At 72.6% G+C, this 56,880-nt stretch carries 53 protein-coding genes, 1 tRNA gene and 1 riboswitch (1 of these 55 only partly in view); of the genes, 34 read left to right on the top strand and 20 right to left on the bottom strand.

Annotated elements, in window-relative coordinates:
* Positions 1-171, bottom strand: partial view of a dihydrofolate reductase family protein gene (locus ACFVHI_RS23470; protein WP_063350079.1) — the 5' portion only. 423 nt of this gene lie to the left of the window's left edge; the window shows 171 of its 594 coding nt (coding positions 1-171); the start codon lies at positions 169-171; the stop codon falls past the left edge of the window.
* 149 nt (positions 172-320) lie between these two features.
* On the opposite strand from ACFVHI_RS23470, the gene ACFVHI_RS23465 reads away from it, so the two are divergent.
* A complete protein-coding gene (locus ACFVHI_RS23465) occupies positions 321-896 on the top strand; it encodes a TetR/AcrR family transcriptional regulator (RefSeq protein ID WP_063350080.1) in 576 nt (191 codons plus the stop codon).
* A gap of 54 nt (positions 897-950) precedes the next feature.
* Here ACFVHI_RS23465 and ACFVHI_RS23460 read toward each other — a convergent pair whose 3' ends face one another.
* Both ACFVHI_RS23460 and ACFVHI_RS23455 read right to left on the bottom strand, forming a co-directional pair.
* Positions 951-1,514, bottom strand: coding sequence for an EF-hand domain-containing protein (locus ACFVHI_RS23460; RefSeq protein ID WP_063350081.1), 564 nt, complete (start codon positions 1,512-1,514; stop codon positions 951-953).
* A 120-nt stretch (positions 1,515-1,634) separates the two neighbouring features.
* A complete protein-coding gene (locus ACFVHI_RS23455; RefSeq protein WP_380342319.1) occupies positions 1,635-2,066 on the bottom strand; it encodes a cytidine deaminase family protein in 432 nt (143 codons plus the stop codon).
* Positions 2,067-2,107: 41 nt separating this feature from the next.
* Here ACFVHI_RS23455 and ACFVHI_RS23450 point away from each other — a divergent pair, with 41 nt between their 5' ends.
* The gene (locus ACFVHI_RS23450) at positions 2,108-2,353 is read left to right on the top strand and encodes a hypothetical protein (protein ID WP_063350083.1); all 246 of its coding nucleotides are present in this window, start codon (positions 2,108-2,110) and stop codon (positions 2,351-2,353) included.
* Here the strand turns inward: ACFVHI_RS23450 and ACFVHI_RS23445 are convergent.
* The 4 genes from ACFVHI_RS23445 to ACFVHI_RS23430 all read right to left on the bottom strand — a co-directional run bounded on the left by ACFVHI_RS23445 (position 2,350) and on the right by ACFVHI_RS23430 (position 8,014).
* Entirely contained in the window at positions 2,350-3,990 is a 1,641-nt protein-coding gene (locus ACFVHI_RS23445; RefSeq protein WP_380342316.1) for a dipeptide ABC transporter ATP-binding protein, read from the bottom strand. The two genes, ACFVHI_RS23450 and ACFVHI_RS23445, sit on opposite strands and share 4 nt — an antisense overlap.
* Before the next feature lie 118 nt (positions 3,991-4,108).
* Entirely contained in the window at positions 4,109-5,101 is a 993-nt protein-coding gene (locus ACFVHI_RS23440) for an ABC transporter permease (protein WP_063350084.1), read from the bottom strand.
* Between the two features lie 119 nt (positions 5,102-5,220).
* A complete protein-coding gene (locus ACFVHI_RS23435; RefSeq protein WP_380342312.1) occupies positions 5,221-6,972 on the bottom strand; it encodes an ABC transporter substrate-binding protein in 1,752 nt (583 codons plus the stop codon).
* A 76-nt stretch (positions 6,973-7,048) separates the two neighbouring features.
* Positions 7,049-8,014, bottom strand: a complete 966-nt coding sequence (locus ACFVHI_RS23430; RefSeq protein WP_063350086.1) for an ABC transporter permease — start codon at positions 8,012-8,014, stop codon at positions 7,049-7,051.
* A 305-nt stretch (positions 8,015-8,319) separates the two neighbouring features.
* Positions 8,320-8,415, top strand: a riboswitch (ZMP/ZTP riboswitch).
* 29 nt (positions 8,416-8,444) lie between these two features.
* Between ACFVHI_RS23430 and ACFVHI_RS23425 the strand changes: the two genes are divergently transcribed.
* A complete protein-coding gene (locus tag ACFVHI_RS23425; RefSeq protein ID WP_380342309.1) occupies positions 8,445-9,935 on the top strand; it encodes a glycine hydroxymethyltransferase in 1,491 nt (496 codons plus the stop codon).
* Positions 9,936-10,083: 148 nt separating this feature from the next.
* Here ACFVHI_RS23425 and ACFVHI_RS23420 read toward each other — a convergent pair whose 3' ends face one another.
* Both ACFVHI_RS23420 and ACFVHI_RS23415 read right to left on the bottom strand, forming a co-directional pair.
* Positions 10,084-11,514 carry an aldehyde dehydrogenase family protein gene (locus tag ACFVHI_RS23420; RefSeq protein WP_244293505.1) on the bottom strand — a complete coding sequence of 477 codons (1,431 nt, stop codon included), beginning with the start codon at positions 11,512-11,514 and terminating at the stop codon, positions 10,084-10,086.
* A 113-nt stretch (positions 11,515-11,627) separates the two neighbouring features.
* Complete coding sequence (locus ACFVHI_RS23415; protein ID WP_380342306.1) at positions 11,628-11,906, bottom strand: hypothetical protein; 279 nt, start codon at positions 11,904-11,906, stop codon at positions 11,628-11,630.
* Positions 11,907-12,183: 277 nt separating this feature from the next.
* On the opposite strand from ACFVHI_RS23415, the gene ACFVHI_RS23410 reads away from it, so the two are divergent.
* Positions 12,184-13,164, top strand: a complete 981-nt coding sequence (locus ACFVHI_RS23410; protein WP_244293506.1) for a class I SAM-dependent methyltransferase — start codon at positions 12,184-12,186, stop codon at positions 13,162-13,164.
* A gap of 124 nt (positions 13,165-13,288) precedes the next feature.
* Here ACFVHI_RS23410 and ACFVHI_RS23405 read toward each other — a convergent pair whose 3' ends face one another.
* Together ACFVHI_RS23405 and ACFVHI_RS23400 are read right to left on the bottom strand one after the other, a co-directional pair.
* Positions 13,289-14,962 (bottom strand): APC family permease, encoded by a 1,674-nt coding sequence (locus ACFVHI_RS23405; protein ID WP_063350090.1) that lies wholly within the window; start codon positions 14,960-14,962, stop codon positions 13,289-13,291.
* A 348-nt stretch (positions 14,963-15,310) separates the two neighbouring features.
* Positions 15,311-15,395 (bottom strand) — tRNA-Leu (locus ACFVHI_RS23400).
* Positions 15,396-15,779: 384 nt separating this feature from the next.
* Here ACFVHI_RS23400 and ACFVHI_RS23395 point away from each other — a divergent pair.
* On the top strand, positions 15,780-16,322 hold the full coding sequence (locus ACFVHI_RS23395; RefSeq protein WP_380342345.1) for an ATP-binding protein: 543 nt from the start codon (positions 15,780-15,782) through the stop codon (positions 16,320-16,322).
* Between the two features lie 32 nt (positions 16,323-16,354).
* Here the strand turns inward: ACFVHI_RS23395 and idi are convergent, their stop codons facing one another.
* Entirely contained in the window at positions 16,355-17,011 is a 657-nt protein-coding gene (idi, locus tag ACFVHI_RS23390) for an isopentenyl-diphosphate Delta-isomerase (protein WP_079136034.1), read from the bottom strand.
* 516 nt (positions 17,012-17,527) lie between these two features.
* Here idi and ACFVHI_RS23385 point away from each other — a divergent pair.
* The 15 genes from ACFVHI_RS23385 (at position 17,528) to ACFVHI_RS23315 (ending at position 35,201) form a co-directional block, all read left to right on the top strand.
* Positions 17,528-18,283, top strand: coding sequence for a sugar phosphate nucleotidyltransferase (locus ACFVHI_RS23385; protein WP_380342302.1), 756 nt, complete (start codon positions 17,528-17,530; stop codon positions 18,281-18,283).
* The gene (locus tag ACFVHI_RS23380) at positions 18,271-19,332 is read left to right on the top strand and encodes an iron-containing alcohol dehydrogenase family protein (RefSeq protein ID WP_063350092.1); all 1,062 of its coding nucleotides are present in this window, start codon (positions 18,271-18,273) and stop codon (positions 19,330-19,332) included. The genes ACFVHI_RS23385 and ACFVHI_RS23380 overlap by 13 nt, the downstream gene beginning before the upstream one ends.
* A gap of 91 nt (positions 19,333-19,423) precedes the next feature.
* Positions 19,424-20,161: a CDP-alcohol phosphatidyltransferase family protein gene (locus ACFVHI_RS23375; protein ID WP_063351558.1), complete on the top strand. Its 738-nt coding sequence runs from the start codon at positions 19,424-19,426 to the stop codon at positions 20,159-20,161.
* Entirely contained in the window at positions 20,158-21,057 is a 900-nt protein-coding gene (locus ACFVHI_RS23370) for a glycosyltransferase family 2 protein (RefSeq protein WP_063350093.1), read from the top strand. Before ACFVHI_RS23375 ends, ACFVHI_RS23370 begins: the two co-directional genes overlap by 4 nt.
* Positions 21,058-21,193: 136 nt before the next feature.
* Entirely contained in the window at positions 21,194-22,135 is a 942-nt protein-coding gene (locus ACFVHI_RS23365; RefSeq protein WP_063350094.1) for an ABC transporter permease, read from the top strand.
* A complete protein-coding gene (locus tag ACFVHI_RS23360; protein WP_063350095.1) occupies positions 22,128-22,937 on the top strand; it encodes an ABC transporter ATP-binding protein in 810 nt (269 codons plus the stop codon). Before ACFVHI_RS23365 ends, ACFVHI_RS23360 begins: the two co-directional genes overlap by 8 nt.
* 259 nt (positions 22,938-23,196) lie before the next feature.
* Positions 23,197-24,177 (top strand): squalene synthase HpnC, encoded by a 981-nt coding sequence (hpnC, locus tag ACFVHI_RS23355; protein WP_380342341.1) that lies wholly within the window; start codon positions 23,197-23,199, stop codon positions 24,175-24,177.
* Between the two features lie 41 nt (positions 24,178-24,218).
* Complete coding sequence (gene hpnD / locus ACFVHI_RS23350) at positions 24,219-25,076, top strand: presqualene diphosphate synthase HpnD (protein ID WP_380342339.1); 858 nt, start codon at positions 24,219-24,221, stop codon at positions 25,074-25,076.
* 142 nt (positions 25,077-25,218) lie between these two features.
* Positions 25,219-26,655, top strand: coding sequence for a hydroxysqualene dehydroxylase HpnE (gene hpnE / locus ACFVHI_RS23345; RefSeq protein WP_380342298.1), 1,437 nt, complete (start codon positions 25,219-25,221; stop codon positions 26,653-26,655).
* Positions 26,656-26,879: 224 nt separating this feature from the next.
* Positions 26,880-27,968, top strand: coding sequence for a polyprenyl synthetase family protein (locus tag ACFVHI_RS23340; protein WP_079136360.1), 1,089 nt, complete (start codon positions 26,880-26,882; stop codon positions 27,966-27,968).
* Positions 27,969-27,975: 7 nt separating this feature from the next.
* The gene (gene shc, locus ACFVHI_RS23335) at positions 27,976-30,060 is read left to right on the top strand and encodes a squalene--hopene cyclase (protein ID WP_244293508.1); all 2,085 of its coding nucleotides are present in this window, start codon (positions 27,976-27,978) and stop codon (positions 30,058-30,060) included.
* Positions 30,057-30,737 (top strand): hypothetical protein, encoded by a 681-nt coding sequence (locus tag ACFVHI_RS23330; RefSeq protein ID WP_063350099.1) that lies wholly within the window; start codon positions 30,057-30,059, stop codon positions 30,735-30,737. Before shc ends, ACFVHI_RS23330 begins: the two co-directional genes overlap by 4 nt.
* Positions 30,738-30,739: 2 nt before the next feature.
* Complete coding sequence (hpnH, locus tag ACFVHI_RS23325) at positions 30,740-31,768, top strand: adenosyl-hopene transferase HpnH (protein WP_063350100.1); 1,029 nt, start codon at positions 30,740-30,742, stop codon at positions 31,766-31,768.
* Between the two features lie 126 nt (positions 31,769-31,894).
* A complete protein-coding gene (gene dxs, locus ACFVHI_RS23320; RefSeq protein WP_380342293.1) occupies positions 31,895-33,805 on the top strand; it encodes a 1-deoxy-D-xylulose-5-phosphate synthase in 1,911 nt (636 codons plus the stop codon).
* A complete protein-coding gene (locus ACFVHI_RS23315; protein WP_380342290.1) occupies positions 33,795-35,201 on the top strand; it encodes an aspartate aminotransferase family protein in 1,407 nt (468 codons plus the stop codon). The genes dxs and ACFVHI_RS23315 overlap by 11 nt, the downstream gene beginning before the upstream one ends.
* Before the next feature lie 105 nt (positions 35,202-35,306).
* Here ACFVHI_RS23315 and ACFVHI_RS23310 read toward each other — a convergent pair whose 3' ends face one another.
* Positions 35,307-35,582: a DUF6343 family protein gene (locus ACFVHI_RS23310; RefSeq protein ID WP_063350103.1), complete on the bottom strand. Its 276-nt coding sequence runs from the start codon at positions 35,580-35,582 to the stop codon at positions 35,307-35,309.
* Between the two features lie 77 nt (positions 35,583-35,659).
* Here ACFVHI_RS23310 and ACFVHI_RS23305 point away from each other — a divergent pair, with 77 nt between their 5' ends.
* Entirely contained in the window at positions 35,660-35,860 is a 201-nt protein-coding gene (locus ACFVHI_RS23305) for an I78 family peptidase inhibitor (RefSeq protein ID WP_063350104.1), read from the top strand.
* Positions 35,861-35,933: 73 nt separating this feature from the next.
* Here ACFVHI_RS23305 and ACFVHI_RS23300 read toward each other — a convergent pair whose 3' ends face one another.
* Positions 35,934-36,701 (bottom strand): phosphatase PAP2 family protein, encoded by a 768-nt coding sequence (locus ACFVHI_RS23300; protein WP_363377226.1) that lies wholly within the window; start codon positions 36,699-36,701, stop codon positions 35,934-35,936.
* Positions 36,702-36,932: 231 nt separating this feature from the next.
* Complete coding sequence (fabG, locus tag ACFVHI_RS23295) at positions 36,933-37,700, bottom strand: 3-oxoacyl-ACP reductase FabG (RefSeq protein ID WP_063350105.1); 768 nt, start codon at positions 37,698-37,700, stop codon at positions 36,933-36,935.
* Between the two features lie 375 nt (positions 37,701-38,075).
* Between fabG and ACFVHI_RS23290 the strand changes: the two genes are divergently transcribed.
* Positions 38,076-38,972, top strand: coding sequence for a MarR family winged helix-turn-helix transcriptional regulator (locus tag ACFVHI_RS23290; RefSeq protein WP_244293510.1), 897 nt, complete (start codon positions 38,076-38,078; stop codon positions 38,970-38,972).
* A gap of 257 nt (positions 38,973-39,229) precedes the next feature.
* Here ACFVHI_RS23290 and ACFVHI_RS23285 read toward each other — a convergent pair whose 3' ends face one another.
* Positions 39,230-40,093 (bottom strand): aldo/keto reductase, encoded by an 864-nt coding sequence (locus ACFVHI_RS23285; protein ID WP_380342285.1) that lies wholly within the window; start codon positions 40,091-40,093, stop codon positions 39,230-39,232.
* 478 nt (positions 40,094-40,571) lie between these two features.
* Between ACFVHI_RS23285 and ACFVHI_RS23280 the strand changes: the two genes are divergently transcribed.
* The 11 genes from ACFVHI_RS23280 (at position 40,572) to ACFVHI_RS23230 (ending at position 51,429) form a co-directional block, all read left to right on the top strand.
* The gene (locus tag ACFVHI_RS23280) at positions 40,572-42,344 is read left to right on the top strand and encodes an ABC transporter transmembrane domain-containing protein (protein ID WP_380342282.1); all 1,773 of its coding nucleotides are present in this window, start codon (positions 40,572-40,574) and stop codon (positions 42,342-42,344) included.
* A gap of 64 nt (positions 42,345-42,408) precedes the next feature.
* Positions 42,409-44,181, top strand: coding sequence for an ABC transporter ATP-binding protein (locus ACFVHI_RS23275; RefSeq protein WP_380342279.1), 1,773 nt, complete (start codon positions 42,409-42,411; stop codon positions 44,179-44,181).
* Between the two features lie 149 nt (positions 44,182-44,330).
* A complete protein-coding gene (locus ACFVHI_RS23270; protein WP_363616943.1) occupies positions 44,331-44,576 on the top strand; it encodes a LapA family protein in 246 nt (81 codons plus the stop codon).
* A 47-nt stretch (positions 44,577-44,623) separates the two neighbouring features.
* Complete coding sequence (locus tag ACFVHI_RS23265; protein ID WP_063351563.1) at positions 44,624-45,352, top strand: amino acid ABC transporter ATP-binding protein; 729 nt, start codon at positions 44,624-44,626, stop codon at positions 45,350-45,352.
* Positions 45,353-45,361: 9 nt separating this feature from the next.
* Entirely contained in the window at positions 45,362-46,279 is a 918-nt protein-coding gene (locus ACFVHI_RS23260; RefSeq protein ID WP_063350109.1) for a glutamate ABC transporter substrate-binding protein, read from the top strand.
* A gap of 12 nt (positions 46,280-46,291) precedes the next feature.
* The gene (locus tag ACFVHI_RS23255) at positions 46,292-46,936 is read left to right on the top strand and encodes an amino acid ABC transporter permease (RefSeq protein ID WP_063350110.1); all 645 of its coding nucleotides are present in this window, start codon (positions 46,292-46,294) and stop codon (positions 46,934-46,936) included.
* Positions 46,933-47,802 carry an amino acid ABC transporter permease gene (locus ACFVHI_RS23250; protein WP_063350111.1) on the top strand — a complete coding sequence of 290 codons (870 nt, stop codon included), beginning with the start codon at positions 46,933-46,935 and terminating at the stop codon, positions 47,800-47,802. Before ACFVHI_RS23255 ends, ACFVHI_RS23250 begins: the two co-directional genes overlap by 4 nt.
* 108 nt (positions 47,803-47,910) lie before the next feature.
* Positions 47,911-48,825, top strand: coding sequence for a LysR family transcriptional regulator (locus ACFVHI_RS23245; RefSeq protein WP_063350112.1), 915 nt, complete (start codon positions 47,911-47,913; stop codon positions 48,823-48,825).
* Positions 48,826-48,949: 124 nt separating this feature from the next.
* Positions 48,950-49,531: a cysteine dioxygenase gene (locus ACFVHI_RS23240; RefSeq protein WP_380342271.1), complete on the top strand. Its 582-nt coding sequence runs from the start codon at positions 48,950-48,952 to the stop codon at positions 49,529-49,531.
* Positions 49,532-49,544: 13 nt separating this feature from the next.
* Positions 49,545-50,636: a YeiH family protein gene (locus tag ACFVHI_RS23235; protein ID WP_380342334.1), complete on the top strand. Its 1,092-nt coding sequence runs from the start codon at positions 49,545-49,547 to the stop codon at positions 50,634-50,636.
* Between the two features lie 85 nt (positions 50,637-50,721).
* Positions 50,722-51,429: a hypothetical protein gene (locus ACFVHI_RS23230; protein ID WP_063350114.1), complete on the top strand. Its 708-nt coding sequence runs from the start codon at positions 50,722-50,724 to the stop codon at positions 51,427-51,429.
* 133 nt (positions 51,430-51,562) lie between these two features.
* Here ACFVHI_RS23230 and ACFVHI_RS23225 read toward each other — a convergent pair whose 3' ends face one another.
* From ACFVHI_RS23225 to ACFVHI_RS23215, 3 genes are all read right to left on the bottom strand, one after another.
* Entirely contained in the window at positions 51,563-53,320 is a 1,758-nt protein-coding gene (locus tag ACFVHI_RS23225) for a hypothetical protein (protein ID WP_380342268.1), read from the bottom strand.
* A 129-nt stretch (positions 53,321-53,449) separates the two neighbouring features.
* Complete coding sequence (locus ACFVHI_RS23220; protein ID WP_380342265.1) at positions 53,450-54,355, bottom strand: TetR/AcrR family transcriptional regulator; 906 nt, start codon at positions 54,353-54,355, stop codon at positions 53,450-53,452.
* Positions 54,356-54,388: 33 nt separating this feature from the next.
* The gene (locus tag ACFVHI_RS23215; RefSeq protein WP_380342262.1) at positions 54,389-54,898 is read right to left on the bottom strand and encodes an NUDIX hydrolase; all 510 of its coding nucleotides are present in this window, start codon (positions 54,896-54,898) and stop codon (positions 54,389-54,391) included.
* Between the two features lie 145 nt (positions 54,899-55,043).
* Between ACFVHI_RS23215 and ACFVHI_RS23210 the strand changes: the two genes are divergently transcribed.
* Positions 55,044-56,267 (top strand): serine hydrolase domain-containing protein, encoded by a 1,224-nt coding sequence (locus tag ACFVHI_RS23210; protein ID WP_063350118.1) that lies wholly within the window; start codon positions 55,044-55,046, stop codon positions 56,265-56,267.
* Between the two features lie 22 nt (positions 56,268-56,289).
* Here the strand turns inward: ACFVHI_RS23210 and ACFVHI_RS23205 are convergent, their stop codons facing one another.
* Positions 56,290-56,613: a nuclear transport factor 2 family protein gene (locus ACFVHI_RS23205; RefSeq protein ID WP_363377241.1), complete on the bottom strand. Its 324-nt coding sequence runs from the start codon at positions 56,611-56,613 to the stop codon at positions 56,290-56,292.
* Positions 56,614-56,880 lie beyond the last annotated feature (267 nt).

The following is a 56,880-nucleotide window of genomic DNA, read 5'->3' as shown; positions in this document are numbered from 1 at the left end:
CGCGATGCCGAACGCCGCGCGGCCGGGGGTGGGGATGGTCTCCGGGTACTCGGCGAAGAGCGTCGAGGTGTAGTCCTCGGTGAGGAACGGCGCGAAGAAGTCGAAGCTGTCGTCCGGGCCGGCGATGAAGCCGTCGATGGTGGTGCCGATGAAGTAGGTGAGCTTGCGCATGCAGGTCCTTTGGGGTCGGGAAGCGGCGCGGGCCGTGCGGCCCGCCGCCTAACCACTCCGACTATAGTACTCCAGTCGTAGTGGTTGCCGAGGTGTTTTCGGACCCGGGCGCCCCGGCCCCCGAAAACCCCGCGAGAGAGAATCGACCCATGGTCCAGAACCCCGCCCGCCGCACCGCCCTCGCCGACGCCGCCATCGAGGTCCTCGCCCGCGAGGGCGCCCGCGGCCTCACCTTCCGCGCGGTCGACGTGCAGGCCGGCGTCCCCAACGGCACGGCCTCCAACTACTTCGCCAACCGCGACCACCTGCTCCACCAGACCGCCCGGCACATCCACCACCGGCTCACCCCGGATCCGGCCGTCATCGCCGACCTGCTGCGGGCGCCGCGTGACCGCGCTCTGGTCGCCGCCCTGATGCGCGACCTGATCCGCCGCATCTCCGCCGACCGGGCCGGCTACCTCGCGATGCTCGAACTGCGCCTGGAGGCGACCCGCCGCCCCGGCCTGCGGGCCCAGCTCACCGGCACCATCCGCGAGCAACTGGAGGCCAACGTCGCCTACCACCTCGACGGAGGACTGCCCGGCGACCGCGAGACCGTCCTCGTCCTCTACCTCGCGATGACCGGCCTGATCGTCGAACACCTCACCCTGCCCGAGGTGTTGGGCACCGACACCCTGCCCGCCCTGCTCGACACCGTCGTCGAGCGAATCGTCCCCGCGACCTGACTCTGCCGGCCTCGCGTTTCGGCGGGCGAGGGGGCGGCTGTGCCGGAGGGGGTGTCAGAGGGTGTGCGGGGGCCTGCCCGTCCACCAGTTGCCGGGGGCGTCGGGGTCGCGGCTGGTCCAGAACTCGATGATCGCGCTGGTGAACTCGGCTGCGGAGAGGGTGCCGTCGCCGTCGCGGTCGAGGTGGCGGAAGGCCTCGTCGGCGTCGTCGCGGGAGAGGCCGGCGAAGTGGCCGCGCTGGAAGACGAAGAACTCGCCGGCGTCGACCGTTCCGCTGCGGTCGGTGTCGGCGACGGCGAGGAAGGCGTCGGCGAGTGCGCCGAAGCTGGTCCGCGCGGCCTCGGGGTCGTCGGAGAGGGCGCCGGTCGAGCGGACGAACTGTTCGCGGGTGATCGCCTCGGTGCCGGCGGGCAGGTGGGCCAGGTGCAGGTCGTGCCAGACCGTCAGGTAGGCGCGGACGATGACGGCCTCGGCCTCGGAGCCCTCCTGATGGCCGAGCGAGCGGGCGACGGCGATGCCCATGAGGACGTGGTCCCGTTCGGTGAGGAGTCCGTCGCCGTCGGCGTCGAGGTGGTCGAACCCGTGGTTGATCTTTGCTGTGAGCAGGTCGTCCGACAATGTGCCCCCTCGGTTGGCGATCACTACGACACGTCGCCAGCACGCTAGTGCCTGGAGTCGCGCTCGCGCAGCCGAACGACGGGTGAACGGCCACACGAGCGCGACTCGAAGGCGAGGTTGCTAGCCGTCCTGGTGCTCGGCCCAGACGTACGCCTCGGGGAGCAGGTCGAGGACGGGCAGGGCGAGCAGTTCCGTTCCCCGCTTGACGATGATCTCGACCGTCGGGAAGTAGTCGAGCAGCACCTGCCGGCAGCGGCCGCACGGCGGCACGACGCCCCGGCCCCGGTCGCCGACCGCGACGACCGTGGTGAGGTCGTACGCGCCCTGGCCGGCGGCCGCGCCGATGAGGACGAGCTCCGCGCACGGGCCGCCGGTGAAGTGGTAGGCGTTCAAGGCCGTGACGATCCGCCCGTCGGCGTTGCGTCCGGCGGCCGCGACGGTGTGGTTGTCGCCCCGGGAGAAGCGCTGGGCCACCGCCCGGGCGGCCTCGACGAGCTCCTGGTCGACGGCTGCGCGGTCTCCTACGGGGTCGGATTGATCGCTGGCGGACATATTCGCTGGGACTCCTTGATCGCACATGACAGGCTTCGATCATGGACCGACCGCCCCTGACCGTGCCAACGCTTTACGCGGGCCCCTTCACCCTTCGCCCCTGGCGCCTCACCGACCTCGCCGTGGTCCGGGAGGCGGGCACCGACCCGTACATCCCGCTGGTCACCACCGTCCCGGCCGCCTCCGCCGGGTACGACGACGAGCGCCGGGACATGCACCTCTACGCACTCCTCCCCACCGACCCCCGCGAGGCCACCGACCCCCGCGAGGACCGGTCCCCGCGCTAGTGCACCGCCGCCAGCAGCTCCCGGGTGTACTCGGTGTGCGGCGCGCTGAACAGGCGGTCGCGGTCGGTGGACTCGACCAGCCGGCCCCGGTGCATCACGGCCACCCGGTCGCAGAAGTGCCGCACCACGGCGAGGTCGTGCGAGACGAACAGGAAGGCGACGCCGAGGCGTTCGCGCAGCTCCATCAGCAGGTTGAGCACCTGCGCCTGGACCGAGACGTCGAGGGCCGACACCGGTTCGTCCGCGATGATCAGGCGCGGCTGCGGGGCGAGGGCCCGAGCGATGCCGATCCGCTGGCGCTGTCCGCCGGAGAACTCGTGCGGGTAGCGGTCCAGGTGGGCGGCGGGCAGCCCGACCTGGTCCAGCAGTTCGGCCGAGCGCTCCCGCCGCTGCGCCGCGTCGAGTGAGGTGTGCAGGCGCAGCGGGGTGTCGAGGGTCTGGGCGACGGTGCGGCGCGGGTTGAGGGAGGCGTACGGGTCCTGGAAGACCAGCTGGATCTCCCGGCTGAGCCGGCGCCGCAGCTCCCGGCTTGGGCGGGTGACGTCCTGGCCGTCGTACAGGACCGTTCCCGAGGTGGGCTGTTGGAGGCCGGCCAGGACGCGGGCGGTGGTGGACTTGCCGGAGCCGGACTCGCCGACCAGTCCGAGCGTCTCGCCGGGGGCGATCCGCAGTCCTACGCCCTCCACCGCCCGGACGGGCTCGGCGCGCAGGCTGGGAAGGCGGCGCCGCCCGGGGAAGTGGACGGCGAGGTCCGCCACCTCGACGAGCCAGCGCTCGGGGTGCCCGACCGTCCGGGGCGCGAATTCGGCGATGGGTGACGGATCGTCAACTGTCGGCAACGGCGAGCCGGGTACGGAGTCGAGGGTGAGCGCCGCCCCGACCAGTGCGCGGGTGTACGGTTCGCGCGGCGCGGCCAGCAGCTCGGCGGTCGGCGCGGACTCGACCTCGACGCCGCCGCGCAGCACGAGCGTGCGGTCCGTCGTCCCGGCGACCACGCCGAGGTCGTGACTGACCAGCAGCACCGCCGTGCCGTGCTCGCGCTGCAACTCGCCGAGCAGGTCGAGGACTTGCCGCTGCACCCGGGAGTCCAGGGCGGTGGTGGGCTCGTCGGCGATCAGCACCTTCGGGTCGTTCATCAGTGCCATGGCGATCATCACCCGCTGGCGCATCCCGCCGGAGAACTGGTGCGGGAAGTCGCGCACCCGGGCGGCCGGGATGCCGACCCGGTCGAGCATCGCGGCGGCCCGTCGGCGGGCCTCGGCGCGGCCGGCGCCGGGGTGGTGCAGCCGGTACATCTCGGCGAGTTGGGCGCCGACGCCGTGGAAGGGGCTGAGCGAGGTGAGCGCGTCCTGGAAGACCAGCGCGGCCCGGCCGCCCCGGACCGGGCGCAGCGTGGACTCCGTCGCGCCCACCAACTCCTGCCCGCCCAGCCGGATCGAGCCGGTGACGGTGGTGGTGCGCGGGTCGTGCAGGCCGAGGACGGCGAGGCCGGTGGCCGACTTGCCGGAGCCCGACTCGCCGACCAGGCCGAGGACTTCACCGGCGGCGAGGTCGAAGGAGAGCCCCCGGACGGCGGTCACGGGCGCCCCGCCGCGCGGGTCGGCGAAGGTGACGGTCAGATCGCGAACGCTCAGCACGGGCTCTGCGGAGGGCGCGGCACCAGGCCCAGGAGCGGCCTCCGACACGGCTCCGGGCGCGGCTCCGGACACGCCCCCGGACACGGATTCAACAGTGGACGTCATCGAACGGCTCCAGTCAGCTCAGGCGGATTCGCGGGTCGAGCCAGGCCACCACCAGGTCGGCCAGCGCGACGAACAGCACCACGAAGCAGGCGGCCAGCAGCACCGCGCCGACCACCGCGGGCAGGTCCTGCCCGGACACCGCCTGGGCGGCGAACCGTCCGACCCCGTTCAGCCCGAACACCGTCTCGGTGATGACCGCCCCGCCGAGCAGCACCCCGGCCTCCAGACCGAGCAGTTGCACCAGCGGTCCGGCGGCGCCGCGCGAGGTGTACTTGAGGTGGGCGCGCAGCCGGCCGAGGCCCTTGCCGCGCGCCGTGCGGACGTACTCCTCGTTCATCGTCTCCAGCAGCTGGGAGCGTGAAAGCCGGGCGAACACGGCGGAGTTGACGAAGCCGAGGACGAGCCAGGGGAGCAGCAGCCCGCCCGCCCAGGCCGCGAGGTCCTCGGTCGGCGGGGTGTAGGAGGGCAGTGGCAGCAGGCCGGTGGAGTAGACCAGTGCCCACTGGGCGACGTATCCGAGGAAGTAGATCTGCACGCTGGCGCCGACGAGGGTGAAGCCGGAGAGCAGCCGGTCGGTGCGGCCGCCGTGCCGCAGCGCGGAGACGAACCCGGTGCCGAGGCCGAGCACCAGCAGGACGGCGAGGGCGCCGGCGGTGAGTGAGAAGGTGACCGGCAGGTGGTCGGCCAGGGCCTCGGTGACGGGCTGGTGCAGCCGGTAGGAGTAGCCGAGGCAGGGCGCGTCGCAGTGGATGACCGAGCCGTCCACGTCGCTGATGTCGCGCCCGGCGACGACCCCGGTGAGGTAGTCGGTGTACTGGGTGAGCAGCGGCTGGTCCAGGCCCATGCTCTGGCGCACCGCCGCGACTTGGCCGCTGTCGCAGCGCGGGCCGCAGGCGGCGCGGGCCGGGTCGGCGGGCGCGGCGTAGAAGAGGGCGAAGGCGGCGGCGGAGACCGCGACCAGGACGGCGAGGGCCTGGAGGGTCCGCCGCAGGGCGAAGGAGAGCATGGCCGGTCCGGGGTCGACGGGACGGGGAGGCGTGCGCGAGGGCTACGTGGAGCACACGGGGAGTGCAGGACTTCAGGGGCCCGCCCCCGCACCGACCGGCGCGGGGGCGGGTACGGCGGTCAGGACTTCAGGTACAGCCACGCCAGGCTGACCGTGCCGTAGATGGGGTGGATGAACGCCCCGCCGACGTTGGAGCCGCGCACCTGGTTGACGTTCGCGTAGACGAACGGCAGCACCGGGACGTCCTGCATCACGGTCTTCTCCAGCGCGTACAGCTCCTTGGCCTTGGCGCGCGGCTCGCCGATCTGGTTGATCCGGTCGATCTCCTTGTCCACCGCCGGGTTGCGGTAGCGCGCGGAGTTGAGGTCGCTGCCGGCGCGGCCGTCGAAGGAGAACGGGATCAGCGTGGACGGGGTCGGCCAGTCGACGGAGGAGGTCTCCTCGAACAGGTCGTACGGGGAGTCGGCGCGGTGCACCTCGTCCAGGAACGCCTTGGGGTCGATCGGCTTGGGCACGATGGTGATGCCCGACTTGGCGAAGCCGTCCACCAGCACCTGCGCGGTGCGCTGTCCGTCCGGGGTGTTCTTGTACCCGTAGGTCAGGCTGGTCGGCGCCTGCTTGGCCTTGGCGAGCGCGGCCTTGGCGGCCTCCGGGTCGCCTTCGGGCTTGACCGGGTAGAGGTCGTACTTCTCCCAGTCGATCAGCGCCGGCGAGCTGAGCGTGCTGGCGAGTTCGCCGATCCGGGAGCCGCCCTGGACCTGGCGGGCCTGCTGGCGGGGGTAGCCGAGGTGCAGGGCCTTGCGGACCTCGACGTCCGGCACCCGCTCGTTGTTGATCACCAGCTGGGTGACGAAGGCGCCCTGGCGCCCGGAGACGACCAGGTCCTTGGCCTTCGGGTCGGTGTCGGCGGTCTGGTACAGCTCGGGGGAGAGCACGTCGGAGGCGGTGGTGGCGCTGGCGCCGCCGTCGCGCCCGGACAGGATCTCCTGGTTGATGTTGAGCGCCTCCTTGCCGAACGTGAAGACGAACTTGTCCGGGTACTGGCTGCGGATCGGGTCGGTCTCGGCCTTCCAGGCGGGGTTGCGCTCCAGCACCATGCGGGTGTTCTGGACGTGCTCGACGATCCGGTAGGGGCCGGTGGCGAACGGCTGTCGGTCGTAGTCCGTCCCGGTGTCCTTGTCCCGGCGCACCGGCGAGGACGAGGACTGCGCGGCCATGTACGGGACGTCGGCCTGAGGCTGCGGGAAGTGGAAGACGAGGGTGTGCTCGTCGGGCGTCTCGATCGCGGCCAGGTCGCCGTCCTGCGGGCCGGCGTACTTGGCGCGCGCCGCCTCGTAGCTGGCCTCGCCGGTGAGCCACTGCGGCCAGTACGGCGGGCCGACCTCGTAGCCCTTGCCGAAGCTGCGCTCGATGCCGTACTTGACGTCCTGGGAGGTGATCGGCTTGCCGTCCTCCCAGGCCACGCCGTCCTTGAGCCGGTACGTCCAGGTGCGCCCGCCGTCGCCGGAGGTGCCGGTGTCGGTCGCCAGGTCGCCGACCAACTTGGCCTTGCCGTCCACGACCTGATACTGCGTCAGCTGGCGGCCCCAGAGCAGCGAGGCGTTGTACGTCGCGCCCGCGTAGACCTTCTGCGGGTCGAGGTGGCGGAACTCGACGCTGTTGTACACGTTCACGGTGCCGCCCACGCGGGCGCCGGCAACGGCGGGGGCCGGGCCGGCGCTCTCCTTCTCGCCGCCGAGCGCGGCGGTCAGCGGGGACGTCTCCTTGGCGGCCGCCCCGGCGGGCGCCGGGCCGGTGCCCGCGCCGGCCGAGCAGGCGGTCGCCAGCAGGGCGGTGGCGACGACGGCGAGGGACGGTCTGGTCCAGCGCATGGCGAATCTCTCCTTGCCCCGGGAGTCGGGGCGGGTCGGGGCGGGCTTGGGGTGATGGACGGAGGAGGACGGGGGCTCAGCGGGCGGCGCGCGGGTCCAGCGCGTCCCGGACGGCATCGCCGAGCAGGTTGAAGGCGAGCACGAAGAGCAGCAGGGCGACACCGGGGAAGACCATGTAGGTCGGATCGGCCTGGAAGACCTCGGAGCCGCGGGAGATCATCCGCCCCCAGTCCGGGATCGGCTCCGTGATGCCGACGCCGAGGAAGGACAGCACCGCTTCGGAGGCGACGAAGGTCGGCACCGCCATGGTGGCGTGCACCAGCAGCTGCGAGCGGACGTTCGGCAGCAGTTCGTGGACGACGACATGGAATCGGCCGGCGCCCTGGGCCCGGGCGGACTGCACGAAATCCCTTTCCCGGAGCGACCGCACGGTGGCCCGCAGGGAAAGCGCGAGCGGAATCCAGCCGAACGCGGAGAAGACCAGGATCAGCACCAGGAACTGCATCCACTCCGGTTCCGCGGCGCCCGGATCGACCAGCCGGGACTGGATGACGGGGCTCAGCGCGAGGAGCAGGAGCAGGGTCGGAAAGGCCAGCAGCACGTTGGCCAGGAAGCCGAACAGCCGGTCGGCGATCCCGCCGAGGTAGCCGACCGCGACCCCGGCCAGCACGCCGAGCGTGGTGGTCACGGCGGCGGAGGCGAAGGCGATCAGCAGCGAGGTGCGGATGCCGTAGAGCAGCTGGGTCAGGACGTCCCGGCCGAGCCCCGGCTCCAGGCCGAACCAGAAGTCGCCCGAGATGCCGCCGTTCGGCAGGACGGGCAGGCCGCTGTCGCTGAGCAGGCCGGGGGAGTTCTGGCCGTAGTGCTCGACCGGGTTCTTCCCGTACAGGGCGGCGATCAGCGGGGCGGCGAGGGCGAGCAGCAGGAAGAGCAGGACGACGGCGAGGGCGGCGGCGCCGACCCGGTCGCGCAGGAGTCGGCCGAGCAGCCTCGGCGCGGCGGGTGCGGGGACGGTGCCCGCTGCTGTTTCGACCACGGCCATGAGAGGCGTACTCCCCGAATTCTCCGCCGCCCTGTGGGTGAGGGTGCGCTGGTGTGCATTTCCGAACCGGCCCCCGGGGGTTTCCCGTCGGCCGTTCGAGCGCCATCAGACCGGATGCGCGGGGAGGTCCGCAAATCACCTCCGGCGGTTTTCCCCGGCATTGTTTCGGCGCGTATTGCGGCTTCATTCGGCGTCATTGCGCCGCAATACCGGCGTTGCAGAAGAACGGACATCGAGGGATGAAACGGGCACGCTGTCCCGAATCCTGAGATCTCCGCCACATCCCCCCGGGCATTGGTACGATCCCGGGGAGCCGCGACTGGCGCGCACGGATGGAACCGACCATCGGGAAGCGGCTCCGTGCACCCGCACGACAGTTGCCGAGCGCCTGGGCCGTCCGTACTCGTCCGTGCACCACGAGGAGACCGCCTTGGCCACCCCGCACACCCCTCATGCCGTTGAGGCCGCTCAGGCCCCGCACACCGCCGCCGGCGCGGCCGCCGACACCGCCTTCCGCAGCGCCCTCGACGTGGTCGCCGGCGTGGAGCCGCGGATCGCCGCCGCCATCGGCCAGGAGCTGGAGGACCAGCGCGCCTCGCTCAAGCTGATCGCCAGCGAGAACTACGCCTCCCCGGCCGTCCTGCTCGCCATGGGCAACTGGCTCAGCGACAAGTACGCCGAGGGCACCGCGGGCCGGCGCTTCTACGCGGGCTGCCGCAATGTCGACACCGTCGAGACCATCGCCGCCGAGCACGCCCGCGCCCTGTTCGGCGCCGACCACGCCTACGTCCAGCCGCACTCCGGCATCGACGCCAACCTCACCGCCTTCTGGGCCGTCCTCTCCCAGCGGGTGGAGAGCCCGGCGCTGGAGCGGGCCAAGGTCCGGGGCGTCAACGACCTCACCGAGCAGGACTGGGCGCAGCTGCGCCAGTCGCTCGGCAACCAGCGGATGCTCGGCATGTCCCTGGACGCCGGGGGCCACCTCACCCACGGCTTCCGACCCAACATCTCGGGCAAGATGTTCGACCAGCGCAGCTACGGCACCGACCCGGCCACCGGCCTGATCGACTACGACGCGCTGCGCGAGACCGCCCGGGAGTTCCGCCCGCTGATCCTGGTCGCCGGCTACTCCGCCTACCCTCGACTGGTCGACTTCCGGCGGATGCGCGAGATCGCGGACGAGGTCGGCGCGACCCTCATGGTCGACATGGCGCACTTCGCCGGCCTCGTCGCGGGCAAGGTGCTGACCGGCGACCACGACCCCGTCCAGCACGCCCAGATCGTCACCACGACCACCCACAAGTCGCTGCGCGGCCCGCGCGGCGGCATGGTGCTGTGCGACACCGAACTGGCCGAACACGTCGACCGCGGCTGCCCGTTGGTGCTCGGCGGACCGCTCTCGCACGTCATGGCCGCCAAGGCGGTCGCCTTCGCCGAGGCCCGCCGACCCGAGTTCCAGACCTACGCCCACGCCGTCGTGGACAACGCCCGGGCGCTCGCCGAGGGCCTGCTGCGCCGCGGCGGCCGGCTGGTCACCGGCGGCACCGACAACCACCTCGTCCTCGCCGACGTCTCCGGCTACGGCCTGACGGGCCGTCAGGCGGAGGCTGCGCTGCTGGACTCGGGCGTCGTCACCAACCGCAACTCCGTCCCGCAGGACCCGAACGGCGCCTGGTACACCTCGGGCGTGCGCCTCGGCACCCCGGCCCTCACCACCCGCGGCCTCGGCACCGCCGAGATGGACGAGATCGCCGCCCTGATCGACACCGTCCTGCGCGCCACCACTCCGACCACCACCGCGGGCGGCGCCCCCTCCAAGGCCCAGTACCGCCTCGACGACGCCGTGCGCGACGGCGTCGCCAAGCGCGCCACCGACCTCCTCGCCCCCTTCCCCCTCTACCCGGGCGTCGACCTCACCTGACCGGCCGCACCTGACCGGCCCCGCCTGACCGACCTCACCTGACCGGCCCCGTCCAACCGCCCTCGATGCCCGAACCCCCGGGCCCGCCGCCCCACTTGCGGCGGGCCCGGAGCCGGCGCCGAGGCCGGCACCCCGCTCGGTACCGAGGTCAGTACTGCAGCGACTTGTACTGGAGGAACTCCTCCAGCCCGTGGCGGCCCAGTTCGCGGCCGAGGCCGGAGCTCTTGTAGCCGCCGAACGGGGCGAGCGGGTTGAAGCGGCCGCCGTTGAGGTCGACCTGGCCGGTGTCGAGGCGGCGGGCGAAGGCGGCGGCGGTGTCGGTGTCCGCGGCCCAGACTCCGCCGGCCAGGCCGTACTCGGTGTCGTTGGCGAGTTCGGCGGCGTGGTCCTCGTCCCGGTAGGGGAGGACCACCAGGACGGGTCCGAACACCTCCTCCCGGGCGATCGCCATGTCCCCCGTGACGTCGGCGAGCACGGTCGGGTGGACGTAGAAGCCGGTGGGCAGGCCCGGGACGGGCTCCGCGCCGCCGACGACCAGCCGGGCGCCCGCGGCGAGCGCGCCCTCGACGTAACCGCGTACCCGGGCCAGCTGCTTGGCGTTGACCAGCGGGCCGATCCGGGTCTGCGGGTCGGTCGGATCGCCCGGGGCGTACTTGGCGGCGGCCTTCGCGGCCGTCGCGACGGCCTCCTCGTACTGGTCCTGGTGCACCAGCAGGCGGGTCCACGCGCTGCACGTCTGGCCCGAGTTGGCGAACACGTTGGCGATGTTGACGTTGACCGCCCGGGTCAGGTCCGCGCCCGGCAGCACCACGTTGGCGGACTTGCCGCCGAGTTCCAGGGCGACCCGCTTCAGACCCCGGCCGGCCGTCTCGGCGACCTGCCGGCCGACGGCGGTGGATCCGGTGAACGAGACCACGTCCACGCCCGGATGGGCGGCGAGTGCCGCACCCGCCACCGCGCCCGTGCCGGTGACCAGGTTGAACGCGCCTGCGGGGAAGCCCGCTTCGTGCACCAGCCGGGCGAACAGCCGGGCCACCAGCGGGGTGTCCTCGGCGGGCTTGAGGACCACCGGGCAGCCGGCCGCCAGGGCCGGGACGACCTTGGCGACGATCTGGTGCAGCGGGTAGTTCCACGGCGTGATCGCCGCGACCACCCCGGCGGGCTCGGCGAGCACCACCGAGTTGCCGATCCGCTCCTCGAAGGGGTGCTCGGCGAGCAGCGTCAGGTAGGAGGTCGCCACAGTCAGTGGCGCTCCGGCGTGCACGGCGGCGGCGAAGCCGACCGGGGCGCCGAGTTCGGCGACCACGGTGGCGGTGATCTCCTCCTGCGCGGCGGCGATTTTGTCCCGCAGCCGGGTCAGCAGGGCGAGCCGGTCCGCGCGGGCGGTCGTCGCCCAGCCGCGGGCCGCCCGGCGGGCCGCGGCGACCGCGGCGTCGACGTCGGCCGGCCCGCCGGCCGGCACGGTGGCGAGCACCTGCTCGGTCGCCGGGTTCAGCACCTCGATCGACCCGGCGTCGTCCAGGGAGGGCCGCCAGGCGCCGTCGATGTACTGGTCGCCGTACTCCGCGTGCTGCTGCACCGAGTGTCCTCTCATCCGGTCGGCCGATTGACCAACAGCGCTAGTCAAAGGGCCAGTCAAGGCGGCCCGGTCGGCCGCGCGCAAGAGCCAATCCGGTCCGGTGGGCCGGCGGGTTACCCCGGGGCGAACCGTGCGGTGTACTCGTCGAACGGCTCGGTCCCCGCGCCCGCGCCCCGCTCGTCCGACCGCTCAAGGGCCTCGCGCGGCCACGGCACCGGGCGGCCGCCCGTCACCGGCCCCGTCACCGGCCCCGTCACCGCCTCTGCCACCGCCGTCAGCTCCACCGCCCGCCGCAGGACGTCCAGTTGACGATCCGCGCGCGGCGCGGCCGGCCGCGCCGCACGGGCGGCCGCCGGTCCCACGGCCAGCTCGGCCGGCCGACTGTGGTCCACCGTCGCGGGACACCGGACGAACCGTCCCGAAGGCTCCGCGTTCACCCTCCGACAGCGAAACGACGGTCCGAGAAAATCATTGCGCGAAAAGCTCCTCACGCCTGTGGGCACCGCTGTAGATTGCAGCGAACTCAGCGGTGAAGCACTACTGTTGCCAGTGGTTCGTAGTGGTGCACATGGTCCGGGACCAGCGCGTCCCACGGTCGGGCGGGGGTTTCCACCGGGCTGAGGTCTGGCTTAAATCCGCAGGTCATCCGTACCGCATAAGGAGCATCCCGTGACCGATGCCGCGTTGAAGGACGAGTCGCAGCGGCCTGCCGAACCAGCCGTGCTGGAGGACGTTCCGGGCTGGTTCTGGGACCATGACCGGCACTCGTTCGACTGGTTCATGGGACGGCAGGAGAAGACCGGGGTCACCGGCGACCTGCTGGAGATGGGCGCGTACCTGGGCCGCAGCGCGATCGTGATCGGCGAGCACCTCCAGCCCGGCGAGTCCTTCACCGTCTGTGACCTCTTCGACTCGGACGCGCCGGACGACGAGAACGCGGCCGAGATGGACACCTCCTACCGGAAGTCGCTGACCCGCTCGGCCTTCGAGGTCAACTACCTCGCCTTCCACGAGGAACTGCCGGAGATAATCCAGGCCCCGACCTCCGCCCTGGCCGGCGGGCGGATCGCGGCGGGCACGTTCCGCTTCATCCACATCGACGCCTCGCACCTGTACGAGCACGTCGTGGGCGACCTCCAGGTGGCCCGGGTCGCGCTTCAGGACCAGGGTGTCGTCGTCCTGGACGACTACCGCTCGCAGCACACCCCGGGCGTGGCCGCCGCGACCTGGGGCGCGGTCTTCAACCACGGGCTCAAGCCGATCATGTTGACCGAGTGCAAGTTCTACGGCACCTGGGGGGATCCGGAGCCGTTCCAGCGTGATCTGCTCGACCGGGTGGACCTCGCCGCAGGCTGTTACCTCAGCTCCGAGACCTTGAACGGGCAGCAGGTGCTCCGGATGACCGGCGATTCGGACGGGATCGGCGCGTTCCGCCCCTCCCGCCACCACCGGCGGCTGGCCGCGGAGGCGGCCCGGGACGAGGCCTCGCAGTCCCGCCGGGCGGTCCAGGAGGAGGCCGCCCGCGACCTCGCCGCCCGCCGGGCCCGCGCCGCCGAACTGCGCCGCCCGGCCAATGTCGCCAAGCGCGCCGCCCGCGACCTGCTGCCCCCGGTCGTCACCTCCGTCATCCGCCGCGCCCGCCGCGGCTGACGGCCGCCCCCGACGGCCGACGGGTCCGACTGTCACCCGACACCCGGCCCCGCCCTGTCCCGCCCCGCCAACGCCGAAGGGCCGGTCGACGAACTCGACCGGCCCTTCGGCGTTGTGCGCTCCCTCAGGCCCGCGAGGCCTCCCGCGGCTCCTGGCCGGAGCCCGCAGAACCGTCGGAGCCCTCGGCGGCCGCGGCCTCCTCGGCCAGCTCGCGCCGGACGGCGGCCAGGGACGGGTTGGCCCAGGCGCTGGCGACGCCCCAGTAGTAGAAGGCCAGCGCGATGGCCGCGACGACCAGCAGGTCCCAGCCCTCGGGCAGGTAGCCCTGGCCGCCGAAGTCGGTGCTGCCGGCCCAGGAGACGCCGGCCATCACGAACAGGTACGCGACCATCCAGGCGCCCGCCTTCAGGTGCGGCTTCAGCTCGGCCCACGGCTTGCGCAGCTCGTACCAGGCCCAGATCGGTAGACCGGCGGCCATCAGCAGGATGACCTTGCCGGTGAGCGGCCAGCGGGCCCAGTACAGGACCAGCGAGCCGAACACCATCGCCACGGGCGCGATGATCGGCATGGCCCGCAGCCGGACCGGCCGGGGCAGGTCCGGCGCGAGGCGGCGCAGGGCCATCACGGCGACCGGGCCGGTGACGTACGAGATCACGGTGGCGACCGAGACGATCTCGGCCAGCGAGCCCCAGCCGCGGAAGACCGCGAGGAACAGGAAGGCGACCACCAGGTTGAGCACCAGGGCCGGGCGCGGGATGCCGGTCTTGGCGTCGACCTTGCCGAAGATCTTCGGCAGGTGGCCGTTCTCCTGCACGCCGTGGATCATGCGCGAGGTGGTGGCGGCGTAGATCATGCCGGTGCCGCTGGGGGAGACGAAGGCGTCCGCGTACAGCAGCAGGGCGAGCCAGTTGAGGCCCCAGACCATCGCGAGGTCGGCGAGCGGCGAGGTGTAGGCGAGGCTGCTCCAGCCGTGCGACAGGTCGGCGGCCGGGATGGCACCGATGAAGGCGATCTGCAGCGCGACGTAGATCACCAGGGCGATCAGGATCGAGCCGATGACGGCCTTGGGCAGCGACTTGCCGGGGTTGCGGGCCTCGCCGGCCAGGTTGAGCGGGGACTGGAAGCCGTTGAAGGCCCAGACGATGCCGGACACCGCGACGGCGGTGAACACGGCGCTCCAGCCGTTCGGCGCGAAGCCGCCGTGGTCGGTGAAGTGGGCGGTGTCGAAGTGGGCGAACAGCAGCGCGCCGGCGGTCAGGGTCGGGACGATGACCTTGAAGACGGTGATCGCCGTGTTGGTCTTGGCGAACATCGTGATGGCGAACCAGTTGAGGATGAAGTAGCCGACCAGCAGCACGCTGGCCAGTGCCACCCCGCTCAGGGTGAGTTCCTTGCCGTTGTACAGCCCCTGTGCCCAGCCGAAGTGCCAGGAGCTCATGTACTGGACGGAGGCGGTGGCCTCGCCGGGGATGACCGAGACGATGGCGATCCAGTTGGCCCAGGCGGCGAGGTAGCCGGCCAGCGAGCCGTGCGAGTACTGGCCGTACCGGACCATGCCGCCGGCCTTGGGGAACATCGACCCGAGCTCGCTGTAGGTGAGCGCGATGGTCAGTGCCACGGCGGCCCCGATCACCCAGGCCAGGATCGACGCGGGGCCGGCCAGCCGGGCGGCGCGCTCGGCGCCGAACAGCCACCCGGATCCGATGATCGATCCGAGCCCCACGGCGGTGAGGCTGATGGTGCCGAGCGATCGCCGGTAGTTCTGATGTGATGCCGTCGGAGACTCTGGCTCACTCAACGTATCGGTCCTCTCGCTCGGGGTTTCATCGGGTGGTGTCGTGGTTTTTACGCTGGTTTCCGGACAAACGGAGACAGCCTATGGGGCCAAAACGGGCGAATACCTCAAGGGAAGCTCAAACTGTCCGATCGTTGCCATCTCGTGTCCGCTTTCCGGGTCACGACAGCCGCAGAAGTCGCCTGGGTCACAGCGGTTGCGGGGGTCGCGGGCGCCGCAGCGGCCACCCGGTCCGCACGGAGAACCCGAGAGGACCTGCGAGAACTCGAGAGAACCCGTGGATGGCGACGGCGCGCCGGGAAAAAGAAATTCCCCGCGGGTTCCTTTCGGATCCCACGGGGAATTCGGTTGTGTCCGAGGGGGGACTTGAACCCCCACGCCCGATAAAGGGCACTAGCACCTCAAGCTAGCGCGTCTGCCATTCCGCCACCCGGACAGGGTGTGTGCTTCGGGGTTTTTCTCGCCCCCTCGGCGACAGAGAGAACATTACCAGGGTTCTGGAGTGCTTCTCACCTGCGTTTCCCCGGGTGGGGGGATGTCCGGGTCGGTCGGGGTGGTCGGGCTGGCTGGGATGGGTCGCCACGGTGCGCGAACCCCGGCCGAAGCGGTGGCGAGCGCGAAGGAAACGGTCGACCCCGGCGGCGGCCGCGGTCCGTTCCGGCCGGAAGCGGTCCGACACGGGCAAGTTGTCGACGGTGCCACGGTCCCGGCGGTGCCTCTCCTAGCCTCTGTGGATCGAGGGCGCCATGAGCGGAACGCCTGATTCCCGGGTCGCGGACACTCCCGGGTCGCGGACGAAGGGCGGCTGGACGTGGAGCAGATCAGCGGGGCGGCGAAGGCCGAGCCGAGACGCGCCGGAGCGGAGCGCGTACCCGCCGAGCCAAGACGGACCGGGCCGGAACGCACCGGGCCGGAACGCGCACCCGCCGGACCGGTCGAGGGCGTGTGGCGCTTCCCGGTGCCGGCCGAGGAGGCCTCGGTGCCGCTGACCCGGCACGCGGTCCGTGACCGCCTGCTGGCCCAGGGGATGGCCGGGGTGCGCTACCAGGAGCTGGTGGACGACGTGCTGCTGATCGTCTCGGAGCTGGTGAGCAACGCGGTGACGCACGCGGCGAAGCTGTCGCCGGAGGTGACGACCGAGCTGGCGGTCCGCCGGGGCTGGGTCCGGGTGTCGGTCGAGGACGGTGACCCGTACCGGCCGAAGGCGCTGGAGAGCGACACCGGGCGGACCGGTGGCCGCGGCCTGCTGCTGGTGAAGAGCGTGACGTTGCAGGCCGGCGGGGTGTGCGACGTGGAGCGGACGGGGGAGGGCGGCAAGGTCATCTGGGCCTCGCTGCCCGTCCCCCCGGAGACCGACGACTGAGCGCCGCGGGCCCGCAGACCGGTCCCGCCCGCCTACCAGTCCCGCCCGGCGATCTCCCGGATCCCCGGCAGCGCCGCCTCGAAGACCGTCTCGAACCACACCGAGAACGGCCGCTCGGCGCGCAGCTCCCGCAGTTCCTGCGCGGTCACGAAGGCGTAGTCGTCCACCTCGTCGGGGTTGGGCTCGACGGGCGCGGTCACCAGCCCGACGAACAGGTGGTTCCACTCCCGCTCGATCAGCCCGGTGGCCTCGTCCGGCAGGTCGTAACGGACCGTACCCGCCTCGCAGAGCAGCGCCGGCGCGATGCCGAGCTCCTCGGCGGTGCGGCGGGCGGCGGCGACGAACGGCGGCTCGTCCGGGTACGGGTGGCCGCAGCAGGTGTTCGACCAGACGCCGGGGGAGTGGTACTTGCCGAGTGCCCGCCGCTGGAGCAGCAGCCGCCCCTGGCGGTCGAAGAGGAAGACCGAGAACGCGCGGTGCAGCCGGCCGGGCTGCTGGTGTGCCCAGTGCTTCTCGGCGGTGCCGGTGGTGACGCCCTCGTCGTCGACCAGTTCCAGCAGGATCTCGGGACCGGCGCCGGCGGTCCCGGTCGAGGCCCCCGGGGCGACCGTCACGTCCGTCTCGACGTCGAGACCGGTGTCGATCTCGGAGTCGAAGTGTGTCGGGTTGGTCGGCAGGCTCTGGGGCATGGGGCCTCTTTCGGGAGGGGGGAGCAACGGAAGCATCGGGGTACGTCCGGTACACCGGGTGCAGCGGACGCAGCGGGGGCACCGGCGCCGGCGTCGGGCTCCAGTCTGCCGTATGGGTGGCGGTGGGGACGGGTCCCACGCACAACCGGGCGGATCATGACCGTCCGCAGGTCGATTCCGGGCACAGATGGGTCCAAGTCGCTCCCGGAAGGGTCATCGGAATAGCAGAATTGTTCGGCATTCGTTCGAGTCGCGTTCGATCACCGCTTCGCCCCCTCGTTCGATCATCGCCTCGACCCCGCGTTCGATCACCGCTTCGCCACCCTCCCGTCACCTCGCGGCCCCCGGCCGCGTTCGGGTCGGCCGCCCGGGTCGCCTACCATCGCTTACGGCACGGTGCCCGCACTCGCGGCGGCACCGGCGCGCCGATTCGCGGCCCGGCCGGACGGAAAGCCGGTGCCCCGGCACCCCGCGCGCACCGCCCCGCGCACCGCACGACGGATCAGGAGACCCCGCATGATCGGCCTCGTTCTGGCAGCCGGCGCCGGCCGCCGGCTGCGCCCGTACACCGACACCCTGCCCAAGGCGCTGGTGCCGGTCGACGGGGAGCGGACCGTGCTGGACCTCACCCTCGGCAACTTCGCCGAGGTCGGTATCCGCGAGGCCGCGATCGTCGTCGGCTACCGCAAGGAAGCGGTGTACGACCGCAAGGACGCCCTGGAGAGCAAGTACGGCGTCAAGCTCCACCTGGTCGAGAACGACAAGGCCGAGGAGTGGAACAACGCGTACTCGCTCTGGTGCGCCCGCGAGCTCTTCGCCGAGGGCCTGCTGCTGGCCAACGGCGACACCGTGCACCCGTCGTCCGTGCAGCGCACCATGCTGGAGGGCAACCAGCGCCTCGTCGAGGCCGGCACCGCCCCCGGCATCCTGCTGGCCCTCGACACGGTGAAGAAGCTCGCCGACGAGGAGATGAAGGTCGTCGTCGACCCGGCCGCCGGCATGCGCCGCATCACCAAGCTGATGGACCCCACCGAGGCCACCGGCGAGTACATCGGCGTCACCGTGATCAACCCCGCCGCCGCCGCCGACCTGACCGACGCGCTGCGCGCCACCTACGAGCGCGACCCGCAGCTGTACTACGAGGACGGCTACCAGGAGATGGTCAACCGCGGCCTGCGGATCGACGTGCAGCCGATCGGCGAGGTCTCCTGGGTCGAGGTCGACAACCACGACGACCTGGCGAAGGCGCGGGAGATCGCGTGCCAGTACTGACCCGGCTGGTTCCGTCGCCGCTGTTCGTCGAGGTCCGCCCGGGCGCGCTGGACGCGCTCGGCGGCATCCTCGCCGACCAGCGGCTGTCCGCCTCGGGCCGGATCGCGGTGGCGATCAGCAACGGCTCTGGCGCGGCGATGCGCCGGCGCCTGGAGCCGGCCCTGCCCGGCGCCGACTGGTACAACGTCGACGACGGCAGCCTGGACAGCGCGGTGCGCCTGGCCGAGTCGGTGCGCGGCGGGCACTACGACGCGATGGTCGGCCTCGGCGGTGGCAAGATCATCGACGCCGCCAAGTACGCCGCCGCCCGGGTCGGCCTGCCGCTGGTCGCGGTCGCCACCAACCTGGCCCACGACGGCATCTGTTCGCCGGTCTCCACGCTCGACAACGACGCCGGCCGCGGCTCCTACGGGGTGCCCAGCCCGATCGGCATCATCGTCGACCTGGACGTGATCCGGCAGGCCCCGCCGCGCTTCGTGGCAGCCGGCATCGGCGACGTGGTCTCCAACATCTCCGCCTGCGCGGACTGGGAGTTGTCGCACGCGGTCACCGGCGAGCCGGTGGACGGACTGGCCGTGGCGATGGCCCGCTCGGCCGGCGAGAACCTGCTGCGGCACCCAGGTAACACTCAGGATCAGGACCTCCTCACGGCCCTCGCGGAAGCCCTGGTACTGTCCGGCATCGCGATGAACATCGCGGGCAGCACCCGGCCTTCCTCGGGTGCCTGCCACGAGATCTCGCATGCTCTGGACGTGCTGTACCCCAAGCGTTCCGCCCAGCACGGCGAACAGGTCGGCCTCGGCGCCGCGTTCGCCAGCTTCCTGCGGGGCGAGCGCGAGCTGACCGGTCTGATCGTGGAGCGCCTGGCGAGCCATGGACTGCCGGTGACCGCAGCTCAGATCGGTTTCACCGAGGCGGAGTTCACCGATGCGGTGCACTACGCTCCGAACACCCGCCCGGGGCGCTTCACCATCCTTGAGCACCTCGACCTCTCCCCCTCAGCAATCAGGGACGCGTACGCCGACTATGTCCAAGCCGTCAACAGCTGACCCCTCCACCACGGGCGCCGAGCAGCCCCCGGTGGACCTGACCCGCCGGCCCTCGATCGAGGAACTGCGCGCGGTGATCCACCCGGAGGGCATGCTCCAGCGCCGCAGCGCCGAGCACTGGGCCGGGCGCCTGTACATGCGGCGGATCTCGCTGCGGATCACCCGCGTGCTCTCCACCGTGACGGCGATCACGCCGAACGGCCTGACGTACCTGATGATGTTCACCGGCGTCCTGGCCGGCGTCGCGCTGGTCGTACCGGGCATCGCGGGCGCGGTCCTGGGGGCCCTGCTGATCCAGGTCTACCTGCTGCTGGACTGCGTGGACGGCGAGGTGGCCCGCTGGCGCCGGCAGACCTCGCTCACCGGCGTCTACCTGGACCGGGTCGGCCACTACATGTCCGAGGCGGCCCTGCTCACCGGGCTGGGCCTGCGCGCCACCGACCTGCTGCACCGCGAGGGCGGCGGCTCGCACTGGGAGTGGGCGTTCCTGGGCACGCTGGCCGCGCTCGGCGCGATCCTGATCAAGTCCGAGACGGACCTGGTGGACGTGGCCCGGGCCCGCAGCGGCCTGACGGCGGTCGAGGACAGCGCCGCGGTGCCGCGCTCGTCCTCGGTGGCCAAGGCCCGCCGGGCGGCCTCCTTCCTGAAGTTCCACCGCCTGGTCGGCGCGGTCGAGGCCTCGCTGCTGATCCTCGCGGCCGGGATCGCCGACGCCGTCCACGGCGGGCTGTTCTTCACCCGGATCGCGGTGGTGGCGCTGGCGGCGATCGCCATGCTGCAGACCGTGCTGCACCTGCTGAGCATCGTCCTCTCCAGCAGGCTGCGATGAGCGCCCCGACCAGCGCGGAGAGCTTCCGCCTCGGAGCCGTCATCATCACCATGGGCAACCGCCCCGAGGAACTGGCCGCCCTGATCGACTCGGTGCGCGCCCAGGAGGGCGCGGCGGTCGAGCTGGCCGTGGTGGGCCAGGGCGCCGAGCTGCCGCCGCTGCCGGAGGGCGTGCGCAGCGTCGAGCTGCCGGAGAACCTCGGCATCCCGGGCGGGCGCAACGTCGGCATCGAGCTGTTCGGCCGCGACGGCCGGGACGTGGACGCCGTCCTCTTCCTGGACGACGACGGGCACCTGCCGCGCACCGACTCGGCCCGCCTGCTGCGCGAGGCCTTCACCGCCGACCCGGAGCTGGGCATCGTGGCCTTCCGGATCGCCGACCCCGACACCGGCGTGACCCAGCGTCGGCACGTCCCCCGGCTGCGCGCCAGCGACCCGCTGCGCTCGTCCCGGGTGACCACCTTCCTGGGCGGCGCGACCGCCGTGCGCTGCGCGGTGTTCGAGCAGGCCGGGCAGCTGCCCGCGGAGTTCTTCTACGCCCACGAGGAGACCGACCTCGCGTGGCGCGCGGCGGACGCCGGCTGGGCCATCGACTACCGCGCGGACGTGGTGCTGCACCACCCGACGACCTCGCCCGCCCGGCACGCCACCTACTTCCACAACATTGCCCGTAACAGGGTTTGGCTCGCCAGACGGAACCTTCCGGCCCTGTTGGTGCCTCTCTATCTGGGAACCTGGTTCCTGCTGACCCTGGCCCGCCGCCCCTCCTCGGAGGCGCTGAAGGCCTGGTGGGGCGGGTTCCGGGCGGGCTGGCGCGAACCCTGCGGTCCGCGGCGGCCCATGCGATGGCGTACCGTTTGGCGATTGACCAGGCTGGGCCGGCCACCGGTCATCTGATCGAATGATCGATCGCTGCGGCCGGTGACCACACACCGGCCGGACTCTCCCCGTGATCCAGTGGATCCCCATCGGCGCAAGGCCGGCGGACCCCCGTCGACCGGCCGCCCCGACCGATCCCGCGTGAAGGACGAATGTGTCGACAGTGAGTGAACCCGTCAGCCTCTCATCCCCCAGGGGGGTGGACGCGGGCCTGACCCCCAAGCAGCTTGCGGACAAGTACGGCCTGGCCGTGAGCGGCAGGCGGCCCGGCCTGATTGCCTACACCAAGCAGCTCTGGGCCCGGCGCCACTTCATCTGGGCCTTCGCCACCGCCCGCCTGGTGGCCCAGTACACCGACGCCAAGCTCGGCCAGCTGTGGCAGGTAGTGACGCCGCTGCTGAACTGCGCGGTGTTCTACCTGGTCTTCGGTGTGATCCTGAAGAGCAAGGACAACTTCCCGCCGGACACCTACATCGCCTGGCTCTGCATCGGTGTCTTCGTCTTCCAGTTCACCCAGAACGCGGTGCAGTCCGGCACCCGGGCGATCGCCGACAACCTCGGGCTGATCCGCGCGCTGCACTTCCCCCGGGCCTCGCTGCCGATCGCGTTCACCGTGATCCAGCTCCAGCAGCTGCTGATCTCGATGGTGGTGCTGGTCGGCACCGTGCTGGTCAGCGGCATCAAGCCGGGCCGGACCTGGCTGCTGATCATCCCGGCCCTGGTGCTGCAGATGATGTTCAACACGGGCATCGCCCTGGTCATGGCGCGGCTCGGCTCCAAGACCAGCGACATCTCCCAGCTGATCCCCTTCGTGATGCGGGCCTGGATGTTCCTGTCCGGCGTGATGTTCAGCATCCAGGACAAGATCCAGGAGTGGCCCAAGTACATCCAGACGCTGATGGCCCTCAACCCGGCCTCGGTCTACATGGACCTGCTGCGGCACGCCTTCGCGCCGATCATCTACAACAAGCACCAGCCCCAGCACCAGGAACTCCCGCTCCACCAGTGGACCTACGGCATTGGGTGGGCGGTCGTGATGTTCGTGATCGGATACGTCTTCTTCTGGAAGGCCGAGGAGGAGTACGGCCGTGGCTGACGTCGAACTGAGCAAGCTGGACACCGTCCGGGACGCGGACGTCGCCCGCGAGCCCACCGTCGTCGTCGACGACGTGCACATCGTCTACCGGGTGCACGGCGCCGGCTCCGGCAAGGGCAGCGCCACCTCGGCGATGAGCCGCATCATCAGCCGCAAGCGCTCCGCGGGCGTGCGCGAGGTGCACGCCGTGCGCGGCGTCAGCTTCACCGCCTACAAGGGCGAGGCGATCGGCCTGATCGGCTCCAACGGCTCCGGCAAGTCGACCATGCTGGCTGCCATCGCGGGCCTGCTGCCGACCGAGAAGGGCGGCATCTACACCAACGGCCAGCCCTCGCTGCTGGGCGTGAACGCGGCGCTGATGAACGAGCTCACCGGTGAGCGCAACGTCATCCTCGGCTGCCTGGCGATGGGCATGGCGCCGGCCGACGTGCGCAGCCGCTACGAGGACATCGTCGAGTTCTCCGGCATCAACGAGAAGGGCGACTTCATCTCGCTGCCGATGCGCACGTACTCCTCCGGCATGGGTGCCCGCCTGCGCTTCGCCATCGCCGCCGCGAAGACCCACGACGTGCTGCTGATCGACGAGGCGCTGGCCACCGGCGACCAGGCGTTCCAGCAGCGCAGCAAGAAGCGGATCGACGAACTGCGCAAGTCCGCCGGTACGGTCTTCCTGGTCAGCCACGACAACAGCTCGATCCGCGAGGTCTGCGAGCGGACGATCTGGATCGAGGCCGGCGAGCTGATCATGGACGGCCCGACCGAAGAGGTCGTCGGCCGCTACGAGCGCGGCGAGCGCCCGTAATAACAAGCCGTCCAGGGGGCCGGTTCCGGGGATTTCCGGGGCCGGCCCCCTGTTCGTGCGCCCCCGTCGGTGCCCCGGGTGGCCCGCCGCCGCGGGGGTGAGCGCCCCCGTGCGCCGGGCGGGGCGCTCTTCTCCGGCGCGCCCCGTGGTGTCAGGCTGTATGCGCGGGGGCGGTGTGCCGGAGGTGGCGCCCCCGCTCGGACGCGTGTCCGAGTCGGGCCGGTGATGCCCAGCGGTGTAGAACGGGGGAGTGACAGCAGTGTCGGCTTCGGCCCAGCCCAGAGATACGTCGGTGAACCGCTCCGCGGGGGAGACCCTGGACAAGGCGGGCGCGGAGAACTTCCCGGTCGCCCCGTTCTTCCTGCCCGCGGCCTGGCGCGACGACCTGATGGCCGTCTACGGCTACGCCCGGCTGGTCGACGACGCCGGCGACGGCGACCTGGCCGATCCGGCCGCCACCGCCGCCCTGCTCGGGGTCGAGGCCACGCCCCCCGCCACCCCTTCGGCCCAGTCCGGCCCGCCGAGTCCGCAGGAGGTCGCCTTCCGCCTCGCACTGCTGGACGGACTGGAGCGCGATCTCGACCGGGTCTTCGAGGCGGCGCTCCACCCGGGAGCCTCCGAGGGCCCCCGCCACCCGCTGCTGCGCAGCCTCGTGCCGCTGGTCGACCGGCACGGGCTCACCCCGGAGCCGTTCCGCCGCCTGATCGAGGCCAACCGGGTGGACCAGACCACCACCCGCTACGCCGGCTACGACGACCTGATCGGCTACTGCACCCTCTCCGCCGACCCGGTCGGCCGCCTGGTGCTGGCCATCGCCGGCGTCGCCACCCCCGAGCGGATCGAGCTGTCCGACGCGATCTGCAGCGCCCTCCAGGTGGTCGAACACCTTCAGGACGTCGCCGAGGACCTCGCCCACGGGCGGATCTACCTCCCCGCCGAGGACCTCGCCCGGTTCGGCGTCACCGAGGCGGACCTCGCCGCCCCCACCGCCAGCGGCCCGGTGCGCGAGCTGATCGCCTTCGAGGTGCAGCGGGCCCGCACCCTGCTCGACCGCGGCGCGCCATTGGTAGGTACGGTTCGGGGGAGGCTTCGACTGCTCCTGGCGGGATTCACCGCCGGCGGGTACGCGGCCCTGGCGGCCATCGAGGACGCCGGGTACGACGTGCTCGCGCAGCAGGCGAAGCCGAACAAGCGCCGCCTCGCAGCGAAGGCGGCGGCAATCTTCGCGAAGGGAAGGTGAACGCCCGAGTGGCGGCATCACCACTGGCGTCGGCCCAGGTCATGGCGGCGTACCGGTACTGCGAGGCAGTCACCGGACTTCAGGCGCGCAACTTCAGCTACGGCATCCGGTTGCTGCCCGAACCCAAGCGGCTGGCCATGTCGGCCCTCTACGCCCTGGCCCGCCGGGTCGACGACATCGGCGACGGGGACCTTCCGTCCGACCGCAAGGCCGAGACGCTGGTGCGCACCCGGGAACTGGTGGACGAGGTCCGCGCCGGGGTGGTCGCCGAGGACGACACCGACCCGATCAAGGTCGCCCTGGCCGACGCGGCCCGGCGCTTCCCGATCCCGCTCGGCGGCTTCGACGAACTGATCGACGGCGTCGAGATGGACCTCAAGGGCGCCGAGTACCAGACCTACGAGGAACTGAAGGTCTACTGCCGCTGCGTGGCCGGCTCGGTCGGCCGGCTCTCGCTCGGCGTGTACGGCTGCGACGACCCCGAGCGCGGCGCGGGCTACGCGGACACCCTGGGCCTGGCCCTGCAGCTCACCAACATCCTGCGCGACCTGCGCGAGGACGCCCTGAACGGCCGTACCTACCTGCCCGCCGAGGACCTGGCCCGGTTCGGCTGCGAGCAGGGCTTCGCGCTGCCCAGGCCGCCGGTCGGCGCCGACTTCACCGGCCTGGTGGCCTTCGAGGCCGCCCGCGCCCAGGCCGCCTTCGAGGAGGGCCTGCGGCTGCTGCCGATGCTCGACCGCCGAAGCCGGGCCTGCACCGCCGCGATGGCGGGGATCTACCACCGGCTGCTCGGCCGGATCGCCGCCGACCCCGAGTCCGTCCTGCGCGGCCGGGTCTCGCTGCCGGGCTGGGAGAAGGCGTACGTCGCGCTTTCCGGGCTCGCCGGGGGGCGTTCTTGATTCTCACCGCAGTTCTGTCACGCTGTGTCAGCGGGGAATCACAAGCGGGCAGAGCAGTGTTGACCAGGACCGGGCCGGTCACGAGCGTGCCGGCCGGAGCGACCGCCGCAGGGCGGTCCAGCAATCGCGAGGGGGAGGGTCGATGACCGGGCGAGCCGATGCCGCGCGCCCGGCCGCCGTGGTGGTCGGCGGCGGCCTGGCCGGGATCACCGCCGCGCTGCGGCTGGCCGAGGCCGACCACCGGGTCACGCTGGTCGAGGGGCGGCCCAGGCTCGGCGGGCTGGCGTTCTCCTTCCAGCGCGGCGAGCTGACCGTCGACAACGGCCAGCACGTCTACCTGCGCTGCTGCACCGCCTACCGCGGCCTGCTGGAGCGGCTCGGCGCCGCCCGGCTGGTCCACGTACAGGACCGGCTGGACGTTCCGGTGCTCTCCGTCGCCGGGCCGGACGCGGCCCCGGTGCGCACCCTCGGGCGGCTGCGCCGGGCCGGCCTGCCCGTTCCGCTGCACCTGGCCGGCAGCCTCGCGCGCTACCCGCACCTCGGGCCGGCCGACCGCGCCCGGGTGGTCCGCGGCGCGCTGGCGCTCCAGGGCCTGGACCTCGCCGACCCGGCACTGGACGAGATCTCCTTCGGCGAGTGGCTGCGCCGCAACGGGCAGAACGCGAACACCCTCGCCGCCCTCTGGGACCTGGTCGGCGTCGCCACCCTGAACGCCCGGGCCGACCAGGTGTCGCTGGCGCTGGCGGCGATGGTCTTCAAGACCGGCCTGCTCTCCGACCCGGGCGCCTCCGACATCGGCATGGCCGCCGTCCCGCTCGGCGTGATCCACCACGACCGGGCGCTCGCCGAGCTGGAACGCGCCGGCGTGAAGGTACTGCTGCGCGCCCGCGTGACGGAGCTCAAGCCGGCGGTGCCCCAGCACGCCGTCCATCTGGAAGGCGGCGCGGAGCCGCTCCCCGCCGAGACCGTCGTGCTGGCCGGCGCCCAGGACAGCGCGGCCGCCCTGCTGCCCCCGAACGCCCTCCCCGGCCAGGACCGGCTGGCCGACTTCGGCACCGCGCCGATCCTCAACGTGCACGTGGTCTACGACCGCAAGGTGCTGCGTCGGCCGTTCTTCGCCGCCCTCGGCTCCCCGGTGCAGTGGGTCTTCGACCGCACCGCGCACTCCGGCCTGGCCGGCACCGGGCTCGGCCGGGCCCACCCCGGCGCCCAGTACCTGGCGCTCTCGCAGTCCGCCGTCCAGGACGAGATCGACCTGCCGGTCGCCGAGCTGCGCCGCCGGTACCTGCCGGAGCTGGCCCGGCTGCTCCCGGCCGCCGCCGGGGCCGAGGTGCTGGACTTCTTCGTCACCCGCGAGCGCACCGCCACCTTCGACCCGGCGCCCGGCAGCGCGCTGCTGCGCCCGTCGGCCCGTACCGACGTCCCCGGCCTGCTGCTGGCCGGCGCGTGGACGGCCACCGGCTGGCCCGCGACCATGGAGGGGGCCGTGCGCAGCGGCCACGCCGCGGCCGACGCGGCGCTCGCCGCGGCCGGCAGTCGGCTGCCGGCGGACCGGGGCGACGGGAGGTGGCCCCGGTGACGGCGGGCGCCGCCGGGGACCCCGCCAGAGCCGGCGGGCCTCCCGTCGACCGCACCGGCGGTAACGACACCGGCCGCACCGGCGGCACTGACAGCGGTGACACCGGCACCAGCCGCACCGACCCGAGCCGCATCGACACCGGCCACATCGACACCAGCCGCACCGACAGCGCAAGCACCCGGCCGCCCCGGGCGGTCCGGCACCACGAGGGAGAGGGAACGCACGTGGAGTCACGCACCGGCATCGCCGTCGGAGGCACGGCGCACGCCGAACCGGTCTCGGTGCCGGAGCTGCTGGCCCGCAGCCGCACGCTCTGCACCCCGCCGCTACGGTCCGCCGTCGCCCGTTTGGCCGCACCGATGGACACCGTCGCCGCGTACCACTTCGGCTGGATCGACCGGGACGGCACCCCGGCCAAGGGCGACGGCGGCAAGGCCGTGCGCCCCGCCCTGGCCCTGCTCTCCGCCCGGGCCACCGGCGCCGCCGCCGAGGTCGGCGTGCCGGGCGGGGTCGCGGTTGAACTGGTGCACAACTTCTCCCTGCTCCATGATGATCTGATGGACGGTGACGAGACCCGACGGCACCGGGCCACCGCCTGGACGGTCTTCGGTCCGGCCCAGGCGATCCTGGCCGGCGACGCCCTGGCGACGCTCGGCACGGAGGTGCTGCTCGACGCCGCGGTGACCGGCGGTACGAGCCCCACCGACGCCGCACGCGCCGTCCGGCTGCTCACCACGGCGACCCGCCGACTGATCGACGGCCAGGCCATGGACGTCGCCTTCGAACAGCGCGACAGCGTCACCGTCGCCGAGTGCCTGGAGATGGAGGGCGGCAAGACCGCGGCGCTGCTGGCGGCCGCCTCGGCGATCGGCGCCGTCCTGGCCGGGGCCGACGACAAGGTCTCCGAACCGCTCCAGCGTTACGGCCACCACCTGGGCCTGGCCTTCCAGGCGGTGGACGACCTGCTCGGCATCTGGGGCGCCACCGAGGTCACCGGCAAGCCGCACTGGGGCGATCTGCGCCAGCGCAAGAAGTCCCTGCCGGTCGCCGCCGCGCTGGCCGAGGGCGGCGCGGCCTCGCGCCGGCTCGCCGAGCAGCTGGCCGACCCGAAGGGCCGCGGCGAGGAGGGCGAGCCCGAGCTCGCCGCCCGGGCCGCGCTGATCGAGGAGGCCGGCGGCCGCGCCTGGACCCAGGAGGAAGCCCGCCGCCAGCACACGACTGCCCTCGCCGCCCTGGACGAGGTGCCCATGTCCGACGAGGTGCGCGAGCACTTCGTCGCACTCGCCGAATTCGTGGTGGTACGAGAGAGGTGACGTTACGTTGACAGCAACCGCGGACGGCCGGCTCGACCCTGAGTACGATTCCGAGCCGGTCGCGGTGGGCGACCGCCCCCCGACCCTCCTGGGCGCCGGGCGGTGGCAGCCCGAAGACACCGACCAGCTCCGGCCGGCCGGTGAGGCGGACCTCGGAGCGGCCGACGCGCGGGAGGCACTGGCCCGCGCCACCACCCACCTGCTCTCGCTGCAGAGCTCCGAGGGCTGGTGGAAGGGCGACCTGGAGACCAACGTCACCATGGACGCCGAGGACTTACTGCTGCGGCAGTTCCTCGGGATCCGGACCGAGGACCAGACCAAGGCCACCGCCGAATGGATCCGGTCCCAGCAGCGGGAGGACGGCACCTGGGCCACCTTCCACGGCGGGCCGGCCGAACTGTCCACCACCGTCGAGGCGTACGTCGCCCTCAAACTCGCCGGCGACGACCCCGAGGCCCCGCACATGGTGGCCGCCGCGCGGTACGTCCGCTCCGCCGGGGGCATCGCGGCCGCCCGGGTCTTCACCCGGATCTGGCTCGCGCTCTTCGGCTGGTGGCCCTGGGAACGGCTCCCCGAGATGCCGCCCGAGATCATCTTCCTGCCCAAGTGGCTGCCGCTGAACATCTACGCCTTCGGCTGCTGGGCCCGCCAGACCATCGTCCCGCTGACCGTCGTCTCGGCCCACCGCCCCGTCCGTCCGGCGCCCTTCCCGCTCACCGAGCTGCACACCGACCCGGACCACCCCTACCCCGACCGGCCGCTCGCCCCCGCCACCAGCTGGGACGGCCTCTTCGAGCGCCTCGACAAGGTCCTGCACGCCTACCACCACCGAGCCCTGCGCCCGCTGCGCCGGCTCGCCGTCTCCCAGGCCTGCCGCTGGATCGTCGAACGGCAGGAGGCCGACGGCTGCTGGGGTGGCATCCAGCCGCCCGCCGTGTACTCGCTGATCGCCCTGCACCTGGAGGGCTACGAGCTGGAGCACCCGGTGATGCAGGCCGGACTCTCCTCCTTCGACCGCTTCACCGTGCACACCGAGGACGGCCGGCGCTGGCTGGAGGCCTGCCAGTCCCCGGTCTGGGACACCTGCCTGGCCACCATCGCGCTGGTCGACGCCGGGCTGCCGGCCGACCACCCGGCGCTGGTCTCGGCCGTCGACTGGATGCTCGGCGAGGAGATCCGCAAGGACGGCGACTGGTCCGTCCAGCGGCCCACGCTGGCCCCCGGCGGCTGGGCCTTCGAGTTCGAGAACGACACCTACCCCGACATCGACGACACCGCCGAGGTGGTGCTCGCGCTGGGCCGGGTCGACCACCCCGACCCGGCCAAGGTCGATGCGGCGATGGACCGCGGCGTGCTCTGGAACCTCGGCATGCAGTCCAAGAACGGCGCCTGGGGCGCCTTCGACGTCGACAACACCAGCACGCTGCCCAACAAGCTGCCGTTCTGCGACTTCGGTGAAGTGGTCGACCCGCCGTCCGCCGACGTCACCGCCCACGTGGTGGAGATGCTCGCCGAGACCGGCCGGGCCCGCGACCGGCGCACCCGGCGCGGCGTCGAGTGGCTGCTGCACAACCAGGAGGCGGACGGCTCCTGGTTCGGCCGCTGGGGCACCAACTACATCTACGGCACCGGCTCGGTGCTGCCCGCCCTGGTCGCGGCCGGCGTCCCGGACGAGCACCCGGCGATCCGGCGCGCCGTCCGCTGGCTGGAGGACCGGCAGAACACCGACGGCGGCTGGGGCGAGGACATGCGCTCCTACGAGGACCCGGCCCGCTGGGCCGGGCGCGGCGACTCCACCGCCTCGCAGACCGCATGGGCGCTGATGGCGTTGCTCGCGGCCGGCGAGGGCCCGGACGGCCGGGCCAACCCGGCGGTGGAACACGGCGTGGACTGGCTGGTGCGCACCCAACTGCCCGAGGGCACCTGGGACGAGCCGCAGTTCACCGGCACCGGCTTCCCGTGGGACTTCTCCATCAACTACCACCTGTACCGGCTGGTCTTCCCGGTCACCGCGCTCGGCCGCTACCTGCACGGCAGTCCCGCCCTCGGCCGCCGCAACGGCGACACCCCGGCGATCGGGGCGGCGCGGTGACCACCGCCCCGCTGCTGGTGCTCTGCGCGCTGGGACCCGAGGTCTGGGCGCTGCGCGGTGGCGACTGGCGCGGTGCGGCCGGCGGGCCGCCGGTGCTGGTGCGCACCGGCATGGGCCGGCGGCGGGCCGCGCTGACCGTCCGCCGGCTGCTCGGCTCCGCCCCCGGCGGCTACGGCGCGGTCGTGGTGGCCGGCTTCGGCGCCGCGGTCGGCCCGGGCGTGCTGCCGGGCGACATCGTGGTCGCCGACGGCGTGCGCGACGCGGAGGGGCACCTGTACCCCGTCGACTCCGGGCCGGAGCTCGCCAGGGCCCTCAAGGAACTCGGCCTGACCGCGCACGCCGGGGTGCACCACACCGCCGACCACGTCGTCCGCGGCCTCGAACGGCGCGCCCTGCACCTCCAGGGCGCGCTCGCCGTCGACATGGAGGCCGCCGCCGTGCTGGCCGCGCTGCGGGAACGGCGGCCGACGCTGCCCGCCGCCGTCCTGCGGGTGGTCGTGGACACCCCCGAGCGCGAACTGCTGCGGCCCGGCACCCTCCCGGCCGGGGTGCGTGCCTGGCGGACCCTGCGGGCGGCGGTACCCGCCCTGGTCGACTGGTACCGGCAGGAGTCCCGGCCCGGCCCCGCGGACCTGAACCACCCCACATCCTCGACGCTCCCCCAGGAGGCGAGCTAGCCATGGCCATGCCGTTGCGCCAGACCGTGCGGGTCGGCACCTACCTCATGCAGCAGAAGCTGCTCAAGCGCCGGGACAAGTTCCCACTGATCGTCGAACTGGAGCCGCTGTTCGCCTGCAACCTCGCCTGTGAGGGCTGTGGCAAGATCCAGCACCCGGCGGGTGTGCTGAAGCAGCGCATGCCGGTGGCCCAGGCGGTCGGCGCGGTCCTGGAGTCGGGTGCCCCGATGGTCTCGATCGCCGGCGGCGAGCCGCTGATGCACCCGCAGATCGACGAGATCGTCCGCCAGCTCGTCGAGCGCCGCAAGTACGTCTTCCTCTGCACCAACGCGCTGCTGATGCGCAAGAAGATGGACAAGTTCAAGCCCTCGCCGTACTTCACCTTCGCCGTGCACATCGACGGCATGCGCGAGCGGCACGACGAGTCGGTGGCCAAGGAGGGCACCTTCGACGAGGCGGTGGCGGCGATCAAGGAGGCCAAGCGGCGCGGCTTCCGGGTCACCACCAACAGCACCTTCTTCAACACCGACACCCCGCAGACCATCATCGAGGTGCTGGACTTCCTCAACGACGAGCTCAAGGTCGACGAGATGATGATCTCCCCGGCCTACGCCTACGAGAAGGCCCCCGACCAGGAGCACTTCCTCGGCGTCGACCAGACCCGGGAGCTCTTCCGCAAGGCCTTCGCCGGCGGCAACCGGAGCCGCTGGCGGCTCAACCACAGCCCGCTCTTCCTGGACTTCCTGGAGGGCAAGGCCGACTTCGAGTGCACCCCCTGGGGCATCCCCAACTACTCGCTGTTCGGCTGGCAGCGGCCCTGCTACCTGATGGCCGACGGCTACGTGCCCACCTACCGCGAACTCGTCGAGAAGACCGACTGGAGCAAGTACGGCCGCGGCAAGGACCCGCGCTGCGCCAACTGCATGGCGCACTGCGGCTACGAGCCGACCGCCGTACTCGCCACCATGGGCTCGCTCAAGGAGTCGCTGCGCGCCATCACCGAGACCATCGGCGCCAACCGCGGCCACTGAGCCGGTCGTTCGACCGCGCCACCGCTCCCGAGGACACCCCGTCCGGCCCGGGCCCCGCGCCCGGGCCGGCCCCGCCCCCGCCGGGCGGCGGCACCACCGCGCCACTCCGAGTCGTGAGGTGTACCCATGTCACTGCTCTCCAGCGTCACGTCACCGGCCGAACTGCGAAAGCTTCCGGCGGCCGAACTCCCGCTGCTCGCCGACGAGATCCGCGCGTTCCTGATCGACGCCGTCACCCGCACCGGCGGCCACCTCGGGCCCAATCTCGGCGTGGTCGAGCTGACCATCGCCCTGCACCGGGTCTTCGACTCCCCGTACGACCGGATCGTCTTCGACACCGGCCACCAGAGCTACGTCCACAAACTGCTCACCGGCCGCCAGGACTTCTCCCGGCTGCGGATGAAGGGCGGGCTCTCCGGCTACCCCTCGCGCGGCGAATCCGAACACGACCTGGTCGAGAACTCGCACGCCTCCACCGCCCTGTCCTACGCCGACGGCCTCGCCAAGGCCGCCGGACTGCTCGGCCAGCACGACCGGCACACCGTCGCGGTGATCGGCGACGGCGCGCTCACCGGCGGGCTCGCCTGGGAGGCGCTCAACAACATCGCCGAGGCCCGCGACCGGCCGCTGGTCATCGTCGTCAACGACAACGAGCGCTCCTACGCCAAGACCATCGGCGGCCTCGCCAACCACCTGGCCACCCTGCGCACCACCCAGGGGTACGAACGCTTCCTCGCCCTCGGCAAGGGCGCGCTGCAGCGCACCCCGCTCGTCGGCCAGCCGATCTTCGACGCGCTGCACGGGGCCAAGAAGGGCTTCAAGGACGCCTTCGCGCCCCAGGGCATGTTCGAGGACCTCGGGCTGAAGTACCTCGGGCCGATCGACGGCCACGACCTCGGCGCCGTCGAACAGGCGCTGCGCCAGGCGCGCAACTTCGGCGGCCCCGTCATCGTGCACTGCCTCACCGTCAAGGGGCGCGGCTACCGGCCCGCCGAACAGGACGAGGCCGACCGCTTCCACGCCGTCAACCCGATCGACCCGTACACCTGCCTGCCGATCTCGCCCAGCGGCGGAGTCTCCTGGACCTCGGTGTTCGGCGACGAACTGGTCGCGCTCGGCGCCGAGCGGCCCGACCTGGTGGCGATCACCGCGGCGATGCTCCAACCGGTCGGCCTGGCCCGCTTCGCCAAGGCCTTCCCGGACCGCACCTTCGACGTCGGCATCGCCGAGCAGCACGCCGTCACCTCCGCCGCCGGCCTCGCCACCGGCGGCCTGCACCCGGTCGTCGCCGTCTACGCGACCTTCCTGAACCGGGCCTTCGACCAGGTCCTGATGGACGTCGCCCTGCACCGGCTCGGCGTCACCTTCGTCCTCGACCGCTCCGGGGTCACCGGCAGCGACGGCGCCTCGCACAACGGCATGTGGGACATGTCGATCCTCCAGGTCGTCCCGGGCCTCAGGCTCGCCGCCCCGCGCGACGCCGAACAGCTGCGGGCCCAGCTGCGCGAGGCCGTCGAGGTCGAGGACGCCCCCACCGTGGTCCGCTTCCCCAAGGCCACCATCGGGCCCGCCGTGCCGGCCGTCGAACGGATCGGCGGGATGGACGTCCTGCTGCGCACCGGCCGGCCGTCGGAGATCCTCCTGGTCGCGGTCGGCACCACCGCCGCCGCCTGCCTGGACGCCGCCCGGCTGTTGCTCGCCGAGGGCTTCACCGCGACCGTCGTCGACCCCCGCTGGGTCAAACCGGTCGACCCGGTCCTGCCGGAACTGGCCGCCGCCCACCGGCTGGTCGTCACCGTCGAGGACAACGGCCGCACCGGTGGCGTCGGCGCCGCCGTCGCCCAGGCGCTGCGCGACGCCGACGTGGACGTGCCGGTGCGGGTGCTCGGCCTGCCGCAGGAGTTCCTCGGCCACGCCGCGCGCGGGGAGATCCTGGAGGAGACCGGCCTGACCGGCACCGGAGTCGCCGCCCAGACCGCCGTCTTCGCCAAGAACCTGCTACCGAACCGAGGAGCGAACCAGCGCCATGCCGGCTGACCCCGACCGCACCGCCGCCAGCTTCGACCTCGCCGCGCTGATCGCCGAACGCGGCGCCGAGCGGTACGAACTGCACGGCCGCCACCTCAACCCGCAGCTGCCGCGCATGCTGCACACCATCGGCTTCGACAAGTACTACGAGCGCGCCAAGGGCCCGTACTTCTACGACGCCGAGGGCAACGAGTACCTCGACATGCTGGCCGGCTTCGGCATCTTCGCGCTGGGCCGCCACCACCCGGTCGTGCGATCGGCGATCCAGCAGGTGATGGACCTCGACCTGCCGGACCTGGTCCGCTTCGACTGCTCGCCGCTGCCCGGGCTGCTCGCCGAGCGACTGCTCTCGTACACGCCCGGGCTGGACCGGGTGTTCTTCGGCAACAGCGGCACCGAGGCGGTGGAGACCGCGCTCAAGTTCGCCCGGTACGCCACCGGCCGCAGGCGCGTCCTGTACGCCGACCACGCCTTCCACGGGCTGACCACCGGCTCGCTCTCCGTCAACGGGGAGAGCGGTTTCCGCAAGGGCTTCGACCCGCTGCTGCCGGACACCGCCATCCCGCTCGGCGACCTCGGCGCGCTGGCCAGGGAGCTGAAGCGCGGCGACGTCGCCGCCCTGATCGTCGAGCCGATCCAGGGCAAGGGCGTCCTGGCGCCGCCGCCCGGCTGGCTGCGTGCCGCGCAGGCCCTGCTGCATGAGCACAGGGCGCTGCTGATCTGCGACGAGGTGCAGACCGGGATCGGCCGTACCGGCGAGTTCTTCGCCTACCAGCACGAGGAGGGCGTGCTGCCCGACCTGGTCTGCGTGGCCAAGGCGCTCTCCGGCGGCTACGTGCCGGTCGGGGCGACGCTCGGCAAGAGCTGGATCTTCGAGAAGGTGTACTCCTCGATGGACCGGGTGCTGGTGCACTCGGCCAGCTTCGGTGCCAACGCCCAGGCGATGGCGGCCGGACTGGCGACCCTGGAGGTGATGCGCGAGGAGAAGGTGGTGGAGAACGCGCGTCAGGTCGGCGATCAGTTGCGCGAGCGGCTGGCCGCACTGGTCGACCGGTACGAGCTGCTCGCCGAGGTGCGCGGCCGGGGTCTGATGATCGGCATCGAGTTCGGCCGACCCAAGTCGCTCAAGCTGCGCACCGGCTGGACGGCCCTGCAAGCGGCGCGCAAGGGGCTGTTCGCCCAGATGGTGGTCGTCCCGCTGCTCCAGCGGCACCGGATCCTGACCCAGGTGTCCGGGGACCACCTGGAGGTGATCAAGCTGATCCCGCCGCTGATCATCACGGAGCGCGACGTCGACCGGTTCGTGGACGCCTTCACCGACATCATGGATGACGCGCACCGGGGGAGCGGGCTGATGTGGGACTTCGGGCGGACGCTGGTGAAGCAGGCGGTCGGCAGCCGCTGAGCTGGTTCTGGGCGGGTGCTCGGCGGCGGTGCGGGAGTGTTGCGGGAGTGTTGCGGGAGTGGGAAGTCGGCCGGGCCGACTTCCCACTCCGTGGGAGACACCGTGTCAGAGCTCGGTCCGGCGGCGCCGGATGACCACGACGAGATCGACGGTGGCGAACAGGGTGAGCAGGCCGCAGGCGATGGCGAAGCCGGTGAGGGTCCCCTGGCTGGGGGCGCCGTTGGCGGGGGAGGCCGCCGCCCAGATCGCGAAGCCCGCCGTCGCGAGCGCGAACAGCGGCGTGAAGGTGAGCGACAGCAGGTAGCGGAGCTTGAGATCGCTGCGGGCGGTGGCCGGCTCGGTGCCGCTGCGCCACGGCCGTCGCGGAGTGGTGGTGCGCATGGCCGTTCACCTCCGGGCCGCGCGGGTGGGGGCTACGATTCCAGCGTACGTCCGTGGGGGAGAGCGGGGGAGACGTGATGACGGGGTCGGACGCGGCGGCGGACGCCGAGGGCTACGCGGGGCTGCGGATCGAACGGGCCCGGGAGCTGGCCCGGCGGCACGGCTGGGCCTCGGTCCGGGTGCTGGAGCCGGGGGCGATGATGACCATGGACCACCGTGAGGGCCGGCTCAACCTCGCGGTGCGCGACGGCGTGGTCGAGCGTAGCTGGGAGGGGTAGGGCCGCCCTCCCGGTGGTCGACCTTTCCGGCGGCCGGGGTGGCCGGTGGCCGCGGTGGTCGTGGCGTGCGGGCTCAGTGGCCCGGCCGACGGGCCAACCGCTGTTCGGCGGCGACGACCAGCGGCTCCAGCAGCGGCAGCGAGAGCAGTACCAGCAGTCCGGCGGCCCAGCCGGCCAGCACGTCGGTGACCCAGTGGGTGCCCAGGTAGAGCGTGGTCAGGCCGATCGAGCAGGCGGTGGCGGCGGCGATCACCGCGCCGGTGCGCCGCCAGCGGACCGCGAGGTAGGCGAGCACGCCCCAGGTGACGACCGCGTTGGCGGTGTGACCGGACGGGAAGATGGTGCCGCCGGAGAACAGTTCGGGCGAGCCGACGTACTGGGCGTAGTGCGGGCCGAGCCGGCCGGTGACGATCTTGACCGCGCCGACCGTGACGTTGAGCAGCAGCAGCGCGACGGCCATCACCAGCAGCGGGCGCAGCCGCCCCAGCCGGTGCGCGCGCCAGCCGAGCCAGACGAAGGCGGCGATGGCGGAGGGGCCGCGTTGCCCGGCGACCACCCAGGTGTCGAGCAGCGGTTCCAGGCTGGGCCAGCGTTCGTAGGGGCGGAACAGTCGGACCGACCAGTCGAGGTCGACCAGGGCGGTGTTGAGCAGGACACCGGCCAGGACCAGCAGGTAGGCGACGCAGGTCACGGCGAGCAGGGCGGCCTGTCGGCGGCCCATCGGCGGCCAGCCGGGCTCGCGGCGGTGGGCTCGTTCGGGGCTCGGGCGCTCGCGGTGGGTGGTGGTGAGCTGCTCCGGCCCCTGGTTCGGATAGGGCGCGGGGGTACTCGGGGCTTGCACGGGGGTGACCTTACCCATCCGGCCGGGGCTATTCCGGAGGGATTTGTCATTTTCCCGTGAAATCGACAATTGGCGGGGAGAGGTCCGCCCGGGGAGTGATTTCCGCGATTCTCGGATCGAATGCCAGTGTGGTGTTCGAATGATTCTGCAAAAGCCCCGGTAAAGAAAACGGAGTGGGCGGCCGGCGCGGCCGGCTTCCCACTCCGTGGTAACCCTGTGTAGGTTCCGTGCTCAGTCGAGGGGGCCGCCCGCGACGTAGATCACCTGCCCGGAGACGAAGCCGGCGCCCTCGCTCGCGAGGAAGGAGATGGTGTGGGCGACGTCCTCAGGCAGACCGACCCGCTGGACCGGGATCTGGGAGGCCGCAGCCCGCTTGAAGTCTTCGAAGTCCATGCCGACCCGGGCGGCGGTGGCCGCGGTCATGTCGGTGGCGATGAAGCCGGGGGCCACGGCGTTGGCGGTGATGCCGAACTTGCCCAGCTCAATGGCCAAAGTCTTGGTGAAGCCTTGCAGACCGGCCTTGGCGGCCGAGTAGTTGGCCTGGCCGCGGTTGCCCTGGGCGGACGAGGAGGACAGGTTGACGATGCGGCCGAAACCGGCGTCCACCATGTGCTTCTGCACCGCGCGGGTCATCAGGAAGGCCCCGCGCAGATGGACGTTCATGACCGTGTCCCAGTCGGACTCGGACATCTTGAAGAGCAGGTTGTCGCGGAGCACGCCCGCGTTGTTGACCAGCACGACGGGGGCGCCGAGCTCGGCGGCCACCCGGTCGACGGCGGCCTGCACCTGGTCGGCGTCCGAGACGTCGGCGCCCACGGCCAGGGCCCGGCCGCCGGCCGCGGTGATCCGGTCGACGGTGTCCTTCCCGGCGGTCTCGTCCAGGTCGAGGACGGCCACGGCGTAGCCGTCGGAGGCCAGTTGCACGGCGGTGGCGGCGCCCAGGCCGCGGGCGGCGCCGGTGACGACGGCGACCCGGGGGGCGGTGCTCTGCTCGGTCATGCTCGCTCTCGTCTCTCTCGGGGTGGTCTCCGCGGGGAGCGCCCCGGGGAGGGTGGCCACACCCTACCCGCGAGTAGGGAGGGCGAACAGGGTCGGAGAGTCGCGGGTGACGGTCGGTAAGGACCGACCGGTCGGCTTTCTACTGAGAACGGGTTACCGAGAGGGCGTGGCGGGCGCGTAAATATGCCAATGTTGCCGAACCTGCGTCTACTATCCGCCCCTGCCTGCCAGCAAGGGCCCGCCGTTTGTATAGTGTCCGCCAGCAGCCACCGGCTGCACGGCTGGAGCGCCCTCCCTCATAGCTGGACGCCCACTCGCCGTTACTGCCCCACCCGGGTGTCCCACACACACCGGGTGTGACATCGGGACGGATACATGGTGCTGGGGGAGATCCCGACGACCCGCGTGTCCGCGCGACTGCAACAGTCGCCCGGACACCTGATTCGCGTTGCACAGCAGGTTCACACCAGGCTGTGGTCCGAGCATGTCGGAGCCGATCTCACGGCTCCGCAGTTCGCCGTCCTGCTGGTCCTGGCCCTCGAACCGGGTGCCGACCAGCGGACGGTCGGCGAGCGAGCCTCGCTGGACAAGGCGACGATGGCGGAGATGGTCGCGCGGCTGGTCCGCCGCGGCTTGGTGCTGCGAAGGCGTGACCCGGCCGACGGCCGGCGAAAACTGCTCGCTCTCTCGCAGAGCGGTGCCCAGGCGGTGCGTGAGGCCACCGGCGGTGTGGTCCGCGTGCAGCGCACCCTGTTCGAGCCGCTGACGGCGGAGGAGCAGGTGGAGATCGTGCGGGTGATGGCCAAGATAGCCAGGCTGGAGCCCGCCGCGGTCGCCGTGTTCTCCGACACACGGCCGATACTGGACGCGCAGCGGGCGATCGGCTACCTGATCAGGGTGGGCCAGCAGGTGCACACCAAACTCTGGTCGGAGCACGTCGGTGCGGAGCTGACGGCTCCGCAGTACGCGGTGCTGGACGCGCTCGAACTGGAACCGGGCGCCGACCAGCGCACGGTCGGTGAGCTGGCCTCGCTGGACAAGGCGACGATGGCCGAGATGGTGAGCCGGCTGGTGCGCCGTGGTCTGGTGCAGCGCCGGCGCGACCCCTCGGACGGGCGCCGCAACCTGCTGTCGCTCTCGCCGGCGGGCCAGGACCTGCTGCACCGTTCGACGGCCGGCGTGGCCGAGGTCCAGCGGCTGTTGCTCGCCCCGCTGGACGAGAGTGAGCACGGGCCCGCGCTGGCGCTCCTCGGCAAGGCGGCGCGGCTCTAGAAGGATCCTTTGAGCGCCAGCCAAAACGATTCGCCAACGTACGGAAGGCCTGGTGTGCCGAAGGCTTGAGGCGTTGACGGCTCAAGGCGTTGATGACTCAAGCCGTTGACGGCTCAAGGTGCTGGTGGCCTGACGTGCCGGAGGCCGCTGCTCGTCGGCGCTGGTGGATCGCGGCACACCGAAGACCGCCCACCCCTGCAGGGGTGGGCGGTCGTTCGACATGACCGCTCGTCAGAGAAGTCGGACGGCGGGTGCCGTCAGTTCCAGTCGAACTCCTGCGGGTCCGGACCGATCCGCGTGCCGGTGGCGACACCGGCGATCGCGGCGAGGTCCTCGGCATCCAGCTCGAAGCCGGCGACGTCCAGGTTCTCCCGGATGCGGGCCGGGGTGACCGACTTCGGGATCGCGATCACGCCGCTCTGCAGGTGCCAGCGGAGCACCACCTGGGCGACCGTGCGGCCGTGCTTCTCGGCGATCTTCGCCAGCACCGGCTCGGCGAGCAGCTCCTTGCCCTGGCCCAGCGGGCTCCAGGCCTCGGTGGCGATGCCGTGCTGGGCGTGGAAGGCGCGCAGCTCGGTCTGCGGGAAGTACGGGTGCAGCTCGACCTGGTTCAGCACCGGGACGACCGAGGTCTCGTCGAGCAGTCGGGTGAGCTGCTCGGGCCCGAAGTTGGAGACGCCGACCGACTTGACCCGGCCGTCCGCCTTCAGCTGCTCGAAGGCCTTCCAGACGTTCAGGTAGCTGCCGTGCTTCGGGCGCGGCCAGTGGATCAGGTAGAGGTCGACGTAGTCGAGGCCGAGCTTGGCCAGCGACGCGTCGAACTCGCGCAGGACGGCGTCGCGGCCCTGCTCGCCGGACCAGTCGCGGGTGCCCGAGTTCCACAGCTTGGTGGTGATGTAGAGGTCCTCGCGGGCGACGCCGCCGGCCAGGGCCTCGGTGATCGCCTGGCCGGTGCCGGCCTCGTTCTCGTAGATGGCCGCGGTGTCGATGGAGCGGTAGCCCGCCTCGATCGCGGTGCGGACGGCGGTCGTGGCCTCGTCGTCCGGGACCTGCCACACGCCGAATCCGAGCTGCGGGATCTGCGCGCCGTCGTTCAGCGTGACGTTGGGGATGTTGCTCACGGGAAGGGGTGCCCTCCTGGTTGTCCGTCTGATTCCAGAAGGGGGCAACTGGGACCCGGGCGGGATTGTTCCCGCCGTTCGGGGGAATCTTGCGGGGCCGGAGGCCCGCTTCGGCGGGGATCCGGGGGCCGGGCGGCGAAAAAACCTGTTGCGCAGATCACATCGGGGTTGGCAGGCTCGTGGCCATGACCTCCTGAGATCCGGGCCCTTCGTGCCCTTCCCGCCCCCGTCCGGCCGTCCCGTCCGGCGGTCCCGTTCGGCGCCGCCCCGGACGCGCCGATGCCGCCGGGGCGAGGCGCCGCGCTGTCGCCCGCCGCCGCCCGTCTTCCGCTGTTCGCGCGAGTCGGGCCCGCCGTGCCGCGAGACCCGTGCCTCCGGCTCGTGACCTTCTCCCGGCGTGCCCGCTCACGCCTGCTCGCGCCCTCCAGCACCTCCAGGACCTCCAGCACCGTCCCGCACCCTCCTGTATCGGAGTGTCATGCTGCTCACCCCCCTGCCGTTGGCCGACCCCGGTAGTCCCGATCTCTCCTCGCCCCCGGCCTTCCTGCGCTGGCTCCAGCGCGGCCAGCGGCGCGGGCAGGTGCTCGCCACCTGCTGGGCGCTGTTGGAGATGGGCGGCCAGGCGGCGCTGCCGATAGCGCTCGGGTGGGGCGTGCAGGCCGCTGTCGACGGCGAGGCCGCCGGGATCTGGCGGGCCGGCGCCCTCGCGGTGGCGCTCGCCGTGCTGTCCGCGCTCGGTGCTGTGCTGCTGCACCGGCAGGCGATCTGGAACTGGATCCACGCGGCGTGCCACGTGAAGCAGTTGGTGGCCCGGCAGGCCTCTCACCTGGGCGCCGGGTTGTCCCGCCGGATCGCCACGGGAGAGGTCGTCGCGGTCGGCAGCGGGGACGTCGAGCGGATCGGCTGGTACGTCGAACTCGTCGCCCGGGTCCGGGCCGCGGTGATCGTCTGGCTGGCCGTCAGCTCGGCCGTGCTGGTCGTCGAACCGGTGCTCGGGGTCGGGGTGCTGCTCGGCGTCCCGGTGCTGGCGGCCGCCGTCTGGCCGCTGATCGGGCCGTTCGAGCGGCGGTACGAGCAGCAGCGCACGCTCGGCGGCAAGGCCACCGAGCTGGCCGCCGACACCGTGGCGGGGCTGCGGGTGCTGCGCGGCATCGGCGGCGAGGAACTGTTCCTCGACCGGTACCGGGCCGCCTCCCAGAAGGTCCGGGCCGCGGCCGTCCGATCGGCCCGGATCTGGTCGCTGATGCAGGCCCAACAGGTCCTGCTGCCAGGCCTGTTCGTGATCGGGGTGACGTGGTACGGCGCCCGGCAGGCGGCCGCGGGCGAGCTCGCCGTCGGCACCCTGATCGCCGTGTACGGCGCCACCGCCTTCCTCGCGGCGCCGCTGCGGATCCTCGGCGAGGCCGCGCACGCCTGGAGCGTCGCCCGGGTCTCCGCCGGGCGCGCCGTCCGGGTGCTCTCGCTCAGCCGCAGCAGCGGCGTGGCCGAGGCCTCGCTGAACAAGCCGGGGAACGCCGACCTGTTCGACCCGGCGACCGGGCTGACCGCGCGGGCCGGGGAGCTGACCGCGGTCGTCTGCGGGGACCCGGACTTCGCCGGGGCGCTCGCCGGGCGGCTCGGCGGGCACGTCCCGGCCGCCGAGGACGAGCCGGAGCAGCCCTCCGTCCGGCTCGGCGGGACGGAGCTGGACGCGGTGCCGCTGGCCGAGGCCAGGGCGGCGGTGCTGGTCCACGACAAGGAGCCGGTGCTGCTCTCCGGCACCCTGGCCGGGCTGTTCGACATCCCGTCCTCGGGGCGGGTCTCGGTGGCCGAGGCGCTGGCCGCCGCCCGGTCCGACGACGTACTGGAGGCCCTGGTGGACGGCTCGCCGGAGTGTGCGGGCGACGCGATGCTCGCCCGGATCACCGAGCGCGGGCGCTCGCTGTCCGGCGGGCAGCGCCAGCGGCTCGCCCTGGCCCGCGCGCTGCTGGCCGACCCGCCGGTCCTCGTCCTGGACGAGCCGACCAGCGCGGTGGACGCCCACACCGAGTCCAGGATCGCCACCGGACTGCGGGACACCCGGGCGGGGCACACCACCGTGCTCTTCGCGACCAGCCCGCTGCTGCTCGACCAGGCCGACCGGGTGGTGCTGCTGCGCGACGGCCGGGTGGCCGTGGCCGGGCGGCACCGCGACCTGATGCGGACCGAGCCGGCCTACCGGGCCGTGGTCACCCGCGAAGAGGAGCCGGCACCGGTGGGGGAGCCGGTATGAGCGGCCGCGTGGGCACCCGCGCCGTCCGCCCCGCCCGACCCGCCGCATACCTGAGGAGCACGTCATGAAGCCCCCCGTCCATGAGGAGCAGGGGCCGGCCACCACCCTGCCGGTCGGCTCACCGGCCGCCGTGCGCGCCTACCTGCGCCTGCTCGCCCGGCGCCACCGCCGAGGGTTCTCCGCGGTGGTGTCACTGCACTCGGTGGCCACCGTGGCCGGGCTGGTCGGCCCCTGGGTGCTCGGCAGCCTGGTCGAGTCGCTGGCCACCGGCACCGCCGAGGCCACCATCGCGGTCGCGGTCGGCTGGTACCTGCTGGCGCTGGTGGTGCAGTCCGCCTTCACCGGCTGGTCCCGGATGCGCGGTGCCGTCCTCGGCGAGCGGGTGCTGGCCGACCTGCGCGAGGACTTCCTGGTCCGCTCGGTCGCGCTGCCCACCGGTGTGCTGGAGCGGGCCGGCACCGGGGACCTGGTCTCCCGGGGCACCACGGACGTCGACCGGCTGGACAAGTCGGTGCGCGAGGCCGTGCCCGAACTCGCCGTCGCCATCGTGTCGTTGTTGCTGGTGATCGGCGCCCTGCTGGTCACCTCGCCGCTGCTCGCGCTCACCTCGCTGATCGGCCTGCCGCTGCTGCTGGCCAGCTCCCGCTGGTACTTCAAGCGCGCGCCGCAGTCCTACCGCAACGAGTCGGCCGGGTACGCCGCGGTGAACACCGTGCTGGCCGAGACGGTGGACGCCGGGCGGACGGTGGAGGCGCTGCGCCTGGGCGACCAGCGGATCGCCCTGACGGACCGCAAGCTGGGCGAGTGGCTCGCCTGGGAGCGCTACACCCTGTGGCTGCGCTCGGTCTGGTTCCCGACCATCGACGCGGTCTACTCCTCGGCGGTGCTGGCCACCCTGCTGCTCGGCGGGCTGTTCACCCTCAAGGGGTGGATCACCGTCGGCCAGTTGACCACAGGAGTGCTGTACGCGCAGATGCTGACCGGCCCGGTCGACCTGATCCTGCGCTGGTACGACGAGCTGCAGATCGGCCAGGCCTCACTGGCCCGGCTGGTCGGCGTCCGCGAGGTGCCGGAGCACGAGGGCGACGAGTCCAGCCACCCGGACGGCCGCCGGGTCGAGGCCCGGGACGTCCGGTTCGGCTACCGCGAGGGCGCCGACGTCCTGCACGGCATCAGCCTGGACGTCGCGCCGGGCAGCCGGGTCGCGCTGGTCGGGCCGTCCGGGGCGGGCAAGTCCACGCTGGGGCGGTTGCTGGCCGGGATCTACGCCCCCGGGCGCGGCAGCGTGACGCTCGGCGGGGCGGCGCTGGCGCGGATGCCGGCCGAGCGGGTGCGGGCGGAGGTCGCCCTGGTGAACCAGGAGCACCACGTCTTCGTCGGCACCCTGCGGGACAACCTGCGGCTGGCCGCGCCCGGGGCCGAGGACACCGAACTGCGCTCCGCGCTGGACGCGGTGGAAGCCGGCGGCTGGGTGGACGCGCTGCCGCACGGCCTCGACACCGAGGTCGGCTCCGGCGGTACCGCGCTGACCCCGCCGCAGGCCCAGCAGCTGGCGCTGGCCCGGCTGGTGCTGGCCGATCCGCACACCCTGGTGCTGGACGAGGCCACCTCGCTGCTGGACCCGCGCGCCGCCCGGCACCTGGAGCGCTCGCTCGCCCGGGTGCTGGAGGGCCGCACGGTGATCGCCATCGCCCACCGGCTGCACACCGCGCACGACGCGGACGTGATCGCGGTGGTCGAGGGCGGCCGGATCAGCGAGTACGGCAGCCACCCGGAGCTGGTCGCGGCCGGCGGCCCGTACGCGGCGCTCTGGCGCTCCTGGCGGGACGAGCGGTAGCGGGCCGGCGCCGTCGAACCCGTACGGCGCCGTTGACCCGTACGGCATTTCAAACCCGCACGGGGCCTGATTGCCCCGTGCGGGTTACTCCCTCGCCCATCAGGGCGTGTAACCGGGCAAATCGGATCCCCGGCCCGCAGACTGCTCCGGTGACCAAGATTTCGGACGGCTCGTCCGGCTCCAAACGCAGCGAGATCGCTGGGATCCCCACCCGGTACATCGGGATCGGCGTCATCGTCGTCCTCGCCGTGTGGTTCCTGTTCGCGAACCTCGACAAGGTGAAGATCCAGTTCTGGGTGTTCACCGTCACCGCGCCGCTCTGGATCGCACTGCTCGCCACGCTGCTCGCCGGCGGCGCGCTGGGCTGGCTGCTGAAGGGGCGTCGCGGCCGGTGACCAGCGCTCCCGGGCCGGCCCAGGCGGGGCCGTCGGCCTTCACGCCGCTGATCGAGGTGCGCGGCGTCAACAAGCACTTCGGGGACCTGCACGTCCTCCAGGACATCGAGCTGACCGTGGGCCGCGGCGAGGTCGTCGTGGTCATCGGACCGTCCGGCTCCGGCAAGTCGACGCTCTGCCGGGCGATCAACCGCCTGGAGCCGATCGAGGACGGCACCATCCTGATCGACGGCGAGCCGCTGCCCGAGGAGGGCAAGGGGCTGGCCCGGCTGCGCGCCGAGGTCGGCATGGTGTTCCAGTCCTTCAACCTGTTCGCGCACAAGACCGTGCTGCAGAACGTCTCGCTCGCGCAGATCAAGGTCCGCGGCCGGCCCCGGGCGGAGGCGGACGCCAAGTCCCGCGCCCTGCTGGAGCGGGTCGGGCTGGAGGCGCACGCCGACAAGTACCCGGCCCAGCTCTCCGGTGGCCAGCAGCAGCGGGTGGCGATCGCCCGGGCGCTGGCGATGGACCCGAAGGCGCTGCTGTTCGACGAGCCGACCTCGGCGCTCGACCCCGAGATGATCAACGAGGTGCTGGACGTCATGCGCCAGCTCGCCCACGAGGGCATGACGATGGTCGTGGTCACCCACGAGATGGGCTTCGCCCGGGCCTCCGCCAACCGGGTGGTCTTCATGGCCGACGGTCGGATCGTCGAGGACCGCGCCCCGGAGGACTTCTTCAACGCTCCGGAGAGCGAGCGCGCCCGGGACTTCCTGTCCAAGATCCTGAAGCACTGAGGCGGCGCCGTGACGAGGAAGACCACCGCCGCCCGGGGCCGGACGGCGCTCGCCGCCGTCCTGCTGCTCGCCGTGCTGGCCGCCGGCTGCGGCAAGCCCGGCACCCCGCCGCCCAAGGGCCCGCAGGCGAGTGCGCTGCCCAGCTACCAGGTGCGCGACGCCGCCTCCATCACCGGCTCGCCGACCCTGGACGCCGCCCGGAGCCGGGGCCACCTGGTGGTCGGCGCCAAGGAGGACCAGCCGTACCTGGGCGAGAAGAACCCGGCCACCGGCGTGTACTCCGGCTTCGACATCGAGATCGCCAAGATGGTCGGCGCCTACCTGGGCTTTCCGCCGGACCGGATCGAGTTCAAGACCATCGCCTCGGCCAACCGCGAGACCGCGCTGCAGAACGGCCAGGTGGACTTCTACGTCGGCACCTACACCATCAACGACAACCGGAAGAAGCTGGTCGGCTTCGCCGGACCGTACTTCATCGCCGGGCAGTCGCTGCTGGTGCGCAGGAACGACAACACCATCCACGGCCCGCAGGACCTGGACGGTAAGAAGGTCTGCTCGGCGGCCGGCTCGACCCCGTACCAGCGCATCCAGTCGCAGTTCCCGAAGGCGAAGCTGATCGGCTACGACACCTACTCGGCCTGCGTGGACAACCTGATCACCGGCCAGGTCGACGCCGTCACCACGGACAACGCGATCCTGCTGGGCTACGCGGCCAAGGCGCCGGACGAGCTCAAGGTGGTCGGCCCGCTGTTCTCCCAGGAGCCGTACGGGATCGGCACCCCGAAGAACGACACCGTGCTGCGCCTGGCCCTGGACGACGCGCTGGCGCAGAACGAGCAGAACGGCGACTGGAAGAAGGCCTACGACGCGACCCTGGGCCTGTCCGGGGAGCCGGCGCCCACACCGCCGCCGATCGACCGGTACTGAGAGGGCCGCGCCGTGAAAACGCTGACCGACAACTGGTCGACCTACTGGGAGGGCTTCCTCGGCACGCTCTCGCTGTTCGCGGTGAGCGCCGTGCTGTCGCTGGTGCTGGGAGTGATGATCGCGGGCTTCCGGGTCTCGCCGGTCCGGCCGCTGCGGGTGTTCGGGACGGCGTGGGTGACGCTGCTGCGCAACACGCCGCTGACCCTGCTGTTCTTCATCGTGGTGCTGGGCCTGCCGCGCTTCAACATCACGCTGCCGTTCTTCGTCTTCGCGGTGGCCGCGCTCGGCTGCTACACCTCGGCCTTCGTCTGCGAGGCGATGCGCTCGGGCATCAACACCGTGCCGGTGGGGCAGGGGGAGGCGGCGCGCAGCCTGGGCATGAGCTTCGGGCAGACGATGAGTGTGGTGGTCATGCCGCAGGCGTACCGGTCGGTGGTCGCGCCGATCGGCAGTGTGATGATCGCGCTGGCGAAGAACACGGCGATCGCCGGCTCGTTCAGCGTCACCGAACTGCTCGGCACCTACCGGACGATCAACGAGCTGGGCTACAGCATCATCTGGACCTTCGTCTGGATCGCCGTCGGCTACCTGATCATCACCCTGGCCGTCAGCGCCGTCTTCAACCTGCTGGAACGACGAGTGGCGGTGTCGCGATGACCGTTGGATCCTCGGCGCTGTACGACATCCCCGGTCCGAAGGCGCTCGCCCGCCACCGGCTGTACGGCGGGATCGCGCTGCTGCTGATCGCGGCGCTGATCGGCTGGATCGTCTACATGCTCTTCCACACCCACCAGTTCACGTACCAGAAGTGGATGCCCTTCGAGTACCGGGGCGTCCAGGACCTGCTGCTGAGCGGGCTCGGCAACACCCTCAAGGCCTTCGGCTGGACGGTGCTGTTCGCGCTGCCCTTCGGCGCGCTGTTCGCGGCGGGGCGACTGTCCGACCACAAGGTGGTGCGGGTGCTCTCCACGGTGGTGGTGGAGTTCTTCCGGGCCATGCCGCTGCTGGTGATGATCTTCTTCGTCTTCGTCGCGCTCAAGGTGCAGCCGCTGTGGGCGCTGGTGGCCGGGCTGGTGCTGTACAACGGCTCGGTGCTGGCCGAGGTCTTCCGGGCCGGCGTGCTCGCGGTGCCCAAGGGGCAGCGCGAGGCGGCCTACGCGCTCGGCCTGCGCAAGACTCAGGTGATGACGTACGTGCTGGTGCCGCAGGCCAACCGGGCCATGCTGCCGGCCATCATCAGCCAGCTGGTGGTCGCGCTCAAGGACACCTCGCTGGGCTTCCTGATCACCTACGAGGAGTTCCTGCATGCGGGCAAGCTGATCGCCACCAACCTCGACTACGACCTGCCGTTCATCCCCGTGGTGATCGTGATCGCGCCGATCTACATCGGCATGTGCCTGCTGCTCTCCTGGCTCGCCCGCTGGGTCGAGCGCCGCAGCCGGCGCAGCCCGAGCATGCGGGGCGGGGCGCCGGTGGTCAAGGCCGGGGTGGCGATGGGGCTGCCGCCGTCCGCGCAGCAGTGAGAAGGCTGGTTCGATCCTGAACCATAGGTGCGGGTGGGGATAGAGCGGGCACCTCCAATTTCCTCTTATGATTGCGGAGGCTCGACGACGACGACCGGGGGAGGGGCCATGGAGCCGGTATTCGACTCACGGCACATCAGGACGTTCCACGAGGTCGTCAGAGCAGGCTCCTACTCGGCCGCCGCCCGCGAGCTCGGCTACACCCAGCCCGCCATCACCCAGCAGATGAAGGCGCTCGAACGCACCGTCGGCGTCGCGCTGTTCACCCGGGCCGGGCGCGGACTGCGGCTCACCGAGGCGGGCGAGGCGCTGTCCCGGCACGCCGAACTGATCCTCGGCAGCCTCTCCGCCGCCCAGCAGCAGCTCGCCGCGCTCGCCCGGTTGCGGGCCGGGCGGGTGCGGGTCTGCGCCTTCCCCAGCGCCAACGCCACTCTGATACCCGAGGCGATGGCCCGGCTGCTCGCCGAACACCCCGGTGTGCGGGTCGAGCTGCTGGAGGCCGAACCGCCGGACTCCGTCCAGCGACTGCTGCGCGGGGAGTGCGACATCGCGCTGGCCTTCCGCTACCCCGGCGGCGCGACCGAGGTGCCCGACGGGCTGGACGAGATCCCGCTGATGGAGGACCTGCTCACCGTATTGCTGCCGGTCGGACACCCGCTCGGCCGTCGGCACGCCGTTCGGCTCGTCGACCTCGACGGCGAGCGCTGGATCGCCGGGTGCCCGCGCTGCCGGGCCAACCTGCTGAACGTCTGCGCGGAGGAGGGCTTCGCGCCGGACATCGTGTTCTCCACGGACGACAACCTCGCGGTCCAGAGCCTGGTCGCCGCCGGGGTCGGGATCGCGCTGATGCCCGCGCTGGTGCTCTCCTTCATGTGCCACCGCAAGGTCACCGGGCGGGCCGTCGAACCGCACCTGCGCCGGCAGGTGAGCGCGTACGTGCTGCGCGAGCACCGGCGGATACCGGCCACCGGGCTGGTGCTGGACCATCTGCGGCGGGCGGCGGCCAGTCGGATCGGGTGCTGACCGGATCGGGTGCTGAGTCGTGGCTCCGGTGGGTGCTCGCCGGGGCGATTCATAAGCTGAAGTTGGGGGGAAGCTTAAGAACCATCGTTGGACGTGATGGGTCGGTGCAGCCGAACCTGCTGGCATGACACCCCCAGCCACGGTCGGCAGCGACCGGCTCACCGAGCGGATGACCGCCCTGATCGGCGAGATCCGTGCCGTCGTGGACCGCGGACTGCCCCCGGAACTCACCGCCTACCTGGTCGGCGAACGCCTCGCCCCGCACCTGCACGCCGACCCCGACGGGCCCGACGCGCTGCTCACCCCCGCCCAGCGCGAGGGCGACCCGAAGCGCTACCGCCAGCACGTCCTGCACGCCGAGGAGGACGGCGGCTTCTCCGTCGTCGCCCTGGTCTGGCTGCCCGGCCAGCAGACCCCGATCCACGACCACGTCTCCTGGTGCGTGGCCGGCGTCCACCAGGGCCAGGAGAGCGAGACCCGCTACCGGCTGGTCTCCGACGGCCGCACCGCCCACCTCGTCGAGACCGAGCACGTGGCCGGCCCGGCCGGCACCGTCGCGGCCTTCGCCCCGCCCGGTGACATCCACCTGGTGCGCAACGCCTGCAACAGCACCGCCATCTCCATCCACGTGTACGGCGCGGACGTCTCGCGGCTCGGCACCAGCATCCGGCGCGTCTACCGGCTGCCCGCCGACCAGCAGCAGTGAGGGCGGCGTGGCACTGACCCTCCGGGAGCGCGCCACGCGCACCCGCTCACTGCCCCCGCTCGGCGGGGACGCCCCCGGCCTGCTGCTCGCGGCGGCCGGGGTGGCCGCCGCGATCGCCGTCCACGCGGCCGTGCCCGCCGTGCCCAAGCTCACCGCCGCCGTCGTGCTCGGCATGGCGGCGGCCCACCTGCCCGGGCTGCGCCCGGTGGTGCGCGGGGTGGCCCGGCCAGGGCTGTCCATGGCCGGCAAGCGGCTAATGCGGCTCGGGATCGTCCTGCTCGGGCTCAAGCTCAGCCTGGACGACGTGCTCGGCCTCGGCTGGGCCACCGTCGCCATGGTGCTCGCGGTGGTCGCGGCCACCTTCACCGGCACGCTCTGGCTCGGCCGGCGGCTCGGTCTGCCGGGCGACCAGCCGCTGCTGGTCGCCACCGGGTACTCCATCTGCGGGGCCTCGGCGATCGGCGCGGTCAGCCAGGCGGCCGGCAGCGAGGAGGAGGACGTCGCCTCCTCGGTGGCCCTGGTCACCCTGTGCGGGACGCTGGCCATCGCCGTGCTGCCGCTGCTCCAGCAGCCGTTCGGGCTGGGCGACGTGGAGTTCGGGCGGTGGGTCGGCGCGAGCGTGCACGACGTCGGGCAGGTGGTCGCCACCGCGCAGACCGGCGGGGTGGGTGCGCTGCGGGAGGCCGTCCTGGTCAAGCTGATGCGGGTGGTGCTGCTGGCGCCGCTGGTCGCCGGGATGGCCATCGCGGTGCGGCGCCGGGCGCGACGGGACGGGGCGGCCGTCGTCGGGGCGGGCCAGGAGTCGGGGGAAGACCCTGCGAAGAACCCGGTCAAGACCGGCAGCCGCCCGCCGATCGTCCCGCTGTTCGTGGCGGGGTTCCTCGCGATGATCGTGCTGCGGACCACCGGGGTGCTTCCGGAGCGGGCGCTCACCCTCGCCGGGGACGCCCAGGAACTGCTGCTGGCCGCCGCGCTGTTCGGTCTCGGCAGCGCCGTGCACCTGCCGACCATGGTCCGCACCGGCGGGCGGCTCGCCCTGCTCGGGCTCGGCTCCTGGGTGGTCGTCGCGGGCGTCTCCTACGCCGGGGTGCTGGTCACGACGTGACGGGCGCAGAGGTGGACTCGGCTATTGTCGGGCGGGTACTCGTCCGCCGGGACGCTCCTGCACCCGAGTCCGCTGAGGAAGCCGCATGTCCACCGCACTGCCCGAACGGGACGCTCACGAGGCCGTCGTCACGCTCGACCGGCGGGACGGCCCGTTCGGCGAGGTGGTACTGCGCCGGCGCGGTCGGCACTTCGAGATCATCGCCAACGGCTGCTTCCTGATGGACACCGCCGACGGCCGTTCCGAACGCCTGCTGATCCAGGCGGCGTTGGACGAACTGGACCGCACCGGCGCCCCCGCAGAGCCCTCGGTGCTGATCGGAGGCCTCGGCGTCGGCTTCTCGCTGGCGTACGCGGCGGCCGAGCCGCGCTGGGGGCGGATCGCCATCGTCGAGCGCGAGACCGCCATCATCGACTGGCACCGGAACGGGCCGCTCGGCGCCTTCTCCGGCGGCGCGCTGGAGGACCAGCGGGTCCAGGTCCTCCACACCGACCTGCTGGAGTACCTGGCGGCGGCCGACGGCGAGCGCTACGACGCGCTGTGCCTCGACATCGACAACGGCCCGGACTGGACCGTCACCGACTCCAACGCCGGGCTGTACGGCGCCGACGGGCTCGCGGTGCTCTGGCACCGGCTGCAGCCGGGCGGGGTGCTGGCGGTGTGGAGCGCCCAGCCCTCCGCTGACTTCGAGGAGGCGCTGCGGGCGGTGGGCTTCTCCGACGTCGTCACGCACGAGATCCCGGTCAGCCGCGGCGTGCCGGACGTGGTCCACCTGGCCCGGCGCGCGGGCTGACGGCGCAGGGCCTCGCCAACCCTCCTGCCGCGTCCGGGTGTTGTCCGTGGCAGCGGCCAACTGTCGGCTCTCGGCGTCGCGTTGTCGCGGCCCCCTGGGGTTGGATCCGGTCGGAGGGGGCCGTTGCCGGGGCTCAGCCGAACGGCCTGGTCTCCGGGCCCGAAGCCTCCGCCGCGTCGGTCTCCGTCGCTTCGTCCGGGGTGGACGGGAGGCTTTCCGGGGCGAAGGGGTTGAAGTCCGGCGGGGGCACCATGACGGGCGTGCCCTTGCGCGGGGCGTCCTGCGCGGGAACGGCCTGCGCGGGAACGGCCTGCGCGGGAACGGTCGGCGGCGCGGAAGGCGGCGGCGGGACGGCCGGGCCCTGCGCCGCGAGCGTGGTGCCGAACGGGTCCGACTGGTCGGCCGTCACCGTGCCGAACGGGTCGGTGGTCGGGGCGGCCGCTGCCGGGGACGTGTCCGGGGTGGGCGGGAGGCTTTCCGGGGCGAAGGGGTTGAAGTCCGGCGGGGGCACCATGACCGGCGTACCCTTCCGCCGGGCTGGCGCCGCCTGCGGCTCGGCGTCGGCCGGGGAGGCCTCCGCGACGGGCGCGAACGGGTTGAAGTCCTCGGGCGGGAGCTGCACCGGCGTGCCGCGCAGGTCAGCCGGCGCCTCCTCCGCCTCTTCCGGCTCCTTCTCGACGGGAGCGGGAGTGGCAGCAGGTGTGGCGGGCGCGGGTGCGGGCACGGCGCCGGCCACCTCCCCGTCCCAGCCGAACTGAACGCTCTTCAGCAGCTCCGCGAACGCCCGCGTGTACAGGTCCCAGTCCTCCGGCTGCGCCGTGGACAGCTGGACGCAGAGCACGGTGCCGCCGTCCGGCAGCGGGACGAAGGCCTCGACCGCCGAGGTGACCACCCAGCGCCGCTGCCCGTCGGCGGACAGCGGCCCCGGCACCGGGACGGTCCGTCCCTCGACCAGGACGGCGGCCGGCCCGGCCGGCAGCAGGACCGTCCACACCTCGGCGTGCCGCCGGACGGTGGCGAGTTCGGTGGCGAGCGCGGTGATCGGCAGCGGGTGCCGGGCGAGCGAGACGACGAGGGCGGCGTCGGAGGCCCGGCCGTCCACGTCCAGCGCGCAGACGCCCGCGTAGACCGTGCCGGCGTCGTGGACCAGGTCGGCGAGGGTGGCGGCGATGACCGCGAAGTCGCGGCGCCGCTCCGGACCGTCACCGCTGAACAGCTCCTCGGCGACCTCGGCCAGATGCCCGGTCAGTTCCTCGGCGGCCGCGGCGGTGGCCGGGGCGACGTCGCCCGCCCCGCCCGCCGGCGCGGGCACCGTACGGGAGCAGACCCCGGCCGGACCACCGGGGGAGGTCAGCGGGTGGAAGCCGGGCGGGACCACCAGCCGGACCTCGGCACCCGCGCCGGTGGCCAGTTCGACCGGCTGGCGGGTCTGCTGCCCGGCGGCCAGCGCGGCCAGTGCCGGGGCGAACGGCGGGCGCAGCTTGGGGTCGGCGAACTCGCCGGTGACCGGCAGGTGGAACAGCGCGGCCGAGGTGGTGCCCCGGTCGGCGATCGCGCCGCGCACCGCCCCGCCGCCGTAGCGGGTGTGGAGGGCGGCGGTCACCCGGTCGGCGACCCGGGCGCCGCTACCGGGGCGGGCCGTGCCGGCGGTGAGCACCGTGCCGAGCCGGTCCACGGCCGCGTGCACCGGGCCGTTCGGGGCCAGCGGGAGGCCGAACAGTGCCTCGGCGGCGGGGTGTTCAGCCGGGCGCAGGGTGCTGAGCGAGGCCGCCGGATGGCGGGAGGTGCGCTCGTCGAAGAGGGCGTCGGTGAGCGTGCCGAGGGTCGCGCAGACCTGCTCCGCCGCTGCGAAGGGATTGGCCTCCGCGCTGAACTGGACGTCTTGGGTCAACTGTTGAGCCCCCCGCTCTGCTGCGTCTGCGGTCCGCTGGTTCGGGTGGGTCCGCGCGCGCCGTGGCGGCGTGCCGTCGGATCCGTGCTCATTCCTATCAGAGCCCGCTGTCGGGACCGAACCGGCGGATCACCCGATGGGAGCCGCGGCCGTTTCGCCCGTGGCCTGCGGGGACGTTTCGCCGGACGGTGCGGTGGCGAGCGCGGTGACCGCCTCGGCGATCCCGGGGACGGCGAACAGTCCGGCGAGCTCCCGCACCAGGCGCCCGGTCGGGCCGTCAGGACGCTCGTCCGCGAAGAACGAGGCGAGTTCGGCGGCGAGCGCCGGTTCCCGGGCGGCGGTGAGAGTGAGGGTGGCGACGAACTCCTGCACCAGGTGCAGCTGCAGGTCCTCCAACGGCACCGAGCGTTCGGCCAGCCACTCCAGGGAGGTGATCTCGGCGTTGGCGATCCAGGCCCGGACGGTCAGCCGCAGTCCGGGGCTCGGCGCGGGGATCGCCAGGTGGGAGAGGATCTGGTCGTGGGCGGCCCGCCGCACCTCGTCGATCACCGCCGAGGTGCCCGCGCTGGCCGCCACCGAGCCGCCGCGCAGCAGCGCCGCGAAGCCGGGCCCGTGGCTCTGCACGAAGTCCAGGTAGCGGCCCATCACCCGGTACAGCCGCTCGGACAGCGGCCCGTCGGCGGGCTCCTCGAAGCGCGCCGAGAGCTCCCGCCCGGCCCGCCGCAGCGACTCCTCGTACAGCGCCTGCTTGCCGGGGAAGTAGTGGTACACCAGCGGCCGGGAGGCCCCCGCGGCGGCGGCGATGTCGTCGATCGACACCTCTTCGGGCGGGCGCCGGCTGAACAGCTCCAGCGCGACGGCGATCAGCTGTTCGCGCCGCTCGTCCACGCTGAGCCTGCGGCGCGGCCGCTCACCGGCAGCCGCCCGGCCTGGCGTCCGGCCCGCCGCCCGGTCCGGGGCCTGCTCCGGGGCCTGCTCCGGGGCGGGGGTCCGTGCAGCGCGGGCGGCCGTCGGCGACGGCGTACGGGAGGCCATGCGCGCCACCCTATCCGCCGTCCGGGGCGGGGCCTATGCGGCGTGGAGGTCCAGGTAGCGGCGGTAGGCCTCGCGGCCGTCGGGGACGAAGTGGTCGCGGGCGAGGCGGTCGGCGAGCTCGGCGGGGGTGAGCCAGGCGTGCCAGGCGACCTCGGACTCCTGCGGCTGGACCGGGCCGTCCCACTCGGCCTCGTACATGTCGCTCCACCAGGAGAGCCGGTCCTGCCGGAAGAGGAACTTGAAGAGCGGGCGCGGGGTGATCCCGTGCACGCCGAGCTCCTCCTCGGCCTCGCGGACGGCGGCCTCGGCGTACGTCTCGCCGGAGCCGACCACGCCGCCGACGAACATGTCGTACGCGCCGGGGGCGAACAGCTTGGTGTCGGTGCGGCGGTGGACGAAGATCCGCCTGGCCGGGTCGCGGACCAGGATGAAGACGCACCGGTGGGTGAGCCCCTGCCGGTACACCTCCCCGCGCAGCGCCGTCCCGATCACCCGGTCGTGCTCGTCGACGACGTCCAGCAGTTCTTCGGCAGGGTTGGTCATGACGGACAGGTTAGGGTTTCGGGGCCCGCTTCGAACGATTTTCGAGTGCGATCCGAGCTCGATTCGCATGTGATCCGCATGTGATTCGTGCGCGATCGGACGCGGGCGGGAACGCAGGAACCGGACAGGCTGAGGGTGGCGCGCGGTGGTGGAGATCTGGGGCGAGACGGCCGAGGGGTTCGAGCCCGTACGGGAGGCCTTCGCGCGGAACTTCCACGAGTACGGCGAACTGGGCGCGGCCTTCGCGCTGTACGTGCGCGGTCGCAAGGTGGTCGACCTGTGGGGCGGTGACGCCCGGCCCGAGGTCGGCGGGCGGCCCGCGCCGGCGGTGCCCTGGACGGCGGACACCGCCCAGGTGCTGCGCTCGGTCACCAAGGGCCTGACCGCGACCACCGCGCTGCTGCTGGCCGAGCGCGGCCTGCTCGACCTGGACGCCCCGGTGGCCTCCTACTGGCCCGAGTTCGCGCAGGCCGGCAAGGGCGGGGTGCCGGTGCGCTGGCTGCTGTCGCACCAGGCCGGGGTGCCCGCGCTGGACGTGCCGCTGCGGCTGGAGGACGTGCTCACCTGGGAGCGCGCGGTGGCCGCGGTGGCCGCGCAGGCGCCCGCCTGGGAGCCGGGCACCGCGCACGGCTACCACCCGTACACCTTCGGCTGGCTGGTCGGCGAGGTGGTGCGGCGGGTGAGCGGGCGCACGATCGGCCAGTACTTCGCCGAGGAGATCGCCCGGCCGCTCGGGCTGGACCTGTGGATCGGGCTGCCGGCCGGGGCCGCGCCGAGGGTCGGCCGGCTGGTCGACCTGCCCGCCCCGGAGGCGGCCCGGACCGGGCCGAGCGGGCTGCGGCTGCGGCCCAAGCAGTCCGTCCGGGACGCCTACCAGGACCCGGCCTCGCTGACCGCGCGGTCCTTCGCCTCGGTGCGCCCCGGGGTGGACCTCAACGACCCGGCGGTGCAGGCCGCCGAGATCCCCGGCGCGGGAGGCATCGGCACCGCCCGCTCGCTGGCCCGGTTCTACGCGGCGCTGATCGGCGCCGCCGACCGCCCGGACGGCTCCGGCGCGCTGCTGCCGCCGCTGCTCGGGCCCGGGGTGCTGACCCGCGCGGTCGGGCCCGAGGTGAGCGGACCGGACCGGGTGCTGATCGTCAACTCCACTTTCGGCCTGGGCTTTTGGCGGCACGGCCCGACCGCGCCGATGGCCTCCCCGGCGAGCTTCGGCCACCCCGGCCGGGGCGGCTCGCTGGGCTTCGCCGACCCGGAGCTCGGGCTGGGCTTCGGCTACGTCACCAACGGCATGCAGCCGGGCGTCACCGGCGACATCCGCTCGCGCAACCTGATCCGTGCGGTGCGGGGGTGCCTGGGGCTGTCCGGGTAGCGGCGGGCGCGGTCCCGAGCCGTCAGGCCTGGCCGGTCTCGAAGCGGGTGATCTTCGGGCCGGTGAGGGTGAAGCGCCAGGCGGTGCGCATCTCGCCCCAGGTGTCGTTGGTGAAGTTGGCGATCAGCGCGTGGCCGCCGTCCGATTCGGTCTGGACGTCCATCCGGCCGCGGACGGTGAAGATCTCCTTGTCGATCCACTGGGGCAGGTCGCGGTCGGAGCCGTCGTCGGACATGGTCGCGTCCGGGGTGAGGGTGGCCAGGAAGGCGTCGCGGTCGCCCGCGTTGACCGCGGCGACGAAGGCGCGCACGGTGGGGTCGGAGAGCTTGGCGGGGGAGATGGTCATCGGGACTCCCGGGGGTGAGGGACGGGGAGTCCTGTCTACGGCGTTCGCCGGGTGTGTTCGGGCATGTCGGCGGCGCGTCGAGAAAATCGCGCATTCATGTGCTTAGATCCCGAAATGGGCGTTTTGCCCTACGGAGGGTTGCGCAGCGTGGACGTCCCAACGGGCGTTCGCGGTGCGGCCACGGGGAGTGGCGGCGGAGCGGGAGGCCGGGACCGGCCGCCCGCTCCGTGTTTCTGGGGTTCCTGGTTCCTGGTTCCTGGTTCCTGG

Origin of the sequence: Kitasatospora sp. NPDC127121, assembly GCF_042677305.1 — a bacterium.
Classification (GTDB): domain Bacteria; phylum Actinomycetota; class Actinomycetes; order Streptomycetales; family Streptomycetaceae; genus Kitasatospora.
This window is presented reverse-complemented; position numbering and strand designations above follow the sequence as displayed.

Coding starts and splice junctions, on each gene's coding strand:
- ACFVHI_RS23250 (WP_063350111.1), top strand. CDS start 46,933: ATGACCGTTGGATCCTCGGCGCTGTACGACATCCCCGGTCCGAAGGCG.
- ACFVHI_RS23465 (WP_063350080.1), top strand. CDS start 321: ATGGTCCAGAACCCCGCCCGCCGCACCGCCCTCGCCGACGCCGCCATC.
- ACFVHI_RS23455 (WP_380342319.1), bottom strand. CDS start 2,066: ATGTCCGCCAGCGATCAATCCGACCCCGTAGGAGACCGCGCAGCCGTC.
- ACFVHI_RS23275 (WP_380342279.1), top strand. CDS start 42,409: ATGAAGCCCCCCGTCCATGAGGAGCAGGGGCCGGCCACCACCCTGCCG.
- ACFVHI_RS23230 (WP_063350114.1), top strand. CDS start 50,722: ATGTCCACCGCACTGCCCGAACGGGACGCTCACGAGGCCGTCGTCACG.
- fabG (WP_063350105.1), bottom strand. CDS start 37,700: ATGACCGAGCAGAGCACCGCCCCCCGGGTCGCCGTCGTCACCGGCGCC.
- ACFVHI_RS23375 (WP_063351558.1), top strand. CDS start 19,424: ATGCTCCAGCGCCGCAGCGCCGAGCACTGGGCCGGGCGCCTGTACATG.
- ACFVHI_RS23370 (WP_063350093.1), top strand. CDS start 20,158: ATGAGCGCCCCGACCAGCGCGGAGAGCTTCCGCCTCGGAGCCGTCATC.
- ACFVHI_RS23240 (WP_380342271.1), top strand. CDS start 48,950: ATGACACCCCCAGCCACGGTCGGCAGCGACCGGCTCACCGAGCGGATG.
- ACFVHI_RS23305 (WP_063350104.1), top strand. CDS start 35,660: ATGACGGGGTCGGACGCGGCGGCGGACGCCGAGGGCTACGCGGGGCTG.
- idi (WP_079136034.1), bottom strand. CDS start 17,011: ATGCCCCAGAGCCTGCCGACCAACCCGACACACTTCGACTCCGAGATC.
- ACFVHI_RS23280 (WP_380342282.1), top strand. CDS start 40,572: ATGCTGCTCACCCCCCTGCCGTTGGCCGACCCCGGTAGTCCCGATCTC.
- hpnD (WP_380342339.1), top strand. CDS start 24,219: ATGGCGGCGTACCGGTACTGCGAGGCAGTCACCGGACTTCAGGCGCGC.
- hpnE (WP_380342298.1), top strand. CDS start 25,219: ATGACCGGGCGAGCCGATGCCGCGCGCCCGGCCGCCGTGGTGGTCGGC.
- ACFVHI_RS23385 (WP_380342302.1), top strand. CDS start 17,528: ATGATCGGCCTCGTTCTGGCAGCCGGCGCCGGCCGCCGGCTGCGCCCG.
- ACFVHI_RS23310 (WP_063350103.1), bottom strand. CDS start 35,582: ATGCGCACCACCACTCCGCGACGGCCGTGGCGCAGCGGCACCGAGCCG.
- ACFVHI_RS23290 (WP_244293510.1), top strand. CDS start 38,076: ATGGTGCTGGGGGAGATCCCGACGACCCGCGTGTCCGCGCGACTGCAA.
- ACFVHI_RS23205 (WP_363377241.1), bottom strand. CDS start 56,613: ATGACCATCTCCCCCGCCAAGCTCTCCGACCCCACCGTGCGCGCCTTC.
- ACFVHI_RS23220 (WP_380342265.1), bottom strand. CDS start 54,355: ATGGCCTCCCGTACGCCGTCGCCGACGGCCGCCCGCGCTGCACGGACC.
- ACFVHI_RS23215 (WP_380342262.1), bottom strand. CDS start 54,898: ATGACCAACCCTGCCGAAGAACTGCTGGACGTCGTCGACGAGCACGAC.
- ACFVHI_RS23440 (WP_063350084.1), bottom strand. CDS start 5,101: ATGCTCTCCTTCGCCCTGCGGCGGACCCTCCAGGCCCTCGCCGTCCTG.
- ACFVHI_RS23245 (WP_063350112.1), top strand. CDS start 47,911: ATGGAGCCGGTATTCGACTCACGGCACATCAGGACGTTCCACGAGGTC.
- ACFVHI_RS23435 (WP_380342312.1), bottom strand. CDS start 6,972: ATGCGCTGGACCAGACCGTCCCTCGCCGTCGTCGCCACCGCCCTGCTG.
- hpnH (WP_063350100.1), top strand. CDS start 30,740: ATGGCCATGCCGTTGCGCCAGACCGTGCGGGTCGGCACCTACCTCATG.
- dxs (WP_380342293.1), top strand. CDS start 31,895: ATGTCACTGCTCTCCAGCGTCACGTCACCGGCCGAACTGCGAAAGCTT.
- ACFVHI_RS23450 (WP_063350083.1), top strand. CDS start 2,108: ATGGACCGACCGCCCCTGACCGTGCCAACGCTTTACGCGGGCCCCTTC.
- ACFVHI_RS23315 (WP_380342290.1), top strand. CDS start 33,795: ATGCCGGCTGACCCCGACCGCACCGCCGCCAGCTTCGACCTCGCCGCG.
- ACFVHI_RS23430 (WP_063350086.1), bottom strand. CDS start 8,014: ATGGCCGTGGTCGAAACAGCAGCGGGCACCGTCCCCGCACCCGCCGCG.